Genomic DNA, 43283 nt, shown 5'->3' on the forward strand with positions numbered 1-43283 from the left:
CGTTCAGCCGCTGCGCGTTCAGCCGCTGCGCGTTCAGCCGCTGCGCGTTCAGCCGCTGCGCGGCTCGAAAGCAGAAGCCCGCCGCCGAAAATCGCCTTCCCGCGCTTCTTCTGCTCGTCGAGCGCGCCGATCGGCTCGGCGTCCGCCCGCTTGAGCCTGAACGGCGTATGGTGCGCCGCGAACCATTGTGCGCGCGCAGCCGTCAGCACGTTGTCGGGGTACTCGTAGTTCCCAACTTGGCGCTTCTGCTCCTTGAGCCTCGCCTTGTTCGCCTCGTTCAGCCTGTCGCTAAGCGCGGGGTCGGCTTCGAGCACGTGCTCCTCGTCGAGGTTCGTCACAAAGCCCGTGCGCACCACGGCACCGTTCGCGTACGTGATATTGCAATCGCAGACGATGTGGTCGACCTTCATCACGACGCTCCTGCCTCCCAAGCACGTGAGCGACGGGGCGAAGAGGAAGAAGCGTATGCCTCGCTGCAGGTAGAATTCCTGAATCTTCGACAGGATCGAGAACGGCGGATTGTCGACCACGCAGCATCCATCGGGGTACTCGAAGCGCTCGTAATTGCCGCCGGGCCAGAACGGGCGCACGACGTCATCGGCATCGACGCCCCAGCGCTCGCGCACGTATTCGAGCACGACTGCGTATATCTCGGGCGGCGTGATGCAGTCGTCCGTGGTCTTCTTCGGCTTGAACTTCTCGATGAACGCGTCGTAATCCCCGAAGCTCTCCTTCGATTGGCCCATCATGCTCCTCTCTCTCGGTTGGAGCATGTTCCGCCAAGCGTCACCTGGGCGGCATCGGGCAACGTCACCCCCGATTTCTATTTTCGGGCGGAAATACCTTCCGTGGGGCGGCGGCCAGGGTCGGCGAACGGCGTTTCGTGATTTTCTATACCCCTCCCGTCCTCGGCGAACGGTATCGGGCACAAGAAAAGCCGCCTGTGGGCGGCTTCCGTGAGCGGTATTCTTTTTCATTCTTCGGGCGAGCGGCGGGCATCCCCTCGGCGCAGCGCGGCGTCGGCGAGGGCGTGGCACCTTCCGCACAGCGGCACCAGATTGCCCCCGTGGTTTCCGCCTCCGCTTCGCAGCGGCGTCATGTGATGGACTCCGCAGCCAGGCAGCATGCGCCACTTGCCCGACGCCTGGCGCACGGCCACGGGCTTGCCGCAGCGGGCGCACATGCCGCCGTGCGAGGCGATGGCGCGCTCGCGGTTGACCCGGTACTCTGCACCGCCGTATGCCTTGCGCCACGGCTCGGCGCTCCTGTCCCTGCCTTTGTCGCGCTCCTTGGCCCGCGCGATCGCGGCGGGGCTCGCGGCCCTCGCGCTGCATTGGCAGCGGCCGCCTGGCGGCACGGGCCTCTTGCATCTCGGGCATGTCCGCCACATCTTAGGCCTCATCGCGTCTCCTTCCGCAAAGGCCCGGGGAGGAGGGAAACCCGGGCCGCGGAAGACATGATGCCTACCTGGTCACCGCCTTGGCGGTCTCGACCTCTTCCGACTCGCCGGGGTAGCAGAACTTGCACGCGATGCCCTCGGCCTCGAGCGCGTCGGCCACTCGCCGCGCGTTCGCATTGCTGATGCCGAAGGGGCCGTCGTCGCGCCCGTGCTCGTCGTACTCTTCCTGCGTGCGGTAGTACGTGAGCGAGACCGTGGCCGGCACAACCTCGGCTGACAGGATGTCCTTCACGACGTTTCGCACGGTATAGTCCGCCGCGGCCTTCTCGCCCATGAGCCATTCGGCCACATCGTCCGGCACGGGATATTCGCCGGACTCCCAGCGCTTAACGCTGCGGCGGTCGACCCCGACCGCTTCGGCCACGTCCTGCTGGCTCAGTCCAAGCATTTCGCGGAACGTGCTCGCGCTGCGGCACCGCGACCGACGTGCGGCCGATGCTCGACTGGCCGTATATGACGGGCATCGCTACCGCCTCCTCTTCATCAGCAGCTCGCACAGCTCGCGCGTCTGCGACAGCCTCTCGAGCGCGCGGATCAGCATCATCAGCGTGGCCGCCCATCCGAGGCAGAGCAGCGCGATGCACGACAGAGCCCACATCATGCCAGCCACCTGACCTCGTGGCCGCGGTACTGCACGGCCTCGCCGACCTTCGCGCCGCTTCGGCTGCGCAGGCTCGCGAGCGCCTGCCTCGGGAATCCCTCGGCCGTCGCGGCCTCCGCCTGCGACTCGTAGCGCCTGCCGTCGACCTCCACGGGCTTGCCCGGGTAGCCTCGGCGCTTCTTCATGGCCTCGATTCCCCGCTTGGACGCCTCGCGCATCTGCGCCGCTATGGTGCCGCGCTCCAACGCGACGGCCGATGCGGGGTTGCCGCGCTCGTCGCGCCTGATGCCCGCGCGCCCGTCGGCGTGCAACGGCTCGCACTTGGTCGGCGAGGGCTTGCCCGTGCGCGGGTCGAAGTAGCTTATCTGCAGCGGCGGGAGCTTACGGCCGCTCTCGCGCGGTTCGAGCACCGCCGACGGGCCGGCCATGCGGTAGTCGCTACTGTGGGTCATTGCTCCTCCTTCGCCTCTTCGTCCTTCATGCGCTTGATTGCCTTGTCCATCTCGGCGAGCAGGCCTTTCTTCGCCTTCTCGACCAGCTCTCCTTCCTGCTCCGCGGGGCACCACATTCCAGGCAGCGAGTTGTTCAGGCCTTCGAGCTTGCAATCGTTCCGAACGAGGTACTTGCACTCAACGCCCAGCACCTTCACCGCGATGAGCGCCGCGAACTTCTCGCGCTTCACGTCGATTGCCTTCAGGTGCTCTTCCTCGGGCCATTCCAGCGCGTTGCCCATGTCGGCCTTCTTCTCTTCGAGGCACGAGGACGGCTTGCCCTTGTACGCGTTCTGCAGCGCATACGAGGACGCGAAGACGACCTTCACCGCCTCGACGTCTGTTTCGACGATTCTTACGTCGAGCAGGCCAGCCGTTTCGACGGGCTTCGGAACCTTCGCGATTCTGCGGTTGAGATTCGCATTCTCTTCTTTGAGCAACTCGTTCTCGCGCCTGAGCTTCTTGTGCTCCTCGATGAAGAAATCTTCGAGATTCATTTCTCCTCCTTGTCTCCGAAGTCCACGAGCGGGACCTCGATCACGCTGCAGCCGATGAAACTCGTGACCGCGAAATCGTCCTCGTCGCGCTGGCGCGGCTCGCGCACCCTCGCGCATTCTTCCGCGGCGGCTTTGTCGGTGAAGGCGATTACCGGGTATTCCCACGCGTCTTCCCATTCGCCGCCGAAGTCGGTCACGAGCCAAATCGTGCGCTTTCGCGCCTTCGCATCCGGCTCGGTTTTAAAACGGCCCCCCAAGCTGGCTCACCTCCTCGCACCATCCATCGCTCCCGTATTGGCTGATGAACCACGGTGCGTTGTCCATGATTTCCCCGAGCGGGTCTTCCATCGCGTATCTCTCTGCGGTCGCTCATTTGCGCACCTCCTTCCCGCTCAAGACATGCAGCACCCATTGGGCGGGCACCATCGCGCAGCCATACACGTATTCGCCGCTCGGCGGCTCGGAAGGGTCGAAACAGAGCCTGTCGGCGAACAAGCCGTCGTCGCCTTCCATATCGTAGAGGTCGATTCGACTCGAAAGAGCTCGGCATTCGTCAACAAGCTCTTCGATTGTCTCGGGGTGCTTCTTTTCGCACGTCATCATCGCTCCGCCTCCTCTTCGATGCCCGCGAGCTTCTTGGCGCGGGCTATCATGTCGAGGCGGGCGTTCTGCCAGCATATGCGTCCGGTCAGCCTTGACCCGTGCGGACAGTCTTCGCACGACGTATTTTCTGAGTCGATGCCAAGATAGAAGCATGCGTGTTGCATCGCATCCTCTTCCAGCTTCTCCCAGCTGTCGGCAGGCTCGGGCTTCTCATGAGACAAACGCGGCGCATCAGCGCTCACGAGTATTCCATCGCTGTCCTCGAGGCCAACCGTGCAGTAGCTCCCATTGGTCCCATGGAAGCTAACGACTTTCAGCGGCTCGGGGTCGTCATCTCGGTACACGATGTCGCCGACGGCAATTGGGGCGTCATCCGCGCCAACAAACGACGCCGTTGGCACCCGGCGACAACGGTGTGAGGCCGTGTCTTCGGCGCGATTATGCAGGCTGAGCGACCAGCTTGTTCCATTCCAGTGCATGCCGTACACCTTCGTAACTTCGTTCTCGAAACACACCGCATCCCCGATGTGAATCGGCACGCCGTCGGCATCGAGCGGCAGCTTCATGTACGCATCGGGCTGAAAACCCTCGGCGTTGCCCTTCCAATCGTCGAGCTCCGCCTGCAGCTCGGCGTTCTCCTCTTCGAGCGCCTTGAGCTTCGAGACGTGGTCGCTCATGATGTGATTCGCCTCGCTCATGAGGGTTTTCGCCTGCTTCAGGTCTTCGATTCCCGCTTTCAAACTAAGCATCTACTCCACCCCCGTGCTTCCGAAGCCACCTTCGCCGCGCTCGGTGTCTTCCAATCCGTCAACCATCCTGAATGTCGGCAATTCGCATGGAATCACGACCAGCTGCGCGATGCGCTCGCCCGCCAGCACGCTGCTCGGCGTGCAGCCCGCGTTGAAGAGCGGCACCTTGATTTCGCCCGTGAAGCCCGCGTCGATGATTCCCACGCCGTTCGCCATGAGCAGGCCGCGCATGCAAAGGCTGCTGCGAGCCGCCAGAAGACCGAAATAGCCCTCGGGGATGCTCACGCGTACGCCAGTGGGCACCATGGCGAATTGCCTGCTTCCGATGGAGCAGTACTCGCACGCTCGCAGGTCTGCGCCAGCGTCGTGCATGTGGGCGCGCGTCGGCATCTGGTCGGCTGCGCACACGGTTTCGATTTCCGCCACGCCAGCCAGCCTTCGCGCTCGGCGATTCCACTCGTCGACGGCTTCCTCCTTCGTGCCGTATACCACGACCGAGCAGTGGCAGTGCTCGCACTCGACCGCCCAAGCGCGGCCGCCGTAGATGCTCTCCATGTTCTCGAGCCACGCACTGTGGTCGCATCTCGGGCATCGCTCAATCTTGGTTTCGCTCATCTCTCTTCCTCCAAGTCCCTGCCGCAGTATGGGCAGAATCGAATGTCCTCCATCGCGTACTCGACCATGCATCCGTCGCTGTCGAATTCCGCTACCAGCTTCGGCGGGCTCATGGCCGAGTCGATCGCGAGCACGAAGCCCGTGCCGCGCTCGCGCATGTCGGACTCGGCGCGCGAGTACGGCTCGCAGCGCTCGCAGCTCATCGCATCCCCCATTCCGGATGCATGGCCATCCACTCGCGGCTCGTCATGGCGGGGCGCTCGGGAGGCTTGCTCGCCTCCTCGATGCGGGGGATGGCCCATGCCTCGCCCTCGTCTCCCGCGTCGTAGGTGCGGCCGTCCTTGAGCCGCCTGATATGCGTCGGGACGAAGCGCTTCTCGGCAGCGTCCCACTCGGTGTCGTAGACGATGCCCGACAGCCTCGGCCTCTCGTCCATGGCTCCTCCTGTCTCTACGAAGGGCGATACTCGGCCGAAGCCTCCTGTATCAGCCCGGATACTCTTCTAGGTCTAATTTGGGTATATATGGATTAATATTGGATACGACGGCATAACCCCAGGTCGCGAGGTGCCGAGTGTGCCCCTATTCGGCGAAAAGTGTGCCCCTATTTCCAAAAAAGTGTGCCCCTATTTCGCCTGGAAGGGCCCGAGCAGGTAAAGGCTCGGATGCCCCTTCACGCCGTCGGTCACCTTGGCCGCGAAGCCGCAAGCGCACAGCTGGGCGAATACCGATGAGGGCGAGTACGGGCCGCGGCGCGAGCCTATGACGCGCTGCGCCTCGGCCTTGCTCATCTGCACCGTGGCCACCGCTTCGGCGTCCACGTCGGCCATGCCCCGCGACTCGAGGTAATTGTCGAGCTGCTCGCGCTCCCACTCCTTGAGCCTGCCGCCGGGCCTCTGCGCCATGAGCATGCTCCTCGCGAGCCTCCTGGCCGGCACTCCCTCGACGGCCTCGTAGGCCTCGAGCTGCGCGGCGGTGACGGGAGCCCACCTCCCGCCGTCGAGCGGGCGGGCCGCAGGGAGCCCGATGGAATCGGCCATGCGGCCCTCCTCTCATCCGCTAAAAGGGAATCTCGTCGTCGTAGGCCACGGCCTGCGGCTGCACGCCCATCGAGGCGTAAGCCTGCGCCGTGCCCCGCTGCATGCCCTGGGCGCGCTGCTGGCCCTGCTGCTGGCCGTCGCGGCTCATGAATTCGAGCTCGTCGACAACGACTTCGAGCTTGCTGCGCTTGCCGCCGTCTTGGGCTTCCCATTGCGACCAGCGCAGCTTGCCCTCGATTGCGACCTTGCTGCCCTTGGCGAGGAAGCGGGAGACGCTCGCGGCGCGGTTGCCGAACATAGTGCAATCCACGAAGTTCGCGTAGTCCTCGTACTGGCCCGTCTGCTGGTTCTTGCGGCGGTCGTTGACGGCAACGCCGAAGCTCAGAATCTGGAAGCCGCTCGGGGTTTCGCGAAGCTCCGGGTCGCGCGTGAGATTGCCAGTGATAACCACTTTGTTGATGCTCATCTAGCCCTCCTGGATGATGTAGCTCGGATTCCCGCAGCATCCCGCGCCCTCGAAGTCCTGCGGCGTGGCGTCGGCGGTCACGCCCTCGACCACCGTGCCGCATCCCTGGCACACCGCGTAGCGAGTCGCGGGGGCCTGCTCCCCGGGCTGCTCGGCGGCCTCTACGGGCTGCGGCTCGATAACGGGCTCGCGCGTCAGCATGTCCACGAAGCCGCCGTCGCTCTCGTCGGCGCTCACGCTCTGCTGGGCGGTCACGCTGACAGGCAGGTAGGGGAATGCGCGGCGGATGACCGTCTTCTTGGCCATGGCCTCGTAGTCGGTGACCCAGGGGCCTGAGGTCGCGGCCTTGCTGCGCTTGCGGATTGCCTCAACGTCCTGCAGGCTCATCACGTCCATGTAGTGGCCTCCGTCGGTGAAGTGCGCGACCATGTAGACGTGCGTGGGCTTCTCGCCCGCCTCGTGCTCTCGGCCGCTCGGAACGTGAGTCAGGCTCTCTTCGAGGCCGAAGCTGTAGCGGAACTCGTCGCCCTCGTACACGGCTCGCGCGCTGATCGAGCGAATCTGGCCGCTGCGGCGGGCGAGGTCGAGCATGCCCTTGTATCCGATAATCATCTGCGCGTGCATGCCCGTCTTGGTCTTGTACGGCAGGATGTAGGCGCGCCCCAGGCCGTCAACGACAGACGGCTCGAGGCCGAGCGCGCTGCAGCTCATCAGGCAGCTGCAGACCGACGCGGAGTCGCACAGGCCGAGCTTCGGCGTCCTGTTGATGAGCGAAAGCGATGTCTGGTAGAAGCGCTTCCTGCTCATTCCCTCCGGCAAGACTGCCTCGATTCGCGGCCACGCCTTCTCGAGCATCGCGGCCATGCCTTTCGGGCTTCCCGCCGTCTGCACCGCCTGCACCTGCGCCGCCTTGGTTGCCAATTCGCCCATTCCTAGGCTCCCTTCTTCTCTGTGATTCTGATTCCGCCGTTGGTCAGCTTGCCGTTGCGCATCGAACGCACCCACGTGACCCTCTTCGTCTCCGTCTCGATGCCCTTGTCGCTCCCGATGAGCTGGCGCAGCTCGTTCTCCATGCGCTTCGCCGCCTCGTCGGCCTCCTTCGCCGCGCGCTTCGCCTCGGCCAGCTCGCCGAGCCACGGAAGCTCGGAGTCGAGCATCAGCGCGTACTCGTCGCCGGGCATGCCCGCCTCCGCCGTGCGAGCGTCGGCCTCGGACTTGAGGAAGCCCGCCTCGGGCGCGGCGCCGCCCTCGACGCAATCGCGCCAGAAGGACTCGGCGGCGGACACCACGGCGGCCACGTCGGCCTCGTCGCGCGCCACCTCGTACTCGCGGTAGTCGTTGCCGCCGATGAGCACGGCCACGTAGGCCTTCGCCCACCCAGTCACGGCCAGGTAATGCACCACCTGAGCCAGGTAATGCGGGGGCACGCCCTCGTCCCAGTCCTGCTGCACGAACTGCCCTGCCGTCTTGATTTCCAGCACGGCGTGCGAGCCGTCGGGCAGCGTGAGCATGCGGTCGATGTCGGCGAACATGCAGGGGTGCTCGCGGCTCCACATCTGCGCGTATCGGTTGGCCACCCGGAATTCGGGATGCATGTCGGCGAATTTCGCCGCCACGACCGGCTCGAGGCGGTTGCCCCACTCGACCGCGGGCTTGCCGCCGATGTCCTCGGGGTCGGCGCGCCCGGTCTTCTCGAGCCATACCTCGTAGGCGCTCTTCCACTTGGACAGGCCCATCACGGCTCCCATGTCCGAGCCTCCGAGGCCGCGCCTGCGGCTCGCGTGCCACTGCTCGCTGACCTCCTCGGGGGTTCCCGCGAAGCGCGCCATGGAGTACGGGACGGCCCTACTCATCGCCCATCGCCTCCCGCACGCGCTCCGCCATCCACTTCTCCTCCTCGCCGAAGACGTAGCCGTCATCCTGCAGGGCTTCGCCGTCGGCCACCCACTCGGCCAGGCGGCGGCGGTTGCCGTCCCCGCCGAGGCTGCCGTTGGCGTAGGCCCGCCCGTGGTTCTGCAGGTCGGACGAGCAGAGTCGGCGGTAGATGGCGGCCAGGAGCAGAGGCCCGCTCGCGCCGCTTTCGCCGTGCGCGTGGCTCTCGTCCCAGTCCGCAATCTCGAGCAGCTTCTCGACATGCGCGTAGTAGCCGTAGAAGGACATCCAATGCTCGCACGCCAGCGACGAGAAGGCCTCGGGCGGCTCGCCGTCCATGACCTTGCCGACGGCGAAGCAGGCGCGCTTGCGCGCCGCCTCGCGGGCGTTGCTCTCGAATTCCGCGGCGATCGCGTCGAGGCGCGCCTGCTCGGCGTCCTTCTCGCTGTCGCGGGGCCTGTAGACCGTCGCGCCGTACTCGCCGACGGTGGCCACGCAGCCCGCTGGCCACTCGATCTCCTGCGCGTCCTTCACGCGGTAGATGCCTCGCATGTAGTCGTAGTCGGACATGCGGGGGGCGTCGTGGACGATGGCCACGCCAGCCGCCTCCAATGCCTCGCGCATCTCACGCGCCTCGCGCTCGCGCTTGAGCTTTGAGGCCCAGTACTGCGCGACCTGCTCCCAGTCCTTCTCCTTGGCCTTCTCGAGCTCCTCCGCGCCCTCGTCGCATCCCATGGAGCGCAGCTCGTCGATGGCCAGGAGCCAATCGAGGCTCATGTACTCGGCGTCGTCGCCGACGCGCTGCATGGCGCGCTTGATGCGGGCGGCGTGCTTGACCTTGAGCGCGTCCTCGACGCTCTGAGGGTCTACGCCGAGCAGCAGCGCCTGCTGGACGCCGTGGCCGCGCTCGGCCTCTGTGAGCGGCTTCTTCTCGTCCGTGGCCAGCATCGCGAGCATCGCGTTGGCCGCGTCCATGTCCTCGCACACGCAGGCGCGGCAGCGGGACAGGCCGCTCTTGCGCATGGCTCGGTAGCGTCGCTCGCCGTCGATGAGGCGGAAGATCCCGCCGTCGCGCACGACCACGATGGGCTGCAGCGGCTGGCCTCCCGTTGCCTTGAAGGAATCCGCCAGGGCGTCGATGTCGCCCCAGTCCTTCCTCGGGTTGTTCTCGTCCGGATACACATCGTCCAGACTCACTTCCAAAGTGTCCATTAGCCCTCCTATCAGGCTGTATATTCGAATGTCGCATTATTTTTCAGAATTTTTCGATGGCCGCGACGAGCCTCGGGGATTGGTGCCGCGCACCCATCGGGCGCGCTTGAGCCTCGTCTTCGCCGCGTCGTAGCGGCGGCTCGCGAATTCCAGCTCCCACTCCTCAAGCGCGGCCATGTACCGCGCCTCCTCGCGCCGCGCCTGCGCCCTCGGCATCTTCGAGGTGTCGGGCCTCGCGGGCCTCTTGGGCCTCGGCTTCTGCCTGCCGCGCCTGCCCTCTCCGGCATCGAAGGCGGCCCGCTGCTCTGGGGTCATGGCCGCTATCTCGTCGGCCACGCGGCCCTCTTCGGTCTCCACGCCGCGCCACTTGTCGCAGACCCTGCAATGCCCGGTGCGCTCGCCCAGCGACGTGCGCCAGGTCGCGCAGCCGTCGCACCAGCGCATGTCCCACCGCGCGACTCGCAGGCTCAGGCCGAGGCGGCTCGCCATGGTGCGCACCGACGAATTCGAGCGGCGGAGCCTGCGGGCTATCTCGCGCCTGGGCACCTCGCCGGCGAGCGATTCGAGCTCGCGAATCTCGCCGACAGACCAGTGCCTGCCCCGCTCGCCTCGCCTCATGCCGTCTCCAAGGTCACGACGATGCGCGGGTTCTCCTCGTCGTAGGCGAATTCGTCGACGAAGCCGACCACGTACCTCGGCTTGTCGTCGATGAGCACGCCCGCCTTGACGAGGCCGTCGCACACGAATTTCTTGCCAAAGCAAACGTTGTCGAGGTCTCGGCGATGGTTGGGCTCGAACCACGCACAGCGGATTCGGACGCGCTCCATGCGATGGATGCGCGCGCCTTTCGCGGCCCAAGCGACGGCCTCGTCGCACTTCTGCTTCACGCGGTTCTGCTTCATCGGCGGCATTCGGTAGAACTCGTTCAGGCTCGGGAAGCGCCCGGGCACGGTGAACGTCTGGGTTGCCATGCTGCTCCTCTCTTTACGGTGTATAATCACCTGGTTATCAGGCTATTGAGCTAGCTAGAGCAGCAGGCCGAGGGTGAGCAGCGCGCCGAGCATGACCAGGGCGCATCCCACGCAGGCGAGCGCCTGCTCCGCGCTGCCGAGGCCTTCGAGCAGCTCTCGCGCGCCGAACGCGTCTCGGCAGAAGTCGAATTCCTCGCGCGTCATGCCGTGGCCTCCTTCAAGAATTTCTTTACGAAGTAAACTTGCCCCTTGCCCGTGACCTTCGGGGTCTTGCTGACGGTGGTGTGGCCGTCGCTGTGGACGATGGTGGTCTCCTTGATCTCAAAGAGGCCCATCTCCATGCTCCGCTGCGTCGGCAGGTTGTAGGAGCTGCCTCCCTTCATCAGGTAGCCGTCCTCGCGCAGCCTCGCGAAGAGGCGCTTCTGCCCCACGTCCACGCCGTTCTGGCGCAGCAGCTTGGCGAGCTCGCCCACCAGGATGGTGGTCTTGGACGCGCTCACCGCGTCGGCGAACATCGCCTTGGGGGCGAGCTCGGCGTTGGCCTCGCGAAGCTTGGCCGCCTCCGCCTTGGCGCGCTCGATGGTGCGCTGGGCGATGAGAAGCGCGCGTGCCATGGTCTGCTCGGGAGTCTCCTCGGGAGCCGCGGCCATGTAGCCGCCGTCGCGTCGGATGGCCGGCAGGACTTCGTGCGTGACCCAGCGTTGGAAACGCTGAATGCGCTCGCGCCCGTCTTTGTCGTTGACGAAGGCGCTCTTGCGATTCATCACGGCGCGATAAAAGCCAGGCTCCGTTATGTACGACACCGCTCGAGTGCCTTTGTTAGTACCCACTAAATGGGTAAACTCGTCCGAGTCGAGACAGCGCGTCACTTTCTCCGCGTCGCGCTGGCCAAGTGCCTTGGCTACGTCGGTGGCGCGAAATAGAATCGCACCATCCTTGTTCACCACGCGAAGCCCGCCGAATTCGTCATTGTCGAAAACCTCGACCTTTGAAACCTCTTGGGTTACAATCTGGTCGCTTTCTTGAGCCGCGGCCGTCGGGTTCCAATCGCTGGCCGCGTTATTTTTTTCTGGCATTACTCGCCTTCTTTCTTCCTGATGCGCTGCAGAATCGCCTCGATTGAATCTGCCGCGAGCGCGCGCTCGGCGCGCTTGATTTCCTCTTCGTCCGCCAGCTCGCCCAAGAGGCCATCGACAATCGTCTTCAGGAAGATGATGCTCTTCAGCAGCTTCCCGCGATGGACGTCCTCGTCGCCTTCGTTGAGCCCGGCGGCGTTGAACGCGAGGTTGCTGACAACGGTCGACGTCGCTTTGAGCAAACCGGACGCATACCCGACGTAATCCTCCGCGCCGAATTCCTTCTTCATTCGCCTACTCCTAACCATTCTTCGAACCATTCCTTCTTGATGAAGAGCTTGTTCTTGTAGCCCTTCGGGGTAGCCGCGCGCAGGTCTCCGCGCTTCACCGCGTCGTACACCGTCGACGCGGCCACTCCGTACTCCTTCGCGAGCTCTCGCACGGTGAAGAGCTTCGCCGGCGGCGCGCTGGCCTGCATTCCGTCCAGCGCCTTGGCGAACTTCGCCGCCTGGAGCTGGATTGAGAGCGCCCAGGCGCGCATCTCCTCAATCGTCTCGTTCATTTCTTCCTCCTCTCTTGCGGTTAGTTGCTGCCCTTTCCTGCGCCTTTGACCACGAGACGCTCTTCTGAAAGACCAAGCAGCCAGTCGACGCTGCATCCGAAAAGATTTCGGAGCCTTACAATTTTCTCTTGTGGGATTGCCCCGCCATTCTCCCAGCGACCGATGGTCGATTTGTCAGCTCCCACCAGGTCACCAAGCTGTTCTTGGGTCAGGCCCTTCAAAGAACGCTCCGCCTTCACTCGGTTCGGCATGTTCACCTCCTTACAAGCAATCGTTGTGACTTGTCCAATAATACAAGCGTGCATTGTAATGTCAACCCAAAATATTGCATTGGTAAAATATTTTCTTGTATCATTACAATACGAAGTTGTAAGGAAGGAGCTGCATAAGAATGAAGTACCCGAATAGGCTCTTCGAGCTTCGAGGCAAGGAATCCCAAGCTGAGATGGCGGCTCGCATCGGAATGACCCAGCAGAACTACGCCAATTACGAGAGCGGCAAGTCCGGCATGAAGTCGGACATGATCGCCGCGGTTTGCAAAGAGTTCGGATGCACCGCCGAGTGGCTGCTTTGTATGTCCGACAGCAAAGACGGCGCGCCGAGCAAGGACATGGTCGAAGTCCCCCTTTATGGCTCAATCGCCGCAGGCACGCCAATCGAGATGATGGCGGTCGAGGATTCTCACCCAGTCCCCGCCGAAGTGCGCCGCCGCTACCCGAGTGCATTCCTGCTCAAGGTCGAGGGCGATTCGATGAACCGCATCCTGCCGAACGGCTGCTACGCGCTCGTCGACCCATGCGATACCGTCGAGCGCAACGGAGTGCCGTACGCGGTCTGCGTGAACGGGTACGACGCGACCATAAAGCGGGTGAACAGGCTCAACAACGGCTTCGAGCTGGTGCCCGACTCGAACGACCCGACCTATTCCAAGCAGGTATTCAACTACAACGAGCCTGGCACGCAGACCATCACGGTCATCGGCGAGGTCGTGTACTTCGTTTTGCCGTTCGACTGGCATTTCTAGCTATCGAAGTTTTCTATATATGGGCTTGATGCATAACAGCCAATTGGTTATAGGCAACATGTAATTAATTGATTACAATAAGGGGAGAATTGAAACCATCAGCATCCATATCGCTATTCTTGATGGAGCTCAAGCGCTTCGTCGAGAAGAACGGGTTCATTTTCGTCGACCGAGAGGCGTCGCTTCGCTTTATCTCGGAACGCAACATGACGATGAAGGAGCTGGAGGAAATCATCCTTGGGCTTGAGGTGAAGGATTGCTTCGACGGGCCGGAACCCGACAGAGACCCGAAGCGCGCCGCGTGGACCGTCGCTGAGTTCAGCCCGACGCATTGCGGCGAGAAGCTGTACTTGAAGCTCTCGATAAGGATGGACGCCGAGCGCGCGAAAGTGCTGTCGGTGAAGCTCTACACCGAAAGGGAGGTGCGATAAGATGGCCGGAACCATCGAGACATATTGCATCGAATGCGACGAGCCCGTAACCGCCCAGCTCGTCGAAAGGGGCGAAACCCTGCCCGTCAAGGGCGAAGATGTCGCCTACACCGCCACGGTGGCCGTATGCCCCCACTGCGGCGAGATGATAGCCGATGCCCGCGTTGAGAGCGGCAACATCGACGCCGCATACGCCGCATACTGCAAGGCCCACGGCCTCGTCACCAAAGACGAGGTACGCAAGCTTCGCCAATGCCTGGGACTTTCGCTGCGCGAGTTCAGCCGCTTCCTGGGCTTCGGGGAGCAGACCGCCGCCAAATACGAAAACGGGTCGGTCCCTGATCTGCTGCACAGCAACACCATGCGCATGGCCGCAACCCCGAAAGGGGCGGAAATGATGCTTTCCTTGAACGGCCAGAGCATAACGTCCGCAGGTGCCGCCAAAGTTCGCAGCTACATCGAGCGTCTTGCCGCCGGTGACGAAATGGGGCTGCTGTGGGACGGAATCGTGCTCACGAACAGCTGCCGTCCATGCTCCACGAACGGCTACCGCGCATTCGACTGGGAGCGCGTCACGGCGCTCACGATGCGCCTCGCCGAGAAATGCCGCGGGCTGTACAAGACGAAGCTGCAGAAGGCCGCGTTCTTCTGCGACGGCTTCGCGTTCGAGCTCACGGGCAAATCACTCACCGGCATGTCCTACGCTCATGCGAACTACGGCCCAATCATGACCGACTACGAGACACGCATAGCCGGCATGGTGCGCGAGGGCAGCATACGGTTCGAATCGTACGAATGGGGCGACATCATAGTGCCGAACGGCGAAGCCCCCGATGTTTTCACACAGGAAGAGCTTGAGATAATCGACAGGGTCGCGGAGTTCGTGAACACGTTCTCGTCGGCATCGGAGCTCTCGGAATTCTCGCACAAGCTCGGCGCATGGAAGAACACTTCCAACGGCGAGCTAATCAGCTACGTGAGCGGCACGAACGAAATCGGCGCGGCCATCGCCGAGAGGATGTCAGGGCGCCGAAGGCAACAGGGTTTATCCCGGTAATAACAAGCGCGGCAGGTAGTCTCTCGTCTTTCCTGTGACGCCTTCCTTCGTGTAGCCCTGCAGCACGTATTTCCCGTCGAACTTCTCCAGCTGGCCTCTGAATGGAGGCTGGCAGATGCTGCCTATCGCATCGAGCCACACGGATGGGACGGAATGCGAATCGCCGCACCATTGCTCGCCTATCTCGTCCACGCGCACCACGTCGCCGCGCTCGAACGAGCGCAGCACGTCGCCGAGCTTGAGCGCTTCGCCTGTGAAGCCGTCGTAGATTTCCATAATGCCTCGTTTCGGAAGAGCGACATACAACATGCAGTATATCGCGTTATCGGAACGCTAGATATAGACATTAAACCCAATAAGAAAAACCCGCGCAGAGTTGCAGCTCTATATGCGCGGGCGTCATTAGATTGCCAACCTCGGCGAAAAGGAAGGCGGTGCATATTATGCAACAACTACGGCAACGGAATGAAGTCCTTCATGTCCACAATGAGGTCGTGCGCCTTCTTCATCATCGAGTTTTCAAGCAGGAATTCCACCCCGAGCATGGTAATGGCCGGTTCTGCGGGAATGATAGACACGAAATCGTCGTAGCGCGCCACCTTGAACCCGCGCACGTAGTCGCGCTCGATAAGCTCGAGCATTATGGCCGTCCAGTATTTCTCATTGATGCCCATGCGTCCGGCGCAGTACTTGTCATCGCGAGCCTCTTTGCCCTGCTTCAGGCATTCGTACAGATACTTCAGGATTTTGTACATCACGACATGCATATCGTCTTTGGACATGTCTCCCCTTCCGCAGTTAGGACGTGATCGATTATGCCACGAAAAGCCCGCCGCCGCGCCTGGGGTTCCGTCACGGAAGCCGCGCGCGGCAAGAAATACGTGCTGCGATGGGTCGAGAACACTCCCCAGGGCCGCAGGCGCAGAAGCCGCACCGTGTACGGCACGTACCGCGAGGCCTGCAACGAGCTGGCAAAGATTCAGGCGGCGAAGTGCGACGAGCGCATAATGCCCACGGTCGGCCAGCTTTACGAGGCGCGATACCTCCCCTGGCTCGAACGCAAGTACGAGGGCAGCGCGAGCAACACCAAGAGCCTCTACCTGCGCGCCTGGAAGAACCATTGCGAGCCGAGGTGGGCGCGCGTCCCCATCGACCAGGTGAGGCCGCTCGACGTGCAGGAATGGCTCGACGGCATGGCCTACGGCAACGCGCACAACGCGCTGATAGTCATGCGCCGCACGTTTGACTTTGCGGTGAATCTCGAACAGATTCCAGCCAACCCGTTCAGGCGGGAATACGAGATGCCCGCGAAGGGCTCGACGCGCTCGAAGGAGGTCTACAGCCTCGCTCAAGCCAGGGAGATGCTCGCCAAGGTTGCGGGGATGCCATACGAGGCAGCCTACATTCTGGCCGCTTTCGGCGGATGCCGCACGGGCGAGAGCCTGGGCGTGCGCATGGAGGACGTGCGCGAGGTTCGGGCGGGAGGCGTGCGCTTCGCCGCCGTTTCCGTCAAGCGCCAGGCGGGGCACCTCAACGGCGAGGTGCGCGAATGCACTAAGACGCGGCAGAGCGAGCGCGAGACGCTCGTCCCCGAGCCGTATTGCGACGCGCTCCTCAAGCTGCGCGACGAGCGCGAGGCGGAGGGCGTCGAATGGATGAGCGACGTCGGCGGAAAGCCGATGGGCACCGCAGCGCTCAACCGAATCTGGCGCAAAGTCGGAAGCGTGCCGTTCGCCAACCTCCGCAACGGCTGGCGCACCTACGCGCAATACGAGTGGGGCGTCGGCTACGGCACGCTCGAAATGCTCATGGGGCACAAGCTCCCAGGCGTGACGGGGAGGCATTATCTGCGACCTTCGGTCGAACAGCTGGCCGCGGACTTCGCCGCGTCCTACGTCAAGGGCTGAGGCCACTTGGGATATTTTAGGATATGCTCGACCATAACCGCAGGTCAGAGCGTAGTTGACAACATTGGTTAGTGTACCACAACTACTTTACGAGCAGCTGAGCAATTTGCACCGCATTGGTCGCGGCACCCTTGCGAATCTGATCGCCGCAGCACCAGAACGTGATGCCGCGCGATTCATTGGGGTTCGAAATATCGCGACGCATGCGGCCAACCCAAATAAGGTCCTGGTCGCTCGTGTCGATAGGCATTGGGAAGCGGTCGTGCGCATCGGCGGCATCTCGGTCATCAACGAGCTTTACGCCAGGAGCCGATGCAAGAACCTCGCGGGCCTGCTCGAGCGTGATGTCGCGTTCGAATTCGAGCGTAATGCTTTCGGAATGCGAACGAAGAACGGGCACGCGAACGCAGGTGCAGTTCACGCGAAGCTCAGGAAGATGCATGATTTTGCGGCCTTCGTTCTGAAGCTTCATCTCTTCCGAAGTGAAGCCCTCGTATTTAAAGCCGCCAATCTGAGGAATGAGGTTGCTTGCGAGCTGAGCGGCGAACGCGCTGGGCTCGGGCATGGGTTCGCCCTTGCCCATCGCCGCAATTTGCGCCTCGAGCTCGCGCATGCCCGGCACGCCCGCGCCACTCGCCGCCTGATAGGTGCTCACGATCATGCGCTGCACGCCCGCAACCTGGTGAAGCGGCCACGTGGGAACAAGACCGATAATGGTGGCGCAATTCGGGTTCGCGATAATGCCCTTATTCCATTTCACATCGTCGCCGTTGATTTCAGGGACGACCAGCGGCACATCTTCGTCCATGCGGAACGCATGCGAATTATCGATGACTGTTGCACCCGCTTCCACAGCATGCGGAAGCAATTCCTTGGCGATATCGTCGCCGGCAGCGCCCAAAACGATATCGCAGCCCTTGAAGCACTGCGGGGTGGCTTCTTCAATGACGACTTTTTCGCCCTTGAATTCAACCGTTTTGCCAGCGCTGCGCGCGCTCGCGAAAAGCCTCAAATCGGCGACAGGGAAATCGCGCTCCTGCAAGCACTCGAGCATCTGCTGGCCCACAGCGCCCGTCGCACCTAGAATTCCGACGTTGTAGCTACTCATTGGTCGCCTCCTCTTCGGCTTCCTCAACGGTAATGATGTTATCGTCGCTATCGACAAACGCGCCGTAAATAACGCGGATGGCGCGTTCGAAATCGTCAACATCGACGCCAACGACAATGTCAAGCTCCTCGGAGCCCTGGGCGATCATGCGAATGTTGATGCCCGCGTGGCCCAGCTCGCCGAACAATCGACCTGAAGTGCCCGGACGGCTCGGCATGTTGCGGCCGACCGTGGAAATAAGCGCAAGCCTATCGACGATTTTGATTTCGTCGGGCTCGAGCTCGCTCTTAATATCGGCAACAATGGAATACAGGCAATCTTTCACATCGCCGCCCTGCACCACCACGGCAAACGAGTCGATGCCCGTGGGAATGTGTTCGATGCTCACGCGATAGCGCTCGAAAATCGACAAGGTTTTGCGAATGTATCCGACCTTGCTCGACATATGGTTCGTTTTCACGTGAATCGCGATGAAATCTTTCTTGCCGGCGATACCCGTGATAAGAGGCTCAGCCATGCCGGGCTCGGTTTCTTCGGAAATCACGGTGCCCGGGTCATCGGGCGCGTTCGTATTCTTGATCACGAGCGGAATACCGGCATCTTTCACCGGGAAAATAGCCTCTTCGTGCAGCACGCTTGCACCCATGTAAGAAAGCTCACGAAGCTCAGCGTAGGTAATACGCGAAATCGACTTCGGATTATCGACGATACGCGGGTCGGCGGTAAGGAAGCCGGAAACGTCGGTCCAGTTCTCATACAAATCGGCGCCCAGGCACTGCGCCACAATAGCGCCGGTGATGTCTCCGCCGCCACGGTCGAGCAGCTTGATTTTGCCATCTTCCGTTGCGCCGTAGAAGCCAGGAAGCACGAAGCACTTTTCTTCGCCAATCGCGGCCTTGAGCTTTTCGGCGGTCTTATCCATATCAATAGAGCTATCGGGGCGGAACGTAATGACGTCGGCAGCATCGACGAACGGGAAGCCCAGATATTCAGCCATCATACGGCCCGTGAAATATTCGCCACGGCTCACGATGTACTCAGGCGTGTATTCTCCACGCTTCGCGAGCTCGCGGAAAATGCCGAATTCCTGGGAAATGGGGTAGCTCAGATTCAACTCTTTGGCAATTTCGCAGAAGCGCTGGCCGATAGTGCCCAGAAGGTCATCGCACGTCACGTGGTATTGCAGGTGAGCGTTCACCAAGTACAGCAAGTCGGTAATTTTGCTGTCGAACTTGTCACGCTTGCCAGCGGCGCTCACGACGACAAAGCGACGAGAGGGGTCGGCCTGGACGATTGCCTTGACTTTTTTAAATTGGCCGGCAGAGCTCACGCTCGAGCCGCCGAACTTCGTAATCTTGATCATAGAACTACCTTCGATGCGCAGTACATGTAAAATCGATGATGCCACTTTAGCACGCAAAAGCGCAAGCTCTTTCGGCAGACGGCCAGAAGTCACCATATGTGGTGCCCTTTTGGGCGCCCAAGCCGAAATAAGAAAGCGCGCCGAGAGGACATGCCCCTCGACGCGCTTGAATGTTAAGCAAGCTGAATGCGCACTCCCTGGGTGTCACACTCAAGCACATGCACCTGGAAATCGGGGTGCATGCTCTGAAGGCGCGCTCGCAGGCTTTCCGCAACCAGGCCGTCATCGGTTACGGCCATGAGCGTGGAGCCAGAGCCGGAAATCCACAGCGTAGCCGCGCCGCCGTTCAGGCAAACCTCCCGCACCTCATCGTAATCGGGAATAAGCTCACGACGATAGGGCTCTTGGATTTTATCGTCGCAGGCGGCCGCGATAAGGCGCACGTCGCCCGATTCCAAACCACGCGTAAGGCCGGAGATGCGGCCCATTTGCCACACGGCGGTAGACAAGGGCACTTCCTGGGGCACGATTTTGCGCGCCTCTTCAGTTTTCACCTCGTAAGGCGGAATAACCGTGACGAAACGCAGATTCGGGTTGACGTTGTAGCGAATGCAATTCGGCAATTCGCCCTGAGGGGTAAACGAGCACACGAGCGATCCCATAATGGCGGGCGCGACATTGTCGGGATGCCCTTCCATCTCGGTCGCGATGCTTACCGCCTCGGCGCGACCGACAATGCGGCCCGTAAGCGCCGCAGCGCCCATGATGCCCGCAACCGTGCACGTCGAAGAGGAACCTAAACCGCGCGAAACGGGAATCGCCGCATCGATATGCAACTTAATGGGAAACGGCTCCTCACCCCAGTGCGCAAGCGCAAGCTCAAAGCTTCGGTACACGAGGTTATTCTCGTTGCGATACTTCTCGGGGCAACCCGAGATTTGCAGCTCGTCAGCACGCTCGAACGTGAATTCCGAATACAAGGAAACCGCCATACCAAGGCAGTCATAGCCAATGCCAAGATTCGCCGACGTAGCCGGCACCGTGATTTTCACGCTCACAGCAACTCACCGCATTTCGTTTCAACGTAAGAAGGCATATCGCCGACCGCGATCACGTCGCCAAAACGCTCGTCGGCGTTTTCGAGGGCAGCCAAAGCGGCGGGCGCCTTCGTCGCGCTCGCGCCTTCAAGTTCGCGCATGCAGGCGAAATCGTCTTGAGGCGCAGACAGCTCCAGCGCCTCGCACACGTCATGGCAGAACTTATACGGGCTCGCAGTGGAAAGCACCACGCGGGGAACGCCTTCGGTATGGGGATGCATCTTCGAAACATGCCATGCGCACGCCGTATGGGGATCAAGCACGTAGCCCGTGGCTTCGTAGCATTCCTTCATAGCGGCCTCGGCTTGCTCGTCGCTCGCCCAGCCGCAGGCAAACGCCTCCTGAATGCGCGCAAGCACCTCGTCGGGCACCTGATATCGACCCGTTTTCGCAAGGTCGTCCATAAGGCCCGCAACAAAACCAGCGGCGCCGTCGCTTGCATAGTACAGAAGTCGTTCAAGGTTCGACGAAATCAAAATGTCCATCGAAGGAGAAATAGTCTTGAAGAACTCGCGATTGCGGTCATACACGCCCTCGGTAAGGAAATCGGAGAGCACGTTGTTGCAGTTGCTCGCCACGATAAGCTTGCCAACGGGAAGGCCCATGCGCTTCGCAAAATACCCAGCAAGAACATCGCCGAAATTTCCGGTGGGAACGCAGAACTCGACGGCGTCGCCGCATGCGATCTCGCCCGCACGAACGAGCTGGGCATACGCATCGAAGTAATACACGACTTGCGGGGCCAAACGGCCGATGTTAATGGAGTTCGCGCTTGAAAGCACCGTATTCTTCGCCGCAAGACGCTCACGCAGGGCTTCGTCTCCGAAAATGCGCTTCACGGCACTTTGGGTATCGTCAAAATTGCCCTCGACAGCCGCGACGGCGACGTTATCGCCGGCCTGAGTGACCATTTGCAAACGCTGAATTTCGCTTGTGCCGTTATGCGGGTAGAACACGGTAATGCCCAGCCCAGGCGTATTCTCGAAACCTGCCAAAGCAGCCTTGCCCGTATCGCCGCTCGTCGCAGCGAGGATCATGATTTTTTCGCCCGCGCCTTGGGCGGCGCGGCTCATGAGCTGAGGAAGCATTTGCAGCGCAACATCTTTGAATGCGCTTGTCGGGCCGCGGAAAAGCTCGAGCACGAATGCGTCGCCGACCTTCACCACGGGAGCAACGTCGTCGGTTTCGAAGGTGCCTTTATATGCAGCCTCGACGCACGAATCAATTTCCTCAGTGGAATAGTCATCGAGCAGCGTGCCCAAAATATACGCGGCATTTTCACGGTAGGTATTCGCCACAACGCGTTCGAGGTCGATTTTCGTTTCGCCCAGCGCATCGGCAACATAGAGGCCGCCATCAGAGGCGAGGCCGTTGAGCACCGCGCGTTTCGCGGATACGCATGCATCGGCGTGTCGAGTGCTGTGATACATCGAAGTCATATGCCGCCCTTTCGTTTGGTTTAATTCGCATTAGCATACCAAGCGCGGGCAATGCAATATTACAGCTTTGTTAAATACACCGCTCACCAGCGGTAAACGGCCAGCCGGCAATCAAGGCCACACATGGCGAATTACTCGGCGCCCAAAGCGAGTTCAGGGCCCAAAACGCCTTCATTCGAGGCGAAATCGGGAATGAAGCTTTCTTCGGCAGCACCCCCCTCCTGCCAGAAATAATCGTCGCACCCGATATCGTCGGTATAATCAAGGAGTTCCTCGAACTGATCGGGGTCGACCCTCTGTTCAAGTTCGGGATGCAACGGAAACGTTCCCATGGGCGTGTATTGGCTCATGAGAGAGAGCTTGAGCTGGCCGATCGTTTCCTGCACGGCATACATTTCATGCACATAGCGCACGATTCGCTTGGTTTCCTCCAAGTGCGTCGGAAGCAGCAGTACGCGAACGATAACGCGCACGCCCTGTTTCACCATGGCATCGAGCGACGCCTTCGCGAACTCGGGGTACGTTGGAGCCTTTGAATAGCTGCGCGCCGTATGGGCTTCGATGTAGCGGAAATCGACCAGATAGGTATCGACGAGCCCATTGAGCAAGGCGATCGTTTGAGGGGTCTCGTAGCCCGAAGTGTTGTACACGAACGGGATAGTAAGCCCCGCTTCTCGCGCAAGCTTCGCCGCTTCAATGATTTGGGGCACATAGTGCGTAGGCGTTACGAGGTTCACGTTGAGTGCGCCTTGGTCCTGCAATTCCAAAAAAATGCGCGCGAGACGACGCACGCTCACATCGACGCCGCAGCTGCCGTTCGCGATAGGCTCGTTTTGACAATACACGCAATGCAGCGGGCAATTCGAGAAGAAAACGGCCCCGCTGCCCGCTTCGCCCGAAATCGGCGGCTCTTCCCAAAAATGAAGGGCTGCTCGGGCGATGCGCAGCTCATCTGCCGCGCCGCACACACCCCGCTCACCCGCTACGCGATTCGCGCCACAGGCACGAGGGCAGAGCGAGCAATGTTCAAGCAAGGAAATCGTGGCATCAGAAAAAGAGGCCGTCGAGAGAGCGGCCTCTTCCATGCATAATTTGTTATCGGGCGCACCAATCAACAGCCTAGGCGCCGCCCTTGATTTTGCGCGCGATGCGATCGGCCACCGAAAGGTCTTCACGGCGGTCTTGTCCCCAAAATACGATTGCGATCATATCGGGTCCCACATGGGTTCCGATAACGGGACCAACATGCAAATCGAGGAACATGGCATCTTCTTGCTCCTTCGCGATAAGCTCATGCATGCGCTCAAGATCTTTGGGGCAATCGGCATTGCCGGTCACGATAGCGCCCGAAGGGCCATCCTGGGAAACCTTATCGAGGTAGAACTGAGCGAGCTGGCGAATGCCTTTTTTGCGCCCACGAGCCACGCCCTTCAGAGTGAGCTTGCCTTCCAAATCGATGGTAAGCATGGGCTTCACGTCGAGTTTCGCGCCCGCCGCAGCAACGCCATCGGGAATGCGGCCGCCACGTCGCAACGATTCAAGGTCGTCGACCATAAACATCATATTAAGGAAGTAGCGCGCCTCTTCGGCCCATTCGACGAGCTCTTCAGCCGTAAGGCCCGCATCGCGCTGACGCAGGGCCTCATACACCAACGCCCCTTCCGCAACAGATGCAAGCTTGGTATCGACGATGTGCAGCTGCATATCGGGGTATTTTTCCTGAAGCTGATCACGCACAAGCAACGACACGTTGTAGCTGCCCGAAAGCGCGGACGAGAAGCTCAAGTACACCGTAGGAATGCCCGATTGCGCAGCGCGCTCGAACACCTCAGTGTAAGCGGGAATGGAGATTTGGGACGTCGTAGGGAAATTGCCCTTGCGCATACGGTCATAAAATTCCTTGGCCGGCATGCTCGCGCCGAAATCGTCGAGATGCTGCTCGGTATCGAAGAGGAACGGGAATTCAACAAGATACACGCCCTCGCGCTGCACCATATCAAGCGGCAAATCGCAACACGAGTCGATAATAAGATTGCATTTCGCAGTCATTCTTGGCCTTTCTGAAAGCGATTCCGCGCTCCTTACGCGCAATACTTTGACAGACGAACTATATCAGGTCACGGCAGCATTGGCGTCGCTTTGTCAAAAAGGAATCAAATTGTCACTTACGGCGAGCGTGCCAAAGCCCACGACGCAAAAAGGCGGCATCGAGCCAAAAACCCAATGCCGCCTTAGTATTCCGCACTCGAAATGAAACGAGTAATCTTACCAACCGATTTTTTGGCCGCGGAGTTCTGCCACAAGCGCCGCACGACGATGCCACATGCCCTCTTCCAGGCCCACGGGATACGTATGCGGGTTCAACAAGCGTTTCTGCGATTCGTCAAGCTTCCCAAGGGCTTCTTTCGCACGCGCCTGCGCCGCCATGGCGCAACGGTCTTCGGCGGCGAGCACCGATTTGCCGTCACGCGAAAGCGGGCGGAGCAGCGTTTCGCTCGCAAGGCCCGCAAGCGATTTCTGGCGAAGCAAGTCGGACGGGTCGATAATCTTATCTTCGGCATTCACCGGTTCATTCACGTCGAAAACCATGTCGCCCGCAATGCGACCATCTTCGAAGAAGAAACGGCGCACATCGAGAACGCCCGGAAGCGTGAGTTTGCTCGACATCTCGGTTACCTTGAGACGAGCCTTCCATTTCGATTCGCTCGGCGATTTCGTCGCCGAGAGCTTGTACACGCCGCCAAGCGCTGGCTGGTCATACGCGGTTGCGAGCTTCGTGCCAACGCCCCAACTCATGACGCTCGCGCCCTGCTCACGAATAGATTCAATCGTATACTCATCCAAATCGTTCGAGAGCACGATGCCGCAATCAGTAAGGCCCGCCGCATCGAGACGCTCACGCGCATAACGAGAAAGCCATGCAAGGTCGCCCGAGTCGATGCGAATGCCGGCAAGTTTTTCCCCACGCTCACGCATTTCAAGACCCACGGTAATGGCATTTTCAATGCCCTTTTTCACGTTGTACGTATCGACAAGCAGAACGCAGTTCGTGGGGAAGCACTTCGCGTACGCGCGGAACGCCTCAAGCTCGCTGTCGAACGACATAACCCAAGAATGAGAATGCGTGCCCGAAACGGGAATGCCGTAGAGCTTGCCCGCAAGCACATTGGAAGTCGAGGCGCATCCGCCGACAACCGCAGCGCGACTCGCCCACAGCGAACCGCCAGCGCCTTGCGCGCGACGCAGACCGAATTCCGCGACAGGCGTTTTCGCGGCAAGGCACACGCGAGCCGCTTTCGTCGCGATAAGCGTTTGGAAGTTCACGCAATTCAAAAGCGCGGTCTCGAGCAGCTGGCATTCAAGAATGGGGCCCATGACGCGAACGATGGGCTCCATCGGGAAAATGACCTCGCCCTCGCGCACCGCGTCGATGTCCACAGAAAGCTTCAGGGCCTGAAGGTATTCAAGGAACTCCGCCTTGAAGAGCTTGCCGCCGCCGGGCGCGTTGAGCCCGGCCAGGTATTCGATATCGGATTCGGTGAATTCGAACCCATCGATCATTTCCGCGAGCTGAGACATGCCGCACGCAATGGCAAAGCCGCCTTTGAAAGGAGCATCGCGGAAGAAAACCGTGAAGCACGCCTGCTCGTCGAGCTTGCCATTTTCCCAATACCCCTGCGCCATCGTGAGCTGGTACAAGTCGGTAAGCAGCCCATACGCCAAGCGCGGCGTTCCGTTTTCGACGGTTGGCTCGTCGAGGGTTTTCATCTTGATACTCCTTTCAAAAAATGGGACAGGAGCTCATTCCTGTCCCATTTTGGGTTATTGCCCGCGGTTCTGGCTCTCGCCGCCCTGCGCCTTATGCGTGCGACGACGAGGACGCCTATGCGTCGAGGTTTCGTTTGCCTGAGCCTGTTGCGCGCCTTGAGCCTTCGTTTGAGACAGGCCCGAGGAGCGTTGCCCAGGACGGCGTTGCTGTTTAGGCTTATCTTGTTTTTGCGCCGCGCCGCGGTTTTTCTGCTGCTGCGGCTTATCGGACGAACGCTTAGGCTGCGTATTCTGGGGAGCCTGGCCATCGCGGCGTTTCGAACCCTGGGCGGTTTGCGAGCTGCGGCGTTTCACACGGCCCTGGCCCTGCTTCTGCTGATCCTCGCCACCTGCGGCTTCACTGCGAGAATGCTGCTTGCGCTGAGAATCGCGCTTCTCTTCAACAGGAGCTTGCGAGGAAGCGCCGCGCGAACGACGGCGGCGGCGCGAAGTGCGGCCCTGGTCCTCGTCGGCTTCGGCCTTGCGCGATTTGCGGGAGCTCTCGTTATGACGCGCCACGGGCGCTTCGGCGAGCTTATCGGTGCCCGTGAAAATCGAACGATCGACGATTTCCGCAACCTGCATATTCGGATTCGCGGCATTGATGGCGGCCTCAAGCACGTCGGCGGAAACAGAATTCGGCTTGCCCGACTTTTTGTCGACGCCCATCTCGGAGACGGGAACGCGCACGCGCTTGTCTTCGACCTGCAGCGTGACGGTTTCGCGAGGCACGTTGATTTCAACGACCTTCGCTTCGCCGCCCGGCACTTTCACCATTGACCCCTGCTTGGGGCAATGGCACTTGAATTCCTTATAGGTATCGGACTCGTAGCGAAGGCAGCACATGAGACGACCGCACAAGCCCGAGATCTTTTGCGGGTTCAACGACAGATCCTGGTCTTTCGCCATGCGAATAGACACCGGATTGAACTGGCCGCCCAAGCGAGCGCAGCACAGCTCCTGACCGCAATGCCCGAAACCGCCGACGATGCGCGCTTCGTCGCGCACGCCGATTTGACGCATGTCGATTCGAACGTGGAATTTCGCAGCGAGCGCGCGTACGAGTTCGCGGAAATCGATGCGCTCATCTGCTTCGAAGTAGAAAATCGCCTTGTCGCCATCGAAAAGGAATTCGACGGTCACGGGATGCATATCGAGCTTGTATTGCTCGACCATTTCCTTAAAAACGGGCAGCGCCTCTTCGGCCTGGGCCTGAAGATTCGCCCATTTCGCGGAATCTTCGGACGTGGCCTTGCGCATCACGGGCTTCAGGGGGCTTTTAAGTTTCGCGATGGCGTCTTCGGAAACCTCTTTCAGGTTTTCGTCGGCCACCCCGTATTCAAGGCCGCGCTCGGTTTTCACGATGAGCGCATCGCCCGCGGAAAATTCAATTCCATTGGGATCGAACCACAATACCCGAGGGTTATAGGTAAGCCTGACGGCAGCGACGTTAGGCATAGAGAACCTCTCTTATCTCGAAAAGCATCGACTCGATGCTCACTTGCGGAGAAACATTATACGAAATGGCGTCTTCGCAGGCGCTCACGCATTCCTGCGCGCGCGTAACGCGCTCGAGCGTAGTGCGGGCAGCGGCGTCATGGATAGACGCAGCCACATCGACGTTGACGACGAGAGAATCGTCGCCTGCACAGCATACTCCCACGTCGCGAAGCCATGCGCGAGTTATCGAGCACATTTGGCGCAACAATTCCATGGACGCCGCGCTCATGGCGCGCTTCTGACGAGCTTCAAGCTGCTTAAGGGCCGAAGCCTGCAGGAATTCAGCCTTCTCTTCCAAATCGCGCTCTTGTTCACGACGCACTTCGTCGAGCGGCGTTTTGGATGCCAAAACCAAATCACGTGCATACTCAAGAATATCGAGGTCATCTGCGCGCAAAAGAGAGCCCATGGCGCTTATGATCTTCGTGCGGAACACGCCTCGCTCCTTGGAGCGTAAAAACTGAGCCGCCTTTGTGATGGAGCCGCCCACCGCCTGAATGGCAATGGTGGCCTCGGGAAGGGTGCAACCCGTATTCTGGGCCAGAATGCCCGACGCCTCGCTCGCCGGAATATGGCGGAACGGCACAACTTGACAGCGCGACACGATGGTCGGCAGCACGGCTTCGCGCGTGCGACCAAGCAAGATAATCGTGACGTCGTCAGGAGGCTCTTCGAGCGTCTTCAAAAACGCGTTCGCGGCCGACGTGCCAAGCGAATCGACCCGGTCGAGGATATACACCTTATGCTTGCCAGCAAGCGGAGCCAACTGGGAATCGGCGACAAGTTCGCGAATTTGTTCGACGACGTAGCCCTGGGCACCTTCCGGCGCAAGATAATGCACGTCGGGATGGGATTTGCGATCGACGCGGCGGCACGTGTCTGCCGAGCACGCCTCGCACGAAGAGCATGGGTCGCCCTCGCACACGATGGCTTTCGCAAGCGCGAACGCCGCCGCCGTTTTATTCGAACCAGCGGGCCCCGTAAACAAATACGCATGGCTCACGCGATCGCCGCGCACGCACGCGCGCAAGAAGTCGCGAACCTTGGGCTGCCCGAAAATGCCGTCGAAGACGTCAGACATTATTCAGCCCCGTTTTCCGAATGCGAAACGGGAGCGGCAAACGTCGCTTTTCCCGTATGGGGCTTTTTGATGTCGAGCGGTGCAAAATACGCGCCCGATTCATCCTCGAGCAGTTCTTCCATAAATGGGAAAATATCAGCGAGTTCCGCGAATACAGCCCGAGACGTTTTCGACTTCTTATCGGCCGAATGCACCGTGCGAATGCGCGCCGAATCGTCGGCAGCGATTTCAGCGAACGCGTTGCGCACGCGCTCATGGAATTCAACCCCCGCAGATTCAAGGCGATCGGCGCCATCGTTTTTCGTCGCGCGAACCAAGCCGTCTTTCGTCGAGGGCGGAACGAGCAGAATGGTCCTATCGGGAACAATGCCCTGGCATGCGAACAAATTGGCGCGCCTCACGAAATCGGCATCGAGCCCACGGCCGTATGCCTGATACGCCGTCGTGGAATCGAAGAAGCGATCGCATAAAACCACAGCACCACGCTCGAGCGCCGGCTTAATGACCTCTTCAACGATTTGGGCACGCGCCGCTTCGTACACAAGAAGCTCGCACGCATCGCACATCGCGGCATTGCCCGGATCGAGCACGATGCTGCGCAGCTTATCGCCTATAGCGGTTCCACCCGGCTCGCGCAAACGCACCACTTCAAAGCCGCGTGCTTCGAGCGTTTCTGCCAAAAAGCGAATATGGGTCGTTTTACCCGCACCTTCGCCGCCTTCGAACGAAACGAAGACGCCGCGGGATTGACCGGCCTTATTCGAGGTCATAAATACAACTTCCCTTCACATCGACGCCTACGAAGACGGGAAAGTCCCGCACAACGATGCGTCGCAAAGCCTCAGTGCCCAAGTCGTCATATGCAACGACCTCGCCAGATTCAACACGCTGGGCCAAAAGCGCCGCAGCGCCGCCCGTAGCAACGAAATAGATCGAACCGGTTTCAACGCATGCATCAATCACGGCCTGGCTGCGCACGCCCTTGCCCACCGTGGCGGCAATGCCCGCCCGATGCAGCTCGGGGGCAGCGAAATCCATGCGCGATGCCGTGGTGGGGCCAACCGCGCCGAAAGGACGCCCCGCAGCAGGAGGCGTGGGACCCGCGTAAAAAATCGTGGCGCCCTCCAAATCATACGGAAGGCTTCCTTGCTCGCGCAGCTCGTCGAGCAAGCGCATATGGCCGGCATCACGCAGCGTGTACATGACACCCGAAAGCGTGCAGGCATCGCCGGCGCGAAGGGCGGCAAGCGCCTCGCGGGAAAGAGGCAGCTCCAATGCCAGAGGAGAATTCATCGACTCGGACATGCCTACTCCCCCATTTCCGCATTAACGCGCTCGAACACACCAGTCTGCGCATTAAACTCAAACGTGGCGCGGCGCATGGCGGAACAGCCCATGTTGATGGCGAGCGGCAAAGCCGCGATATGGCACGGCGCCGTGTTCACATGCACAGCGAGCGCCAGCGTTTTGCCTCCAAGGGCGCCAGGGCCCATGCCCGTCGCGTTCACCATATCGAGCAGCTCGTTTTCCAATTCCGCCGTACGTTCGTCCTTCGCGGAGGAGCCGACAGGGCGCAGGAGCGCCGATTTGGCCATGCCAGCGACTTTATCGAACGTGCCCCCGATACCAATGCCAATCACAAGCGGCGGGCACGCATTTGCCGCCTTGTGGCGAACGCAATCCATGACTTCATTGAGAATGCCCTGCTTGCCAGCGCCCGGCGGCAGCATAACAACGCGCGAAGCATTATCGGATCCGCCGCCCTTCAACAGCACATGCAGCCTGCATCCAGGCTTTTCGCTGAAATGAACATCGGTGAAAGCGGGCGTGTTGTCGCTGGTATTCGCGCGATCGAAAAACGCATCGCGCACGACGCTCTTGCGTAGAAGCGCTTCGGTATATGCGCGAGCAACCGCATCGTCGGTTTCCGCAAACACGTCGCCTGGCACGAGCACATCGGGACCCGCCTCAAGGCAGACCCAGCATGTTCCCGTATCTTGGCAAATGGGGACGCAATCGCGCTCGGCGATTTCCGCATTTTCGAGAAGCTGGTCAAGAACGAGCGCGCCACGCGATTCGCCCTCGGCCTTTCGTGCTTCCGCAAGCGAGCGTTTCACGTCGCACGGAAGCACGCATGCGATATTGGGGATGGCCTCATACACGGCTTTCGCCACGGCCTGTTTAGTAATGAGTTTCATAGTATCCATAAAGACAAGTATAGCCCGCACCCGACGAATAAACTTCGACGAATGCAGGCTATATAAGATGCGCGAAATTATCCGGCCTTTCCCGAGCCGTCGTCCAGCACCGCAGAAACGTAAAGCTGCTGCACCGCCGAGGCGCGGACGCGAGACGCAAAGCGAAGCGGCTAAGCTCCGATTTCGCTGCGCATGGAAGCCGTCGGTGTTAACTTTTGCCCTTCATTCTAAAATGAAACACCGCCAAGCGAGCGCATAGCGAGCCGAAGGCGAACGATAGCTCGCTGTGGCTCCAGACGGAGCGAAATCGAAGAGGAATCACACGTCCGCACCTCGGCGCAAAAGGTACTACTCCACCGCGTCGACGAACCAGGAAGTGATGCTCGTGGGATGCGTGATAGCGGTACCAACCACGACCGCCCACGCACCCGCATCCATCGCAGCCTTCGCGTCGGCGGGCGTATGCACGCGGCCTTCGCAGATAACGGGCTTGTCGGGGAACTCCGCAACAGCCTGAGCGACCAGCGCCACATCGGGGCCGTCAGCCATACCGCAATCGATAGCGGCGCCAGGATGAGAAAGCGTCGTAGAGGCAATATCGCAGCCGATGGCGAAAGCGTGGCGAATGTCTTCAATGGTTGAGCAGTCGGCCATCACGAGCACGCCCTCTTCCTTCAGCGGGCGCACGGTATCTTCCAGAGCCTTGCCATCGGGGCGAGGACGATCGGTGGCGTCGATAGCAACGATGTCGGCGCCAGCCGCGACGCACGCACGCGCATGGCGCAGGGTCGGAGTAATGTAGACGCCCTCGTGCCCTTCTTTCCAAATGCCAATGACGGGCACCTCGGTGCGGCCCTTGATGGCAGAGATGTCGGAAAGGCCCTGGCAGCGAATGCCGCCCGCACCGCCCAGCTCGCACGCACGCGCCATTTGCGCCATGGTTTCAGGATGGCGAAGCGGCTCGCCCATATAAGCCTGGCAGCTGACGATAAGCTTGCCTTTAAGTTGTTCAATAATGGGATCCATTGCCCGTCTCCTAGTTCTTCAAAGTGTCCAGCAGGTTTTCCGCAGCTCCAAGAAGCGGAGCATTATCGCCGAGCGACGCATCGACAATAGGCAAATCAGCAAGAACGCCCGGAGTGCGCTCTTTGAACGCCGACACCATCGCGTCGCGCCAAATGGGGCCAGCTTTCGTAACGGACCCGGAAACCACGGCGATATCAGGATCAAAGATATTCGTCCAGCCAGCAAGGGCCAAGCCAAGAGCACGGCCCGCATTTTCGATGGTTTGACGCGCGATATCTTCGCCAAGCTGCGCGCGATGAGAGATTTCGGCACCAGTTTGATGAACGCCGCATGCGGCATAATAGCGCGCCTCAATGCCGCTGCCTGCCGCAACCGACTCAAGATTGCCATCGTCGGCATCCAAGGTATTCATTGTCGATCCGATTTCGCCCGCGAAGCCATGCTTGCCACGCACGATTTTGCCATGGCAAATAATACCGCCGCCAAGGCCCGTGCCCGGCGCCATGACAACGGCTGTCTGCGCACCACGCGCTGCACCCCAGCGCGCCTCGCCGAGCGCATGCGACTGCACGTCTCCAAGTACGGCGCTCGGACATTCGAAACGCTCGCGCAGCGCATCGCCAAGCGGCTGGCCCAACCATCCGGGCATGATTTCATTCGCAAAGGCGATATTGCCCGTATTCACGTCGACGCGACCGGCCGTCGCAACGCCAACGCCCACGACGCTTTCGTCACAAGAAAGTGCCTCGCCGCGCACGTCATCGGCTAGATTGAGAATGCGCGCAAGCACGGCTTCCCCACCCTGCTGCGCATCGGTAGGAATTGAGCGCTTCGAAAGAATAACGGGCGCGGCATCGGCGTTTTCATAACGCACGACGGCACACGCGATTTTCGTTCCGCCCACATCAACAGCAACAACGCTGAATGGATATTCCAAAGGAAAACCTCCAAACGACTCTGATCGCGCAAGCACCACGACCAGAGATTCCTGCAAAAGCAACCATGCGTTCTAACCAGGCCGCCTATGCGCTAAACAGCAAACGGCCACGAGACGTGCCAGATTGTCCATCGGGGAGCCACATGTATTTCTTACACGGTCGCCCCGAACCAAGGACAAGCTGATGCGCCTCGCGGCCGCACAGCGCCATAACGCCTCAAACGAAGAAGCGCCGCCCGTAAGGACGGCGCAACAAAACTACAGCATGCCGTTCTGCTCGAGAACCGCACGAATGGCTGCAACGTCTTCGCCCTCGAGAGCCTGAACAGGCTCGCGCATCTGATTCGTGTTGAACACGCCCATCTGCCACAGAGCGGTCTTGAACGCGCCAACGCCAGCGCCGAAGCCGACGGTCGCCTTCACGACGCGAGTCACGAACATCAAGCGAGCGAGGTGATCCTGAATCTGACGGACCTTCTCCCAATCGCCAGCCTGGAAGGCCTTCCACTGCTCAACGTAGCTGTAGGGGTCGATGTTGGCAAGGCCCGGCACAGAACCATCGGCACCAGCCATGTAAGCGCCATCGACGCACACCTCGTGGCCAGTGAAGACCTGCAGAGGATGACCAGCATCTTCGTTCTCGAGGCACAACCAGCGGAAGCTCACATCGTCGCCCGAGGAGTCTTTAACGCCCTGGATAACACCGTCTTCGCCGAGGCGAACGAGCATCGTGGGATCGAGCTTCGTGTGAACGCAGACAGGCAGGTCGTAGGCGAACAGCGGCAGATCGGTCTGCTCGCGAATTGCGCGGAAGTGGCGCTCGGTTTCCTTGGGGCCGCCCAAAGCATAGAACGGAGCAGTCGCGACGAGACCGTCAACGCCATAGCCCGTAGCACGCTTGGCCTGGTCGACCACGCGCAGGGTCTCCATATCGATGATGCCGGCAAGAACGGGGACGCGGCCATGAACCATGGCAACGGCCTCCTGCAGCACGTGATAGCGCTGAGCGTCGGTAAGGAAGGCAACCTCGCCCGAGGAGCCCAAGAAGAACAGGCCATCAACACCTGCGTCAATCATGCGGTTGATCGAGCGCTCGAGAGCCTCAAGATCAAGCGTACGCTCGGCGGTCAAAGGAATGACCACAGGAGGAATAACGCCGTGGAATTTGCTTTCAGTCATGAGAAGACCCTTTTCTGTTGGATACAGCAAACATCAAAATTGTAAGCCCTGGTCGGTACGCGTCAAGCAGTAAGCGGCAAATTCAGCCCAAGAACAAAGAAAGCTCGTCCCTCTGCATGTTCTGCCCAGGTTCCCATGGCACCACGCCTCGCTACCGTTCGCTTCGCTCACTATGCGCTCGGCTGGCTGCGTTCAACTTATGAATAAAACCAGTATGAACGCAGACGATGCCATAGGAACCTGGGCAGAACATGAAAAAAGCGCCGCCCTTTCGAGCGACGCTTTCCATAAATCTCCGTTGAGGGTTATTGACCCAAATCGGGATGGAGCAAAGAGGGAGCAGCGCCCAGAAGCAAACGAGTGTAATCGTCCTTCGGGTTGTTGAACACCTCGGCGGCGGTGCCGCGTTCAACCGCTTTACCCTTGTTCATGACGATGATGTTATCGGAAATATAGCGCACCGTCTGAATGTCATGGCTGATGAACACCATCGAAAGGCCCAGCTCTTTCTTCAGGTCGGTAAGCAGGTTCAGAATCTGAGCACGAACCGAAACGTCGAGAGCCGAAGTGGGCTCGTCAGCGATGATGGCGTCAGGCTTCAACGACAGAGCACGGGCAATAGCAACGCGCTGACGCTGACCGCCAGACATCTGGCCAGGCAAAGCCTCAAGAACGGAGCTCGGCAGACCGACCATTTCAATAAGCTCTTTAATACGCGCCTCGCGTTCAGCCTTCGTGCCAACGTTGTGAACGATCATGGGGTCAAGCAGCTGATCATGAACGGTCATGCGGGCATTCAGCGCCGTGGCAGGATCCTGGAAGACAACCGAAATAACGCGGCCGATGGTCTTGCGCATATCGGCCGTGCGCTTCGTGACGTCGGCGCCCTTGAAGTACACCTTGCCAGACGTAGGAGCCTGCAGGCCGCACATAACATTCGCCGTAGTGGACTTGCCGCAGCCAGACTCGCCGACAATACCGATGGTTTCGCCAGGCATGAGCTTAATGGTGAGCCCATCAACGGCGGTTACCTTATTGGGATGCAGAATGGAGCCCGTGCGCGTATTGAACACTACACGAATATCATTGAGAAAGATGATAGGCGTCTGCTCTTTCGCATTCGCGGTTTCGGTCATTACTGCTCACCTCCGTACGGCGTAAGTCCAAGGCGCTTCATTTCTTCATCAGGCAGCTCGGCATACCAATGGTTTGACGTGCCGTCGTGCTTGAGAATCGGTCGAACGTCCGAATGCAGGTCGGGATGGCTCGAGCGAGGAGCGAAACGGTCGCCCTTCGGGAAGTCTTTCGGCGAAGGAACGGAGCCGGGGACCTGATGCAGGCGACCCGAACCGGCCTCGATCGAAAGTACGGAGCCCAGAAGGCCACGGGTGTACTCGTGAATCGGGTTGGTAAGAATATCGTTCACCGAACCTTGCTCGACAACCTGGCCCGCATACATAACGGTAATGGAGTTCGCGACCTGAGCGACGAGCGCCAAGTCATGGCTCACGAAGACCATTGCGAAACCGAGTTCCTTCTGCAGACGCTTCAGCAAATCGACGACCTGCTTCTGAACCGTAACGTCAAGAGCAGTGGTGGGCTCGTCGGCGATAACGACCTTCGGGTCGCGAGTCAACGCCATAGCAATAAGAACGCGCTGACGCTGGCCGCCAGAAAGCTCATGCGGATAGGAGTCGAGCGTACGCTTCGGATCCAGGCCAACGAGCTCAAGCAGCTCCTCGGCAGAGCGGGTGCCACCACGCTTGGTGAGCTGCTTCATCTGGGTCTTGATCAGCATCGAGGGGTTCAGCGAAGAGAGCGCGTCCTGATAAATCATGGCAATTTCGCGGCCGCGAAGCTGATTCTTTTCCTTCTCGGACATTGCGAGCAGGTTCTTGCCCTGATACAGAATCTCGCCAGACACCTGAGCCTTGGGATCGAGCAGACCCATGATGGTAAGGGACGTGATCGACTTGCCGCAGCCCGATTCACCGACCAGGCCCATGGTCTGATGGGGGCGAACCTTGAAGCTCACGTTGTCGACGACGTTCACATCGCCATGGCGCGGGAACTTGATGCAGAGGTTCTTCACTTCAAGAATAGGCTCTGCGGTAATGTTCGATGCCGCACGGTCGGTACGCTGGTTCTCGACAATCTTAAGCTGGGCCAAGCGCTCCTCCAAAGAGGCTGCCTGGGCCTGGTACGCGAGCACGGGGTTAGCAACAAGGCGGTCAGCCTCGCGGTCGCTGTTCAGGTCGGAGTCGCTTGCCTTGATGGCGGCCTTCGGGGCGGCGGCCATGGCGTCGGTCATGCCCTCAGAAAGAATGTTCAGACACAGAACCGTAATCATAATGGCCAAGCCCGGGAACAACGCCTGCCACCAACGACCAGCAAGCACGCCGGCACGAGCGTCAGCGAGAATGTTGCCCCACGTAGGGGTAGGCTCAGGAATGCCAGCAGAGATGAACGAAAGCGAAGCCTCGAAAACGATTGCGTCTGCCACGAGCACGATGGTAAAGACCAGAACCGGCGCGATGCAGTTACGCACAACGTGCTTCCACAGAATCCACGGGGCGCGAGCGCCGGAAACGACAACAGCGCGCACGTAGTCTTTGCCATATTCGCTCACGATGTTCGCGCGAACGATGCGGGCAATCTGGGGAATGTACAAGAAGCCAATGGCGAAAATCAGCGAAGGCAGGTTGTTGCCGAAAACGATGACAAACGTAGCGGCCAAAGCGATACCCGGGAACGACATGATGATGTCGAGGATACGCATAATGACTTCAGAGATCCACTTGCGCGAAACGGCGGCAAGCGAGCCGATGATGGAACCGCACACAAGCGCGAACGCGGTAGCGCCAAGACCGATAGTCAGCGAGTAACGCGCGCCATACATCATGCGCGAAAGAACGTCGCGGCCCTTGTCGTCGGTACCGAAGAGGAATTCCCCATCAGGAGCCTGACGGGCGGTATAGATCGCCAACGGATCATGCGGCGCAATGAAGTTCGCGAGGCAAGCGACGAGCACGACAGCGACGAGCACGACAAGAGAAATGCGCGCGCCGATGGACATTGCCCTCCAGCGACGGAAGTGCACCTTGCCGGCGCCGTCTTCCATTTTCTTAGTGAGGTTTCCTCGAAGTTGAGCTGCCATGCTACACCGTCCTGATTCGCGGATCGATCAGGATATAGAGCATATCCACCACGATATTGATGATGATGAACGTCACGGCAACAACCAACACGACGCCCTGAACGAGCATGGTGTAGTTGGACTGAATGCCGGACAGAATGGCCATACCCATGCCGGGCAGGTTGAAAATGACCTCAATAACGACCGCGCCGCCGATAAGGTAACCAATGCGAAGGCCAAGAACGGTAACGGGCGTAATAAGGGCATTGCGCAGCACGTTGCGGCCGATAACGACACCCTTCGGGATGCCGGCGCCAAGCGCGGTGCGCACGTAGTCTTTATCGAGCTCTTCGACCATAGAAGTACGAATAACACGAGTGAGCTGGCCAGTGACGGGAATAGCCAGTGCGATAGCGGGCATCGCCATGCGGGCGAGCCAGCCAGCCGGGTCTTGCGCAAAGCTGGGCAGCGCACCAGACGCGGGCAGCACATGCAGCATAGACGAGAACAGCAAAATCATGAGAACCGCCAGCCAGAAAGAGGGCGTAGCGATAGCCGCGATTGAGAACACGCGGATAAGTTGGTCGGGCCATTTGTCTCGATACACAGCAGAAACAATGCCGAGAATGGTCGCGAGAACCACCGCGATGATAAGACCCATAAACGTAAGCTGCAGCGTAACCGGCAGAGCCTGCGCAACGCGGTCGGTGACCGATGCGTTGTTGGCGCCATAGGTGCCAAGGTCGCCCTGAACAAGGCCGACCATGAAGTTGCCGTACTGCACAAGCACAGGATCATTCAAGCCATGCTCTTCACGATACTGAATGACCTGAGCTTCTGACGCATTTTCGCCAAGGACCGAATACGCCTGGTCGATCGGCGAAAGCGACATGAGGAAAAACACGAGGATAGTGACGCCGATGATCATGATTGGCAGAGCGATCAAACGTCGGCCAATCAATCTGAGGAGGTTGCTCACCGTGTTCCCCCTTTCGCAATCATGCGGGCATTGCCCGCTTCCCTAAAGAACAAGCCTGCGCTTCCCCGTCAAAGGCAAGAGAACAGACTTATTGATTATACAGAAAAGGCCGCTCACCGATGAATAAGAACCGCTGTTTTCTTGGGATGAATTCGAAGTCGAAACCCCTCCCCCGCAGACGGAGTAAATTCGACGGCAAACGGCAGTTTTCAAGCGCGAGCGGACGGTTTATTTACCTTCAAATTCAAGTTTTCGCCATGGAAACCGCACATCGACGTTTCGATAACAAAAAAAGGAACGCGCCGAAGCGCGTTCCTTAAAAACATCAGATGACTTCCCTGCGTTAGTTGGCAGCAGCAGAAGCGTCGATGAAGACCAGGCCCGTGGTCGCGATAGGCTTGAAGCCTGCGATCTTGTCGGCCCAGTAGCCAGTTGCAACCTCGCGATGGAACAGCGGGTACAGCGGGCAGTACTCGGCGATGATGTCGAAGCACTGGTTCCACAGCTCCTGCTGAGCCTTCTCGTCGGCCTCTTCGCGAGCCTCCTGCATGAGCTCCTGAAGTTCCTTCCACTTGCCATCGGCAGCCTTAGCCCAGCAAGAACGGCCGCGGGTCCAGGTGTTGTCGCCGTACCACCAGCTCATGAGCAGGTCGGGGTCGTTGCCGAAGCAGGTTGGGTCGCCAGGGGTGAGCATGACGTCGTAGTCAAGCACGGAGTCGGACTCGGCGAGAGCGGACCAGTTGATCTTCTCTTCCTGAATCTCGCACTTAACGCCAGCCGCCTCGAGGTCATTCTTAATCTGAGCAGCGAGGCCCTTGACCCAGTTGTTGTTGGTGAGGAGCTTGAAGGAGAGGTCGCTCACGCCAGCCTCTTCGAGCAGCTTCTTAGCCTTCTCGGTGTCATAGGTGTACACCGTCTTGGCCTCGTGATAGTTCTTGTGGTCCTTAGGCAGGAAGCCGGTAACCTTGCTCGCATGGCCAGCCATCTGGTTGCTGATGAGCTTGTCAACGTCGATAGCGTAGAAGAATGCCTGACGAACGCGATAGTCGTCGAAGGGAGCCTTCAGCGTGTTGAACATAAGGAACGGCTGGTTGAAGCCCTGAACGTACTCAACGGTAGCGCCAGCAGCGGAAAGCTGGTCGGCGTTGGCGTCGGGAACGTTCTCCATAACCTGAACCGTGGCCTCCTGCAGAGAGGTGGTACGGGCGGTTTCGTCGAGCTGGATAAACCACTGCATCTTGCCGGCGGTAGCCTTGTGCTCGCCGTTGTAGTTGGCGTTGGGCAGGAAGTCGATCTCGCCGCCGTCGTCGCCATTGATGGTGTCGTACATCCACGGGCCAGAGCCGATGGGCTTGGTCTTCAGGTCATCCTCGGTAAGGCTCTTCGGGAAAACCTTAACGACGGACAGACGACCCTCGAGCAGGCTCTCGAAGGGGTACTTCAGCGTGAAGGTGACGGTAGTGTCGTCCTTCTCGGCAACGGCGTCGATGAAGGAAAGGAACGCACCGTAGGTGGCGTCGGCCATGTTGAGCTCGAAGGCGTTCACGACGTCGGCTGCGGTAACAGCGGTGCCATCGGAGAACTTAGCGCCGTCGCGAAGAGCAACTTCGTACTCGGTTTCGGAAACCTTGACCGGCTTGTCAGCAGCCAGGGCATTGTAGGTCTTGTAGGTGTGCAGGTCGAGGTCGTACAGGCCCTCGAAAACATGCCAGGTAGCAGCAAGCATCAGAGCAGAGCTGTTGCCAATGGGGTTCACGTTGGTAGACGTGTAAGAGCAAGCGCCGGTCAGCGTGCCGCCCTCAGCCGCAGTCGCGGTGGAGCCGGTAGCGCCTTCGGAGCCAGCGTCGCTTCCGCCGCCGCAACCAGCAAGGCCCAGACCAACGGTGGCAGCAGCCACAGCGGAGCCAGCAACGAACGTGCGGCGATCGAGGTTAAACGAGTTTTCCATGATCCTCCCTTTCGAAAAGGTACAGTCGATGCCCAACCTTCCAAGCAAAGCATCGAAGCGCCCACGGCTCATATTGGAGGCCGTGCAAGTAAGGCGCGGGCAAAATTCAAAAACAAGAACCCTGCCCGAGCCCAGCACGAATGCATCGCTCCCCATGCGCAATGCCCTTTCCTCTTCAAGCCGACGAGTAGAATACCCCAAATTCTAAGCGTTTCAGGCGTGGGTAAATGACTTGTAATATTTAAGGGTGCTTTCGGCGGTGAGCGGCATTTATGGCCGCACGAACGGCACAAAAAAAGGCCGGCCTTTCGGCCAGCCTTTTCAATAAAGCATGCTGAGCTCGTTTGTCGAAAAGCCTAAGGGCGATTCTTCAAAAGAGTTTATGCGTTGAAGAGCTCGATGGTGTCGCCGTCTTTCAGCGTAACCATGGCCTTCTTCCAGGTGCGGGTGCGACCCGGCTGCATACGAACGCGCTTCGGCTTCGACTTGACGTTCAGGGTGTTCACCTTCGTCACGGTCACATTGAAGATAGCTTCGATGGCCTGGCGAATCTCAACCTTGTTAGAGTCTTTGGCGACTTCGAAGGTGTAGGTGTTCTTGTTCATCATGTCGTAGCTGTGCTCGGTGATAACCGGGCGAATGATGACCTCGCGGGGATCCTTCATTATGCAAGCACCTCCTCGAGGCGTTCCAGGGCGGCCACGGTCAGAACGAGCTGCTTGTTGTCGACGAGCTCGTAGGTGTTGGCGGCCGAGACGGGAATGATGTTGACGTTCTCGAGGTTGCGGAACGAAAGGAAGGTGTTCACGTCGTCGTCAGCGATAACAACGGTAGCACGAACCTTGTCGAAGCCCAGGGCCTCCATGGAAGCTTTCGCATCTTTGGTGCGAGGAGCCTCGAAGGCGAACTGGTCAACCACGGTGAGCTGCTCGTCGGCCAGCTTAGCGGAAAGCGCGGAGCGCATAGCAAGCTTGACTTCCTTGCGGTTCACACGGAACGCGTAAGAACGGGTGTGGGGACCGAACACGGTGCCGCCGCCAACCCACTGAGGGGAGCGGATAGAACCCTGGCGGGCACGACCGGTGCCCTTCTGACGCCACGGCTTCTTGCCGCCGCCGCGAACTTCGCCACGGGTCTTGGTGTTAGCAGTGCCCTGACGCAGGCCGGCGCGATAGGCACGCACGACCGTGTGCATCACGTGGATGTTCGGCTCGATGCCGAACACGGCGTCGTTCAGCTCGACGGATTTAACCGTCTTGCCCGCGACGTCTTTGATGTCAATAGTAGCCATTGTGGTGTTTCTCCTAATAAAGCGGGGCACTAGGCCATGCGGACGCGAACGATGCCGTTCTTGCCGCCCGGGACGGCGCCCTTCACGAGGATCAGGTTCTGCTCAGCGTCAACGCGAACAACCTCGAGGTTCTTCACGGTAACGGTGTCGCAGCCCATGTGACCCGGAAGGCGAACGCCCTTGAAGACGCGGGAAGGCGTGGCGCACTGGCCGATGGAACCGGGAGCGCGGTGGAAGTGAGCACCGTGTCCGCCAGGGCCGCCAGCAAAGCCGTGGCGCTTGATAACGCCGGCGAAGCCTTTACCCTTGGAAGTGCCGGTGACGTCGACCTTCTTCACGTCGGCGAAAGCTGCAACGGTCTGCAGGTCGCCGGTCTTGTACTCGGAAGCATTCTCGACGCGAACCTCACGCAGGTAGCGAACGGGCTCGGTGCCGAGCTTGGCGAAATGGCCGCCCATGGGCTTGGTGATCTTCTTGGGCTTGATGGCGCCAAAACCAAGCTGAACAGCTTCGTAACCGTCGGTAGCGGCGGTCTTCACCTGGCAAACCTTGTTGGGCTCAGCCACGATGATGGTGACGGGCACAACCTGGTCGTCCTCGTTGAAGATCTGAGTCATACCGATCTTTTTGCCGTAGATAGCGTTGATCATCTCATGCACTCCTTACAGCTTGATCTCGATGTCGACACCAGCCGGGAGGTCGAGGCGCATCAGCGAATCAACCGTGTTCGGGGTGGGCTCGAGAATGTCGATCAGGCGCTTGTGCGTGCGCATCTCAAACTGCTCGCGGGAGTCTTTGTCGACGTGCGGGCCTTTGACGACGCAGTACAGGTTGCGCTCGGTGGGCAGAGGGATAGGTCCGGAAACCTTGGCACCGGTCTTCTGGGCGGTGTCGACGATGAGCTTGGTGGACTGATCCACAATCTCATGGTCGTAGCCCTTCAGGCGGATGCGAATCTTCTGATTAGCCACTTTCATTTCCTCCATGAATTAAGCGGTTCGCCGATTAGGCGTTGCCGCCGGCCTTGCTGATAATATCCGCAGCCACGTTCTTGGGAACGGGCTCGTAGGAATCGAACTGCATGGTGTACGTCGCACGGCCCTGCGTACCAGAACGCAGGTCGGTGGCGTAGCCGAACATCATACCCAGAGGCACCTTCGCGGAGATGGCCACAGCGCCGTTGCGCTGCTCCTGGCCCTGAATCATGCCGCGGCGGCTCGGGATGTCGCCCATGACGAAGCCGGTGTACTCGTCGGGAGTTTCGACTTCGACAGCCATGACAGGCTCGAGGATGACCGGGTCAGACTTGCGCAGAGCGTCCTTGATGGCCATAGAGCCAGCAACTTTGAAGGCGGCTTCGGAGGAGTCGACTTCGTGGTAAGAACCGTCGATGAGCTCGACGCGAACGTCCTCGACCGGGTAGCCAGCCAGAACGCCAGCATGCAGCGCTTCCTGGATGCCCTTGTCGATCGCGGGGATGTATTCCTTGGGAACAACGCCGCCGACGATCTTGTTCTCGAACAGATAGCCCTTGCCAGCTTCCTGCGGGTACATGTTGATGACCGCATGGCCGTACTGGCCGCGACCACCGGACTGACGCACGAACTTGCCTTCGGCGCCGAGCACTTCGTGGCCCGGACGCTCGCGGTAAGCAACCTGCGGCTTGCCGACGTTTGCCTCGACCTTGAACTCGCGAAGCAGGCGGTCAACGATGATCTCGAGGTGCAGCTCGCCCATGCCAGCGATGATGGTCTGGCCGGTCTCGTGGTTGGTGGACACACGGAAAGTCGGGTCCTCTTCAGCCAGCTTCTGCAGCGCGAGGCTCATCTTGTCCTGCTCAGCCTTGGTCTTCGGCTCGACAGCAATGTCGATAACAGGATCAGCGAACTCCATGGACTCGAGGATGATAGGAGCATCCTCGGAGCACAGGGTGTCGCCCGTGGTGGTGTTCTTCAGGCCAACGACGGCAACGATGTCGCCAGCGGCGCAGGTGTCGATGTCAACTCGCTGGTTGGAGTGCATCTGCAGCAGGCGGCCGATACGCTCGTTCTTGTCCTTGGTGGCGTTGACCACGTAGGAGCCGGAATCAAGCTTGCCCGAGTACACACGCAGGTACGTGAGCTTACCAACGAAGGGGTCGGTCATGATCTTGAAGGCCAGAGCCGAGAAGGGACCCTTCGGGTCGGCTTCGCGGGTGTCTTCCTCGCCGGTCTTGGGGTTGGTGCCCTTGATGGCAGGAACGTCGCCCGGGGCAGGCAGGTAATCGACGACAGCGTCGAGGAGTTCCTGAACGCCCTTGTTCTTGTAGGCGGAGCCCACGAACACGGGGTTGATCTTGCAATCAATAACGCCCTTGCGCAGAGCAGCCTTGAGCTCTTCAACGGAGAACTCTTCGTCCATGAGGACCTTCTCCATGAGTTCGTCGTCGCAGTCAGCGGCGGCGTCAACGAGCTCCTGGCGATACAGGGCGGCATCGTCGGCGAATTCGGCCGGGATGGCGTCCATCGGCTCGGGGTAGGTCATGCCCTTGTCGTCGGCCTTGAAGTCCCATGCGGTCATGGT

At 60.0% G+C, this 43283-nt stretch carries 54 protein-coding genes; 4 read left to right on the plus strand and 50 right to left on the minus strand.

The window, feature by feature from the left end:
- The 24 genes from Q0D41_RS09390 to Q0D41_RS09505 all read right to left on the minus strand — a co-directional run.
- The coding region (locus Q0D41_RS09390; protein WP_294378416.1) for a hypothetical protein at positions 1-749 on the minus strand (749 nt) is incomplete at its 3' end.
- A 224-nt stretch (positions 750-973) separates the two neighbouring features.
- A complete protein-coding gene (locus tag Q0D41_RS09395; RefSeq protein ID WP_294378420.1) occupies positions 974-1402 on the minus strand; it encodes an HNH endonuclease in 429 nt (142 codons plus the stop codon).
- A gap of 61 nt (positions 1403-1463) precedes the next feature.
- Positions 1464-1847, minus strand: coding sequence for a helix-turn-helix transcriptional regulator (locus Q0D41_RS09400; protein WP_367113837.1), 384 nt, complete (start codon positions 1845-1847; stop codon positions 1464-1466).
- A 78-nt stretch (positions 1848-1925) separates the two neighbouring features.
- Positions 1926-2060 carry a hypothetical protein gene (locus tag Q0D41_RS09405; protein WP_294378423.1) on the minus strand — a complete coding sequence of 45 codons (135 nt, stop codon included), beginning with the start codon at positions 2058-2060 and terminating at the stop codon, positions 1926-1928.
- Complete coding sequence (locus Q0D41_RS09410) at positions 2057-2512, minus strand: hypothetical protein (RefSeq protein WP_294378426.1); 456 nt, start codon at positions 2510-2512, stop codon at positions 2057-2059. Before Q0D41_RS09410 ends, Q0D41_RS09405 begins: the two co-directional genes overlap by 4 nt.
- Positions 2509-3048: a hypothetical protein gene (locus Q0D41_RS09415; protein WP_294378428.1), complete on the minus strand. Its 540-nt coding sequence runs from the start codon at positions 3046-3048 to the stop codon at positions 2509-2511. Before Q0D41_RS09415 ends, Q0D41_RS09410 begins: the two co-directional genes overlap by 4 nt.
- A complete protein-coding gene (locus tag Q0D41_RS09420) occupies positions 3045-3305 on the minus strand; it encodes a hypothetical protein (protein ID WP_294378430.1) in 261 nt (86 codons plus the stop codon). The genes Q0D41_RS09415 and Q0D41_RS09420 overlap by 4 nt, the downstream gene beginning before the upstream one ends.
- A gap of 112 nt (positions 3306-3417) precedes the next feature.
- The gene (locus Q0D41_RS09425; protein WP_294378431.1) at positions 3418-3651 is read right to left on the minus strand and encodes a hypothetical protein; all 234 of its coding nucleotides are present in this window, start codon (positions 3649-3651) and stop codon (positions 3418-3420) included.
- Positions 3648-4400, minus strand: a complete 753-nt coding sequence (locus tag Q0D41_RS09430) for a hypothetical protein (RefSeq protein WP_294378434.1) — start codon at positions 4398-4400, stop codon at positions 3648-3650. The genes Q0D41_RS09425 and Q0D41_RS09430 overlap by 4 nt, the downstream gene beginning before the upstream one ends.
- Entirely contained in the window at positions 4401-5015 is a 615-nt protein-coding gene (gene dut, locus Q0D41_RS09435) for a dUTP diphosphatase (protein WP_294378437.1), read from the minus strand. It lies immediately after the preceding gene.
- Positions 5012-5218, minus strand: coding sequence for a hypothetical protein (locus Q0D41_RS09440; protein ID WP_294378439.1), 207 nt, complete (start codon positions 5216-5218; stop codon positions 5012-5014). The genes dut and Q0D41_RS09440 overlap by 4 nt, the downstream gene beginning before the upstream one ends.
- Complete coding sequence (locus tag Q0D41_RS09445) at positions 5215-5451, minus strand: hypothetical protein (RefSeq protein ID WP_294378441.1); 237 nt, start codon at positions 5449-5451, stop codon at positions 5215-5217. Before Q0D41_RS09445 ends, Q0D41_RS09440 begins: the two co-directional genes overlap by 4 nt.
- Positions 5452-5640: 189 nt before the next feature.
- Complete coding sequence (locus tag Q0D41_RS09450) at positions 5641-5919, minus strand: hypothetical protein (RefSeq protein WP_294378444.1); 279 nt, start codon at positions 5917-5919, stop codon at positions 5641-5643.
- Between the two features lie 154 nt (positions 5920-6073).
- Positions 6074-6520: a single-stranded DNA-binding protein gene (locus Q0D41_RS09455; RefSeq protein WP_294378446.1), complete on the minus strand. Its 447-nt coding sequence runs from the start codon at positions 6518-6520 to the stop codon at positions 6074-6076.
- Complete coding sequence (locus Q0D41_RS09460; RefSeq protein WP_294378449.1) at positions 6521-7450, minus strand: recombinase RecT; 930 nt, start codon at positions 7448-7450, stop codon at positions 6521-6523.
- Positions 7451-7452: 2 nt separating this feature from the next.
- The gene (locus Q0D41_RS09465) at positions 7453-8373 is read right to left on the minus strand and encodes a YqaJ viral recombinase family protein (RefSeq protein WP_294378454.1); all 921 of its coding nucleotides are present in this window, start codon (positions 8371-8373) and stop codon (positions 7453-7455) included.
- Positions 8366-9604 (minus strand): ParB/RepB/Spo0J family partition protein, encoded by a 1239-nt coding sequence (locus Q0D41_RS09470; protein WP_294378458.1) that lies wholly within the window; start codon positions 9602-9604, stop codon positions 8366-8368. The genes Q0D41_RS09465 and Q0D41_RS09470 overlap by 8 nt, the downstream gene beginning before the upstream one ends.
- A gap of 36 nt (positions 9605-9640) precedes the next feature.
- Positions 9641-10222, minus strand: coding sequence for a hypothetical protein (locus Q0D41_RS09475; RefSeq protein WP_294378461.1), 582 nt, complete (start codon positions 10220-10222; stop codon positions 9641-9643).
- Positions 10219-10575 carry a RusA family crossover junction endodeoxyribonuclease gene (locus Q0D41_RS09480; protein WP_294378463.1) on the minus strand — a complete coding sequence of 119 codons (357 nt, stop codon included), beginning with the start codon at positions 10573-10575 and terminating at the stop codon, positions 10219-10221. The genes Q0D41_RS09475 and Q0D41_RS09480 overlap by 4 nt, the downstream gene beginning before the upstream one ends.
- Positions 10576-10629: 54 nt before the next feature.
- Entirely contained in the window at positions 10630-10779 is a 150-nt protein-coding gene (locus Q0D41_RS09485; protein WP_294378466.1) for a hypothetical protein, read from the minus strand.
- Complete coding sequence (locus Q0D41_RS09490) at positions 10776-11651, minus strand: phage antirepressor KilAC domain-containing protein (protein ID WP_294378469.1); 876 nt, start codon at positions 11649-11651, stop codon at positions 10776-10778. Before Q0D41_RS09490 ends, Q0D41_RS09485 begins: the two co-directional genes overlap by 4 nt.
- Positions 11651-11941: a hypothetical protein gene (locus tag Q0D41_RS09495; protein WP_294378472.1), complete on the minus strand. Its 291-nt coding sequence runs from the start codon at positions 11939-11941 to the stop codon at positions 11651-11653. Before Q0D41_RS09495 ends, Q0D41_RS09490 begins: the two co-directional genes overlap by 1 nt.
- On the minus strand, positions 11938-12213 hold the full coding sequence (locus tag Q0D41_RS09500; RefSeq protein WP_294378475.1) for a helix-turn-helix domain-containing protein: 276 nt from the start codon (positions 12211-12213) through the stop codon (positions 11938-11940). Before Q0D41_RS09500 ends, Q0D41_RS09495 begins: the two co-directional genes overlap by 4 nt.
- Positions 12214-12233: 20 nt before the next feature.
- Positions 12234-12464 carry a helix-turn-helix domain-containing protein gene (locus Q0D41_RS09505; RefSeq protein ID WP_294378478.1) on the minus strand — a complete coding sequence of 77 codons (231 nt, stop codon included), beginning with the start codon at positions 12462-12464 and terminating at the stop codon, positions 12234-12236.
- A gap of 140 nt (positions 12465-12604) precedes the next feature.
- Here Q0D41_RS09505 and Q0D41_RS09510 point away from each other — a divergent pair, with 140 nt between their 5' ends.
- From Q0D41_RS09510 to Q0D41_RS09520, 3 genes are all read left to right on the plus strand, one after another.
- Positions 12605-13237 carry a LexA family transcriptional regulator gene (locus tag Q0D41_RS09510; protein ID WP_294378481.1) on the plus strand — a complete coding sequence of 211 codons (633 nt, stop codon included), beginning with the start codon at positions 12605-12607 and terminating at the stop codon, positions 13235-13237.
- 119 nt (positions 13238-13356) lie between these two features.
- Positions 13357-13668, plus strand: a complete 312-nt coding sequence (locus Q0D41_RS09515; protein WP_294378484.1) for a hypothetical protein — start codon at positions 13357-13359, stop codon at positions 13666-13668.
- Between the two features lies 1 nt (position 13669).
- Complete coding sequence (locus Q0D41_RS09520; RefSeq protein ID WP_294378487.1) at positions 13670-14725, plus strand: type II TA system antitoxin MqsA family protein; 1056 nt, start codon at positions 13670-13672, stop codon at positions 14723-14725.
- On the opposite strand, the gene Q0D41_RS09525 is transcribed toward Q0D41_RS09520, so the two are convergent.
- Positions 14714-15001, minus strand: a complete 288-nt coding sequence (locus Q0D41_RS09525) for a hypothetical protein (protein ID WP_294378488.1) — start codon at positions 14999-15001, stop codon at positions 14714-14716. The two genes, Q0D41_RS09520 and Q0D41_RS09525, sit on opposite strands and share 12 nt — an antisense overlap.
- A gap of 176 nt (positions 15002-15177) precedes the next feature.
- Entirely contained in the window at positions 15178-15507 is a 330-nt protein-coding gene (locus tag Q0D41_RS09530; protein ID WP_294378491.1) for a YjcQ family protein, read from the minus strand.
- 33 nt (positions 15508-15540) lie between these two features.
- Here Q0D41_RS09530 and Q0D41_RS09535 point away from each other — a divergent pair, with 33 nt between their 5' ends.
- The gene (locus tag Q0D41_RS09535; RefSeq protein ID WP_294378495.1) at positions 15541-16632 is read left to right on the plus strand and encodes a hypothetical protein; all 1092 of its coding nucleotides are present in this window, start codon (positions 15541-15543) and stop codon (positions 16630-16632) included.
- 82 nt (positions 16633-16714) lie between these two features.
- Here Q0D41_RS09535 and Q0D41_RS09540 read toward each other — a convergent pair whose 3' ends face one another.
- From Q0D41_RS09540 to fusA, 24 genes are all read right to left on the minus strand, one after another.
- On the minus strand, positions 16715-17740 hold the full coding sequence (locus tag Q0D41_RS09540) for an aspartate-semialdehyde dehydrogenase (protein WP_294378499.1): 1026 nt from the start codon (positions 17738-17740) through the stop codon (positions 16715-16717).
- On the minus strand, positions 17733-19199 hold the full coding sequence (locus Q0D41_RS09545) for an aspartate kinase (RefSeq protein ID WP_294378502.1): 1467 nt from the start codon (positions 19197-19199) through the stop codon (positions 17733-17735). Before Q0D41_RS09545 ends, Q0D41_RS09540 begins: the two co-directional genes overlap by 8 nt.
- 77 nt (positions 19200-19276) lie before the next feature.
- Complete coding sequence (gene thrB, locus Q0D41_RS09550; RefSeq protein ID WP_294378506.1) at positions 19277-20161, minus strand: homoserine kinase; 885 nt, start codon at positions 20159-20161, stop codon at positions 19277-19279.
- Positions 20158-21639 (minus strand): threonine synthase, encoded by a 1482-nt coding sequence (gene thrC / locus Q0D41_RS09555; RefSeq protein WP_294378509.1) that lies wholly within the window; start codon positions 21637-21639, stop codon positions 20158-20160. The genes thrB and thrC overlap by 4 nt, the downstream gene beginning before the upstream one ends.
- Before the next feature lie 131 nt (positions 21640-21770).
- Positions 21771-22724: a radical SAM protein gene (locus Q0D41_RS09560; RefSeq protein ID WP_294378512.1), complete on the minus strand. Its 954-nt coding sequence runs from the start codon at positions 22722-22724 to the stop codon at positions 21771-21773.
- A gap of 34 nt (positions 22725-22758) precedes the next feature.
- Positions 22759-23688 carry a DegV family protein gene (locus Q0D41_RS09565; protein WP_294378514.1) on the minus strand — a complete coding sequence of 310 codons (930 nt, stop codon included), beginning with the start codon at positions 23686-23688 and terminating at the stop codon, positions 22759-22761.
- 216 nt (positions 23689-23904) lie between these two features.
- Entirely contained in the window at positions 23905-25407 is a 1503-nt protein-coding gene (locus tag Q0D41_RS09570) for a nicotinate phosphoribosyltransferase (protein ID WP_294378517.1), read from the minus strand.
- A 54-nt stretch (positions 25408-25461) separates the two neighbouring features.
- Entirely contained in the window at positions 25462-26904 is a 1443-nt protein-coding gene (gene ricT, locus Q0D41_RS09575) for a regulatory iron-sulfur-containing complex subunit RicT (protein WP_294378519.1), read from the minus strand.
- Positions 26897-28027 carry an ATP-binding protein gene (locus Q0D41_RS09580; RefSeq protein WP_294378522.1) on the minus strand — a complete coding sequence of 377 codons (1131 nt, stop codon included), beginning with the start codon at positions 28025-28027 and terminating at the stop codon, positions 26897-26899. The genes ricT and Q0D41_RS09580 overlap by 8 nt, the downstream gene beginning before the upstream one ends.
- Entirely contained in the window at positions 28027-28797 is a 771-nt protein-coding gene (gene tmk, locus Q0D41_RS09585; RefSeq protein WP_294378525.1) for a dTMP kinase, read from the minus strand. The genes Q0D41_RS09580 and tmk overlap by 1 nt, the downstream gene beginning before the upstream one ends.
- On the minus strand, positions 28784-29332 hold the full coding sequence (locus Q0D41_RS09590; RefSeq protein WP_294378528.1) for a FumA C-terminus/TtdB family hydratase beta subunit: 549 nt from the start codon (positions 29330-29332) through the stop codon (positions 28784-28786). The genes tmk and Q0D41_RS09590 overlap by 14 nt, the downstream gene beginning before the upstream one ends.
- A 2-nt stretch (positions 29333-29334) precedes the next feature.
- Positions 29335-30234: a fumarate hydratase gene (locus Q0D41_RS09595; protein ID WP_294378531.1), complete on the minus strand. Its 900-nt coding sequence runs from the start codon at positions 30232-30234 to the stop codon at positions 29335-29337.
- 339 nt (positions 30235-30573) lie between these two features.
- On the minus strand, positions 30574-31251 hold the full coding sequence (locus Q0D41_RS09600; RefSeq protein ID WP_294378533.1) for an N-acetylmannosamine-6-phosphate 2-epimerase: 678 nt from the start codon (positions 31249-31251) through the stop codon (positions 30574-30576).
- Positions 31252-31261: 10 nt separating this feature from the next.
- A complete protein-coding gene (locus tag Q0D41_RS09605) occupies positions 31262-32245 on the minus strand; it encodes an ROK family protein (RefSeq protein ID WP_294378536.1) in 984 nt (327 codons plus the stop codon).
- Between the two features lie 201 nt (positions 32246-32446).
- On the minus strand, positions 32447-33367 hold the full coding sequence (locus tag Q0D41_RS09610; protein WP_294378539.1) for a dihydrodipicolinate synthase family protein: 921 nt from the start codon (positions 33365-33367) through the stop codon (positions 32447-32449).
- Between the two features lie 305 nt (positions 33368-33672).
- Positions 33673-34503, minus strand: coding sequence for an ABC transporter ATP-binding protein (locus tag Q0D41_RS09615; RefSeq protein ID WP_294378541.1), 831 nt, complete (start codon positions 34501-34503; stop codon positions 33673-33675).
- Positions 34503-36524 (minus strand): dipeptide/oligopeptide/nickel ABC transporter permease/ATP-binding protein, encoded by a 2022-nt coding sequence (locus Q0D41_RS09620; RefSeq protein WP_294378543.1) that lies wholly within the window; start codon positions 36522-36524, stop codon positions 34503-34505. The genes Q0D41_RS09615 and Q0D41_RS09620 overlap by 1 nt, the downstream gene beginning before the upstream one ends.
- A gap of 1 nt (position 36525) precedes the next feature.
- Positions 36526-37482, minus strand: a complete 957-nt coding sequence (locus tag Q0D41_RS09625) for an ABC transporter permease (protein WP_294378545.1) — start codon at positions 37480-37482, stop codon at positions 36526-36528.
- 343 nt (positions 37483-37825) lie between these two features.
- Positions 37826-39430 (minus strand): ABC transporter substrate-binding protein, encoded by a 1605-nt coding sequence (locus Q0D41_RS09630; protein WP_294378548.1) that lies wholly within the window; start codon positions 39428-39430, stop codon positions 37826-37828.
- Positions 39431-39810: 380 nt separating this feature from the next.
- Entirely contained in the window at positions 39811-40095 is a 285-nt protein-coding gene (gene rplW / locus Q0D41_RS09635) for a 50S ribosomal protein L23 (RefSeq protein WP_114616163.1), read from the minus strand.
- On the minus strand, positions 40095-40721 hold the full coding sequence (gene rplD / locus Q0D41_RS09640) for a 50S ribosomal protein L4 (RefSeq protein ID WP_114616162.1): 627 nt from the start codon (positions 40719-40721) through the stop codon (positions 40095-40097). The genes rplW and rplD overlap by 1 nt, the downstream gene beginning before the upstream one ends.
- 29 nt (positions 40722-40750) lie before the next feature.
- Complete coding sequence (gene rplC / locus Q0D41_RS09645; RefSeq protein WP_114616161.1) at positions 40751-41371, minus strand: 50S ribosomal protein L3; 621 nt, start codon at positions 41369-41371, stop codon at positions 40751-40753.
- A 12-nt stretch (positions 41372-41383) separates the two neighbouring features.
- Positions 41384-41692, minus strand: a complete 309-nt coding sequence (gene rpsJ, locus Q0D41_RS09650) for a 30S ribosomal protein S10 (protein WP_009304899.1) — start codon at positions 41690-41692, stop codon at positions 41384-41386.
- A 34-nt stretch (positions 41693-41726) separates the two neighbouring features.
- Positions 41727-43283 (minus strand): elongation factor G (fusA, locus tag Q0D41_RS09655; RefSeq protein WP_294378631.1); only part of this gene is annotated, 1557 nt, incomplete at its 5' end.

It is taken from the genome of uncultured Slackia sp. (assembly GCF_934630525.1).
Taxonomy (GTDB): Bacteria; Actinomycetota; Coriobacteriia; order Coriobacteriales; family Eggerthellaceae; genus Slackia.

Excerpts from the sequence above, each read along its gene's own strand:
- Q0D41_RS09395 (WP_294378420.1), bottom strand. The coding sequence starts at position 1,402 with ATGAGGCCTAAGATGTGGCGGACATGCCCGAGATGCAAGAGGCCCGTG.
- Q0D41_RS09400 (WP_367113837.1), bottom strand. The coding sequence starts at position 1,847 with ATGCTTGGACTGAGCCAGCAGGACGTGGCCGAAGCGGTCGGGGTCGAC.
- Q0D41_RS09405 (WP_294378423.1), bottom strand. The coding sequence starts at position 2,060 with ATGATGTGGGCTCTGTCGTGCATCGCGCTGCTCTGCCTCGGATGGGCG.
- Q0D41_RS09410 (WP_294378426.1), bottom strand. The coding sequence starts at position 2,512 with ATGACCCACAGTAGCGACTACCGCATGGCCGGCCCGTCGGCGGTGCTC.
- Q0D41_RS09415 (WP_294378428.1), bottom strand. The coding sequence starts at position 3,048 with ATGAATCTCGAAGATTTCTTCATCGAGGAGCACAAGAAGCTCAGGCGC.
- Q0D41_RS09425 (WP_294378431.1), bottom strand. The coding sequence starts at position 3,651 with ATGATGACGTGCGAAAAGAAGCACCCCGAGACAATCGAAGAGCTTGTT.
- Q0D41_RS09430 (WP_294378434.1), bottom strand. The coding sequence starts at position 4,400 with ATGCTTAGTTTGAAAGCGGGAATCGAAGACCTGAAGCAGGCGAAAACC.
- dut (WP_294378437.1), bottom strand. The coding sequence starts at position 5,015 with ATGAGCGAAACCAAGATTGAGCGATGCCCGAGATGCGACCACAGTGCG.
- Q0D41_RS09440 (WP_294378439.1), bottom strand. The coding sequence starts at position 5,218 with ATGAGCTGCGAGCGCTGCGAGCCGTACTCGCGCGCCGAGTCCGACATG.
- Q0D41_RS09445 (WP_294378441.1), bottom strand. The coding sequence starts at position 5,451 with ATGGACGAGAGGCCGAGGCTGTCGGGCATCGTCTACGACACCGAGTGG.
- Q0D41_RS09450 (WP_294378444.1), bottom strand. The coding sequence starts at position 5,919 with ATGGCGCAGAGGCCCGGCGGCAGGCTCAAGGAGTGGGAGCGCGAGCAG.
- Q0D41_RS09455 (WP_294378446.1), bottom strand. The coding sequence starts at position 6,520 with ATGAGCATCAACAAAGTGGTTATCACTGGCAATCTCACGCGCGACCCG.
- Q0D41_RS09460 (WP_294378449.1), bottom strand. The coding sequence starts at position 7,450 with ATGGGCGAATTGGCAACCAAGGCGGCGCAGGTGCAGGCGGTGCAGACG.
- Q0D41_RS09465 (WP_294378454.1), bottom strand. The coding sequence starts at position 8,373 with ATGAGTAGGGCCGTCCCGTACTCCATGGCGCGCTTCGCGGGAACCCCC.
- Q0D41_RS09470 (WP_294378458.1), bottom strand. The coding sequence starts at position 9,604 with ATGGACACTTTGGAAGTGAGTCTGGACGATGTGTATCCGGACGAGAAC.
- Q0D41_RS09475 (WP_294378461.1), bottom strand. The coding sequence starts at position 10,222 with ATGAGGCGAGGCGAGCGGGGCAGGCACTGGTCTGTCGGCGAGATTCGC.
- Q0D41_RS09480 (WP_294378463.1), bottom strand. The coding sequence starts at position 10,575 with ATGGCAACCCAGACGTTCACCGTGCCCGGGCGCTTCCCGAGCCTGAAC.
- Q0D41_RS09485 (WP_294378466.1), bottom strand. The coding sequence starts at position 10,779 with ATGACGCGCGAGGAATTCGACTTCTGCCGAGACGCGTTCGGCGCGCGA.
- Q0D41_RS09490 (WP_294378469.1), bottom strand. The coding sequence starts at position 11,651 with ATGCCAGAAAAAAATAACGCGGCCAGCGATTGGAACCCGACGGCCGCG.
- Q0D41_RS09495 (WP_294378472.1), bottom strand. The coding sequence starts at position 11,941 with ATGAAGAAGGAATTCGGCGCGGAGGATTACGTCGGGTATGCGTCCGGT.
- Q0D41_RS09500 (WP_294378475.1), bottom strand. The coding sequence starts at position 12,213 with ATGAACGAGACGATTGAGGAGATGCGCGCCTGGGCGCTCTCAATCCAG.
- Q0D41_RS09505 (WP_294378478.1), bottom strand. The coding sequence starts at position 12,464 with ATGCCGAACCGAGTGAAGGCGGAGCGTTCTTTGAAGGGCCTGACCCAA.
- Q0D41_RS09510 (WP_294378481.1), top strand. The coding sequence starts at position 12,605 with ATGAAGTACCCGAATAGGCTCTTCGAGCTTCGAGGCAAGGAATCCCAA.
- Q0D41_RS09520 (WP_294378487.1), top strand. The coding sequence starts at position 13,670 with ATGGCCGGAACCATCGAGACATATTGCATCGAATGCGACGAGCCCGTA.
- Q0D41_RS09525 (WP_294378488.1), bottom strand. The coding sequence starts at position 15,001 with ATGGAAATCTACGACGGCTTCACAGGCGAAGCGCTCAAGCTCGGCGAC.
- Q0D41_RS09530 (WP_294378491.1), bottom strand. The coding sequence starts at position 15,507 with ATGTCCAAAGACGATATGCATGTCGTGATGTACAAAATCCTGAAGTAT.
- Q0D41_RS09535 (WP_294378495.1), top strand. The coding sequence starts at position 15,541 with ATGCCACGAAAAGCCCGCCGCCGCGCCTGGGGTTCCGTCACGGAAGCC.
- Q0D41_RS09540 (WP_294378499.1), bottom strand. The coding sequence starts at position 17,740 with ATGAGTAGCTACAACGTCGGAATTCTAGGTGCGACGGGCGCTGTGGGC.
- Q0D41_RS09545 (WP_294378502.1), bottom strand. The coding sequence starts at position 19,199 with ATGGTGACTTCTGGCCGTCTGCCGAAAGAGCTTGCGCTTTTGCGTGCT.
- thrC (WP_294378509.1), bottom strand. The coding sequence starts at position 21,639 with ATGACTTCGATGTATCACAGCACTCGACACGCCGATGCATGCGTATCC.
- Q0D41_RS09560 (WP_294378512.1), bottom strand. The coding sequence starts at position 22,724 with ATGGAAGAGGCCGCTCTCTCGACGGCCTCTTTTTCTGATGCCACGATT.
- Q0D41_RS09565 (WP_294378514.1), bottom strand. The coding sequence starts at position 23,688 with ATGACTGCGAAATGCAATCTTATTATCGACTCGTGTTGCGATTTGCCG.
- Q0D41_RS09570 (WP_294378517.1), bottom strand. The coding sequence starts at position 25,407 with ATGAAAACCCTCGACGAGCCAACCGTCGAAAACGGAACGCCGCGCTTG.
- ricT (WP_294378519.1), bottom strand. The coding sequence starts at position 26,904 with ATGCCTAACGTCGCTGCCGTCAGGCTTACCTATAACCCTCGGGTATTG.
- Q0D41_RS09580 (WP_294378522.1), bottom strand. The coding sequence starts at position 28,027 with ATGTCTGACGTCTTCGACGGCATTTTCGGGCAGCCCAAGGTTCGCGAC.
- tmk (WP_294378525.1), bottom strand. The coding sequence starts at position 28,797 with ATGACCTCGAATAAGGCCGGTCAATCCCGCGGCGTCTTCGTTTCGTTC.
- Q0D41_RS09590 (WP_294378528.1), bottom strand. The coding sequence starts at position 29,332 with ATGTCCGAGTCGATGAATTCTCCTCTGGCATTGGAGCTGCCTCTTTCC.
- Q0D41_RS09595 (WP_294378531.1), bottom strand. The coding sequence starts at position 30,234 with ATGGATACTATGAAACTCATTACTAAACAGGCCGTGGCGAAAGCCGTG.
- Q0D41_RS09600 (WP_294378533.1), bottom strand. The coding sequence starts at position 31,251 with ATGGATCCCATTATTGAACAACTTAAAGGCAAGCTTATCGTCAGCTGC.
- Q0D41_RS09610 (WP_294378539.1), bottom strand. The coding sequence starts at position 33,367 with ATGACTGAAAGCAAATTCCACGGCGTTATTCCTCCTGTGGTCATTCCT.
- Q0D41_RS09615 (WP_294378541.1), bottom strand. The coding sequence starts at position 34,503 with ATGACCGAAACCGCGAATGCGAAAGAGCAGACGCCTATCATCTTTCTC.
- Q0D41_RS09620 (WP_294378543.1), bottom strand. The coding sequence starts at position 36,524 with ATGGCAGCTCAACTTCGAGGAAACCTCACTAAGAAAATGGAAGACGGC.
- Q0D41_RS09630 (WP_294378548.1), bottom strand. The coding sequence starts at position 39,430 with ATGGAAAACTCGTTTAACCTCGATCGCCGCACGTTCGTTGCTGGCTCC.
- rplW (WP_114616163.1), bottom strand. The coding sequence starts at position 40,095 with ATGAAGGATCCCCGCGAGGTCATCATTCGCCCGGTTATCACCGAGCAC.
- rplD (WP_114616162.1), bottom strand. The coding sequence starts at position 40,721 with ATGGCTACTATTGACATCAAAGACGTCGCGGGCAAGACGGTTAAATCC.
- rplC (WP_114616161.1), bottom strand. The coding sequence starts at position 41,371 with ATGATCAACGCTATCTACGGCAAAAAGATCGGTATGACTCAGATCTTC.